This window comes from Massilia rubra, from assembly GCF_011682065.1.
Taxonomy (GTDB): domain Bacteria; phylum Pseudomonadota; class Gammaproteobacteria; order Burkholderiales; family Burkholderiaceae_D; genus Telluria_A; species Telluria_A rubra.
Map to the genome: position 1 here is coordinate 57,672 of NZ_VUYU01000019.1, position 57,671 is coordinate 115,342.

At 66.3% G+C, this 57,671-nt stretch carries 34 protein-coding genes (2 of these 34 cut by a window edge); 15 read left to right on the forward strand and 19 right to left on the reverse strand.

All coding sequences use genetic code 11. The annotated features are described in order from the left end of the window. The 14 genes from F0185_RS24015 to F0185_RS24080 all read left to right on the forward strand — a co-directional run. Positions 1-318: the 3' end of a DUF4132 domain-containing protein gene (locus F0185_RS24015; RefSeq protein WP_167228716.1), read on the forward strand. Its footprint begins 792 nt before the window's first position; the window shows 318 of its 1,110 coding nt (coding positions 793-1,110); its start codon lies off the left edge, out of view; its stop codon occupies positions 316-318. A gap of 24 nt (positions 319-342) precedes the next feature. After that, positions 343-3,777 carry a DUF4132 domain-containing protein gene (locus F0185_RS24020; RefSeq protein WP_167228718.1) on the forward strand — a complete coding sequence of 1,145 codons (3,435 nt, stop codon included), beginning with the start codon at positions 343-345 and terminating at the stop codon, positions 3,775-3,777. A gap of 51 nt (positions 3,778-3,828) precedes the next feature. Further along, complete coding sequence (locus F0185_RS24025) at positions 3,829-7,461, forward strand: DUF4132 domain-containing protein (protein ID WP_167228719.1); 3,633 nt, start codon at positions 3,829-3,831, stop codon at positions 7,459-7,461. Between the two features lie 15 nt (positions 7,462-7,476). Then, on the forward strand, positions 7,477-10,074 hold the full coding sequence (locus tag F0185_RS24030; RefSeq protein ID WP_167228721.1) for a hypothetical protein: 2,598 nt from the start codon (positions 7,477-7,479) through the stop codon (positions 10,072-10,074). Beyond that, the gene (locus F0185_RS24035; RefSeq protein ID WP_167228723.1) at positions 9,965-10,906 is read left to right on the forward strand and encodes a DUF4132 domain-containing protein; all 942 of its coding nucleotides are present in this window, start codon (positions 9,965-9,967) and stop codon (positions 10,904-10,906) included. Before F0185_RS24030 ends, F0185_RS24035 begins: the two co-directional genes overlap by 110 nt. Before the next feature lie 36 nt (positions 10,907-10,942). Then, positions 10,943-14,644, forward strand: a complete 3,702-nt coding sequence (locus F0185_RS24040; protein WP_223164565.1) for a DUF4132 domain-containing protein — start codon at positions 10,943-10,945, stop codon at positions 14,642-14,644. Positions 14,645-14,681: 37 nt separating this feature from the next. After that, positions 14,682-18,437 carry a WGR and DUF4132 domain-containing protein gene (locus F0185_RS24045; RefSeq protein ID WP_167228727.1) on the forward strand — a complete coding sequence of 1,252 codons (3,756 nt, stop codon included), beginning with the start codon at positions 14,682-14,684 and terminating at the stop codon, positions 18,435-18,437. Positions 18,438-18,472: 35 nt separating this feature from the next. Continuing rightward, positions 18,473-22,138 carry a WGR and DUF4132 domain-containing protein gene (locus tag F0185_RS24050; RefSeq protein ID WP_167228729.1) on the forward strand — a complete coding sequence of 1,222 codons (3,666 nt, stop codon included), beginning with the start codon at positions 18,473-18,475 and terminating at the stop codon, positions 22,136-22,138. Positions 22,139-22,173: 35 nt separating this feature from the next. Then, the gene (locus F0185_RS24055; RefSeq protein WP_167228731.1) at positions 22,174-25,878 is read left to right on the forward strand and encodes a DUF4132 domain-containing protein; all 3,705 of its coding nucleotides are present in this window, start codon (positions 22,174-22,176) and stop codon (positions 25,876-25,878) included. Between the two features lie 49 nt (positions 25,879-25,927). Continuing rightward, positions 25,928-29,596 carry a DUF4132 domain-containing protein gene (locus F0185_RS24060; RefSeq protein ID WP_167228733.1) on the forward strand — a complete coding sequence of 1,223 codons (3,669 nt, stop codon included), beginning with the start codon at positions 25,928-25,930 and terminating at the stop codon, positions 29,594-29,596. Positions 29,597-29,666: 70 nt separating this feature from the next. Next, the gene (locus F0185_RS24065; RefSeq protein WP_229477166.1) at positions 29,667-30,764 is read left to right on the forward strand and encodes an ATP-binding protein; all 1,098 of its coding nucleotides are present in this window, start codon (positions 29,667-29,669) and stop codon (positions 30,762-30,764) included. A 5-nt stretch (positions 30,765-30,769) separates the two neighbouring features. After that, a complete protein-coding gene (locus F0185_RS24070) occupies positions 30,770-33,094 on the forward strand; it encodes a DUF5682 family protein (RefSeq protein WP_167228735.1) in 2,325 nt (774 codons plus the stop codon). Beyond that, entirely contained in the window at positions 33,091-34,242 is a 1,152-nt protein-coding gene (locus F0185_RS24075; protein ID WP_167228737.1) for a vWA domain-containing protein, read from the forward strand. The genes F0185_RS24070 and F0185_RS24075 overlap by 4 nt, the downstream gene beginning before the upstream one ends. Further along, the gene (locus F0185_RS24080; protein ID WP_167228739.1) at positions 34,239-36,200 is read left to right on the forward strand and encodes a YehQ family protein; all 1,962 of its coding nucleotides are present in this window, start codon (positions 34,239-34,241) and stop codon (positions 36,198-36,200) included. Before F0185_RS24075 ends, F0185_RS24080 begins: the two co-directional genes overlap by 4 nt. Here F0185_RS24080 and F0185_RS24085 read toward each other — a convergent pair. The 6 genes from F0185_RS24085 to accD form a co-directional block, all read right to left on the reverse strand. Continuing rightward, on the reverse strand, positions 36,197-37,438 hold the full coding sequence (locus tag F0185_RS24085; RefSeq protein ID WP_167228741.1) for a cystathionine gamma-synthase family protein: 1,242 nt from the start codon (positions 37,436-37,438) through the stop codon (positions 36,197-36,199). The two genes, F0185_RS24080 and F0185_RS24085, sit on opposite strands and share 4 nt — an antisense overlap. Positions 37,439-37,441: 3 nt before the next feature. Further along, on the reverse strand, positions 37,442-38,962 hold the full coding sequence (gene purF / locus F0185_RS24090) for an amidophosphoribosyltransferase (protein WP_166891707.1): 1,521 nt from the start codon (positions 38,960-38,962) through the stop codon (positions 37,442-37,444). A 35-nt stretch (positions 38,963-38,997) separates the two neighbouring features. Continuing rightward, positions 38,998-39,483 carry a CvpA family protein gene (locus F0185_RS24095; protein ID WP_167228743.1) on the reverse strand — a complete coding sequence of 162 codons (486 nt, stop codon included), beginning with the start codon at positions 39,481-39,483 and terminating at the stop codon, positions 38,998-39,000. 25 nt (positions 39,484-39,508) lie between these two features. After that, positions 39,509-40,588, reverse strand: a complete 1,080-nt coding sequence (locus tag F0185_RS24100) for an SPOR domain-containing protein (protein ID WP_167228745.1) — start codon at positions 40,586-40,588, stop codon at positions 39,509-39,511. Between the two features lie 10 nt (positions 40,589-40,598). Beyond that, positions 40,599-41,897 (reverse strand): bifunctional tetrahydrofolate synthase/dihydrofolate synthase, encoded by a 1,299-nt coding sequence (gene folC, locus F0185_RS24105; protein ID WP_167228747.1) that lies wholly within the window; start codon positions 41,895-41,897, stop codon positions 40,599-40,601. A gap of 106 nt (positions 41,898-42,003) precedes the next feature. After that, positions 42,004-42,876 carry an acetyl-CoA carboxylase, carboxyltransferase subunit beta gene (gene accD, locus F0185_RS24110; protein ID WP_166891718.1) on the reverse strand — a complete coding sequence of 291 codons (873 nt, stop codon included), beginning with the start codon at positions 42,874-42,876 and terminating at the stop codon, positions 42,004-42,006. A gap of 185 nt (positions 42,877-43,061) precedes the next feature. Here accD and F0185_RS24115 point away from each other — a divergent pair, with 185 nt between their 5' ends. After that, a complete protein-coding gene (locus F0185_RS24115; protein ID WP_167228749.1) occupies positions 43,062-43,283 on the forward strand; it encodes a TIGR02450 family Trp-rich protein in 222 nt (73 codons plus the stop codon). A gap of 85 nt (positions 43,284-43,368) precedes the next feature. Here F0185_RS24115 and F0185_RS24120 read toward each other — a convergent pair whose 3' ends face one another. The 13 genes from F0185_RS24120 to leuC all read right to left on the reverse strand — a co-directional run. Then, positions 43,369-45,906: a cellulose binding domain-containing protein gene (locus tag F0185_RS24120; protein ID WP_167228751.1), complete on the reverse strand. Its 2,538-nt coding sequence runs from the start codon at positions 45,904-45,906 to the stop codon at positions 43,369-43,371. A gap of 270 nt (positions 45,907-46,176) precedes the next feature. After that, positions 46,177-46,560, reverse strand: a complete 384-nt coding sequence (locus F0185_RS24125) for an addiction module antidote protein (protein WP_167228753.1) — start codon at positions 46,558-46,560, stop codon at positions 46,177-46,179. 10 nt (positions 46,561-46,570) lie between these two features. After that, positions 46,571-46,960 (reverse strand): type II toxin-antitoxin system RelE/ParE family toxin, encoded by a 390-nt coding sequence (locus F0185_RS24130; RefSeq protein WP_308624244.1) that lies wholly within the window; start codon positions 46,958-46,960, stop codon positions 46,571-46,573. Between the two features lie 37 nt (positions 46,961-46,997). Continuing rightward, positions 46,998-47,804: a tryptophan synthase subunit alpha gene (gene trpA, locus F0185_RS24135; protein ID WP_167228759.1), complete on the reverse strand. Its 807-nt coding sequence runs from the start codon at positions 47,802-47,804 to the stop codon at positions 46,998-47,000. 50 nt (positions 47,805-47,854) lie between these two features. Beyond that, positions 47,855-49,102 carry a tryptophan synthase subunit beta gene (gene trpB / locus F0185_RS24140; RefSeq protein WP_167228761.1) on the reverse strand — a complete coding sequence of 416 codons (1,248 nt, stop codon included), beginning with the start codon at positions 49,100-49,102 and terminating at the stop codon, positions 47,855-47,857. A 465-nt stretch (positions 49,103-49,567) separates the two neighbouring features. Further along, positions 49,568-50,230: a phosphoribosylanthranilate isomerase gene (locus F0185_RS24145; protein ID WP_167228763.1), complete on the reverse strand. Its 663-nt coding sequence runs from the start codon at positions 50,228-50,230 to the stop codon at positions 49,568-49,570. A 9-nt stretch (positions 50,231-50,239) separates the two neighbouring features. After that, complete coding sequence (truA, locus tag F0185_RS24150; RefSeq protein WP_167228765.1) at positions 50,240-51,037, reverse strand: tRNA pseudouridine(38-40) synthase TruA; 798 nt, start codon at positions 51,035-51,037, stop codon at positions 50,240-50,242. 39 nt (positions 51,038-51,076) lie between these two features. After that, the gene (locus tag F0185_RS24155; protein ID WP_370664058.1) at positions 51,077-53,896 is read right to left on the reverse strand and encodes a motility hub landmark protein FimV; all 2,820 of its coding nucleotides are present in this window, start codon (positions 53,894-53,896) and stop codon (positions 51,077-51,079) included. Positions 53,897-54,305: 409 nt separating this feature from the next. Next, positions 54,306-55,433 (reverse strand): aspartate-semialdehyde dehydrogenase, encoded by a 1,128-nt coding sequence (gene asd / locus F0185_RS24160; RefSeq protein WP_166891740.1) that lies wholly within the window; start codon positions 55,431-55,433, stop codon positions 54,306-54,308. 44 nt (positions 55,434-55,477) lie between these two features. Beyond that, positions 55,478-56,548 carry a 3-isopropylmalate dehydrogenase gene (gene leuB / locus F0185_RS24165; protein ID WP_167228769.1) on the reverse strand — a complete coding sequence of 357 codons (1,071 nt, stop codon included), beginning with the start codon at positions 56,546-56,548 and terminating at the stop codon, positions 55,478-55,480. 25 nt (positions 56,549-56,573) lie between these two features. Next, entirely contained in the window at positions 56,574-57,221 is a 648-nt protein-coding gene (gene leuD, locus F0185_RS24170; protein WP_167228771.1) for a 3-isopropylmalate dehydratase small subunit, read from the reverse strand. Between the two features lie 67 nt (positions 57,222-57,288). Next, positions 57,289-57,411, reverse strand: a complete 123-nt coding sequence (locus tag F0185_RS24175; protein WP_166891746.1) for an entericidin A/B family lipoprotein — start codon at positions 57,409-57,411, stop codon at positions 57,289-57,291. A 23-nt stretch (positions 57,412-57,434) separates the two neighbouring features. Then, positions 57,435-57,671, reverse strand: the end of a protein-coding gene (gene leuC, locus F0185_RS24180; RefSeq protein WP_167228773.1) for a 3-isopropylmalate dehydratase large subunit. It continues 1,167 nt past the right edge of the window; only the last 237 of its 1,404 coding nucleotides appear in the window; its start codon lies beyond the right edge, outside the window; the stop codon is at positions 57,435-57,437.

Consider the following 57,671-nt stretch of genomic DNA (forward strand, 5'->3'; position numbering starts at 1 on the left):
GGTTGCTGGTACGGTGAGGTGGTGCCGACCGGGAGCCTGCTCGGCCTGCTCGAGCAGGGCTGGCGGCGCGGCCCGATGCAAGATGGTGGCGTGCTGCGGGAAATTGCCAGGGACCTCGGCGGCGGCTATGCGGCGGTCCTGGGCTTCGAGCCTGGTATCCCGGCCGGCATGCCAGGCGAGAACGCACAGCAAACCCTCTGCTCGGTGGTGATCTGGCGGCCCGGCGAGGCGGGCATGCGCAACAGCGCGCCCTTGTCGTCGCTCGACGCGGCGGTCGTCAGTGAGCTGATTGGCGACATGGCGCGCGTATGCGCATGAACGAACACCAGGCACACAAGGCACATGATGCGACAATCTGACACAAGCGGCGCCGTCGCGCCGTGGCTCGACGTCGGCCCGTTGGTCGACATTCCCGCCGCACTGGCGGCTGAAGCGCTGCCCTCGCGCCGCTTTCCCGGGCCGGCGCCACACCCCGATACCGACGCCATCTGGGACCGCTTCATCCCTGCGGCGCGCCGCCACTGCGTGCTCGACCCGGCTGGCTCGGACGACCAACAGCTGGTGCGCGAGGCGGCGGCGCGCATCGCCAACGGTGAACGGCGCGGCTCGCCGGCCTGTGACGCGGTGCTGCTCGCGGTCGAGCGTCATCTGAACTTCCCCTATCTTCCGCTCATCGATGGCGCCTCCCTGATCGACGTACTGGTCGCCGACCGGGGCCTGCCGCATGCGCTTGAAGCACTGATCGGCATGGAAGGCACCGCCATCGAGATGACCAGGGCTGGCTATGGCGTGCGCGCCGCATCCGACCAGCGCGGCTTCCTGTGTAACGACACGTACGACCCGACCGAGCTGACGCTGCGCAGCTACCTGGCGCTCGCGCCTGACGACGTCTGGGAAGAATGCGTGCGCCTCAGCCTCGCGGCGACAGAGCGTCTCTACACCTGTCGCCGTCCGCTGCTGGCGGCCTTGCTGCCCGATGCACCGCAGATTGCCGACGCCATCGCACTGACGCTGCAGCCGCCGCCAAGCTACTATGGACTGGACTGGCTGGCCCAATACGGATGGCTGCTTGCCTATTGCGGCTCGCCCGAAGCGAGGAAAGCGATCCGCCAGTGGCGCCGCACCTGCCACGACGCCGATTTCGGCTTCTGCCGCTCGCGACAAGCGCTCGTGACGATCGTGCGCGATCGCGGCGTCGACGCGGTCGAGGCCTTGAGACTCGGGGCCATGCATGAAGAGGCAGCCGCCACGGCGCTGGCCTGCATCGGCACCACCGAGTCGCTGACCATACTGGCGCAGGCGTGCGACCACGGCGAGGCGCAGTGCGCGCGTTTCGCGCTGGCCGCCGCGCGCTGGCCACAGGCGGCGATTGCGGTGCTGAGCGAATTGATCGCCAGGGACCATTGCGGGCCGGCGCGCGCGCGCCGCTTCCTGGCCGCGCTGGTCAAGCAGCATGCCACAGGGGTGGCGGCGTACCAACCGTGGCTTTCGCCGCGCGCATGGAAAGTGCTGTCCGACGCCGCCGCGCACTATCTCAGCGTGCGCGATATCGCAGACGCGTGCGACCTGCCACGCATCCTGGCCAATCCACCATGGACCACGGCGGCGAAGAAAGCCGCGCCGGCGCTGGCGCTGGCGTCTTTGCCGCTGGCGCCGGCCATGCGCTGGAGCGAGCAGGAACGTGCCCAATTGCGCAAGCAAGCACGCTACACCGTCATGTCATACAAGAGCGAGCCGGACCCGCTGGTGCCGGCCGGGGCCAGCGCCGACGCCGACGCGACCACCATCATCGCCGCCTGGCTGGCCTGCCTTGCCGGCGGCAGGCACCTGGACGACGCCGCGCGCATGATCGCCGACTTGCCTGCGCCGCTCAACGCGCAGGTCTGGAACGCGGTGGCTCAGGTCGAGGTCAACCTTCCCGGCTACGCGATTGCGGTACTTGGGCTGGAAGGGCTGCCTGGCCTGGTGAGCATGGTCGAGCGGCGCCCGGCGCAGGACCTGGCGTACGCACACCACTTCGCCGCCGTCGAATTGGCCGCGCCGGTGGCGCGCGTATGGGCCACCCTGAAACGCAAAGAACTGCGTGCAAGCGCCGGCAAATGGCTGCTGTCCAATCCGGAACACGCCGCCTGCGGACTGATTGCGGCGGCGCTCGGCAAGCCAGGCGCTGCGCGTAACCAGGCGCGTGGCGCACTGCGCCTGCTCGATGCGGCCGGCCATCGCGCGCTGCTGCTCGACGTGGCCAGCCGCTACGGCAAGGCAGCCGTGACCAGCGCCATGGGCGCCATGCTCGACGAAGATCCGCTCGACCTGCACCCGGCAAAAATCGCCAGCCTGCCGTCGTTCTGGACGCCGCAACTGTGGACCCGCCCTCTGCTGGCAAGCAACGGCAAGGCGCTGCCCGACGCCACGCTCGACACCATCGGCGCCATGCTGCGCTTTCCGCATGCCGACGGCGTCTATGCGGGCGTGGCCGTGCTCAAAGAAGCGTGCACGCCGGACTCGCTGGCCGATTTTGCGTGGGAGCTGTTCCGCGCATGGGTCGAAGACGGCGCGCAGCCGAAGGAAAACTGGGCCTTTTTCGCGCTCGGCCTGATCGGCAACGACGACAGCGCGCGCAGGCTCACGCCCCTGCTGCGCGCCTGGCCCGGCCAACAACTCAGCGCGCGCGCCATCGCCGGCCTGGACGTGCTGGCCCTGATCGGCAGCGATACCGCCCTGATGCTGCTCAACGGGATCGCGCAAAAAGTCAAGTTCAAGGCCTTGCAGGAGCGCGCCCGCGAAAAGATCGCCGTCATCGCCGACGCGCGCGGCTTGAGCGCCGAGGAACTGGAAGACCGCCTCGCGCCCGACCTGGACCTCGACGAACAGGGCGTGCTGCTGCTCGACTTCGGCCCGCGCCAGTTCCGCGTCGGCTTCGACGAAACACTCAAGCCATGGGTGCGCGATACCGGTGGCACGCGCCTGCCGGACCTGCCCAAGCCGAAAAAGACCGACGACCCGGCCTTGGCGGCGGCGGCCCATAAACGCTACACGCTGCTCAAGAAGGATGCGCGCACGATCGCCGCGCAGCAAGTGCTGCGGCTGGAAATAGCGATGTGCGCGCAGCGGCGCTGGCAACGCCAGGTCTTCGTCGACTTCCTGGCCCACCACCCGCTGCTGCGCCACCTGGTCCAGCGCCTGGTCTGGGGCGTCTACAGCGTCGCAGGCGATGCGCTGCTGGCGTGCTTCCGGGTCGCGCCGGACGGCACGTTCACCACGGCGAACGACGACGCTGTCGACCTGCCGCCCCACGACGCGGGCAAGATCGGCATCGTGCACGCGCTCGACCTGCCCGCCGCCGACGCCGACGCCTTCGCGCGCCTGTTCGCCGACTACGAACTGCTGCAACCGTTCGCGCAGATCGGCCGCGACACGCACCGGTTGGGCGACGCCGAAGCGGGCCAGGAGGCCCTGGCGCGCTGGGACGGCACGGTGGTGCCGAGCGGACTCGTCATGGGCTTGGTGAACAAGGGCTGGCGCCGGGGCCCGGTGCGCGACGGCGGCGCCATCCGCACCTTCACCAAGGCGCTCGATGGGGAGCACCTGGCCGAACTGCACATCACGCCGGGCCTGATCGCCGGGCTCACCGGCGAATATCCGCAGCAGACCCTGGGCGAGGTGCGGGTCGGGCGAGGCGACAACTGGGGCTGCATCGGCCAGCCGGTGGCGCTGTCCTCGCTCGATCCGGTGACGGCCAGTGAGCTGATACGCGACATGCACAATCTGTGCGCCTGAGCCGGCGCGGACACCAGTAAACTTTCAGGACACATGATGCGGCGATTTGAATTGAGTGATGACGTTTCGAGCAAATTCTGGCAAGTCGACCAGGGAGGCAACGATCTTCATATCTGCTTCGGAAAAATCGGGAGCGCCGGCCAGCGCCAGTGCAAAAACTACGCCGACGAGGCCATGGCCGGCACCGCGATGGAAAAGCTGATCCGCGAAAAAACCGCCAAGGGCTATGCCGAAATCGCAGCCGGCGAGGTGCTGGCAGTGGCGGCGAGCGCGCCGACAGTGGCCAGTGCCGCCGGGCCGGCCATCCTGTCGCCGGAACTGGCCGCGCACGCCCTGCCCTCGCGCAGTCATCCCGGACCGCCGCCGAGTGCGGATGCCGACGCCAGATGGAATCTGTACCTGGAACGCGTGCGCCAGCACTGCGAGCTGCGTCCGCGATCGACGGGGTCGATTTACTTCGCCGCCGTCAACGAAGCCATCGAGCGTATTGCCAATGGCGGGCGGCGCGGCTCGGAAGCATCCGACGCTATATTACTGGCGACCGAAAGCGTTATCGCGGCCCGAGCCGGGCTCGCGCGCGACAATGCGTTCATCGACGTACTGGTGGCCGACAAGGGCCTGCTGTACGCCATGGGGATCGTGCTGCGCAGGCAGCGCTTTGTCATCTCGTACGATAGCATTGACGGCAAGGGCTTCTACCAGATTCACGATCCCGACACCTACGACGATGAGTTTTTCGGCGATACCGAACTGGCCCTGCGCACCCACCTCGCGCATGCGTCGCAAGACGTCTGGGAACAATGCGTCGAGATGGCGCGCCACGCCGCGCAAGGCCTGGACAGGCGCCGCCGCCCCTTGCTGGCGGCGCTGCTGCCGGATGTACCCGAGCTGGCCAACGAAATCGCCCTGATGTTGCCGCCGTATCGGGATAACCAGTCCATGTACTGGTCCGCCAACGATGCCTGGCTGATGGTGTACGCCACCGCGCCCGAGGCGCTCGAGGCGCTGCGCGCGTGGCCGTATCGGCCGATGGGACCTTTTCACGAGTCGCTCACCGCCGTGGCCTGCGCGATCCAGGATCGCGGGGACGGCGCCTTGGAGGCGCTCCAGGATGGCGTCGACAAGGAAGCGGCGGCCAACGGGCTGGCGTGCATCGGCACGGCACAATCGATGACCGTGCTGGCACTGGGCTGCGGCCAGGGCCAGACACCGTTCACGCAACTGTGCGCCGCCGGCCAGCGCTGGCCGGAAGTGGCCATGACGGTGCTGAGCCAACTGATCGCGAAGGACCACTGCGGCCCCGCCCGCGCACGCCAAGTGCTGGCCAGCATCATGCCGGTCCATGCCAGCCGCGTTAGCGGCTTGAAGGCGCTGCTGCCCGCGCCGGCATGGAAAGTGCTGTCGGTGGCCGCCGCGCAGTTCATCACTGCGCGCGACTGCGCCGACGCGAGCGAACTGCCGACGGTCCTGGTCGACCCGCCATGGCACGCGCCCGCACGCAAGGAAGCGCCGCCGTTCGCGCTGGCGCCCTTGCCGCTGGCGCCGGTCGAAACCTGGAGCGAGGAAGAACGCCAGCGGTTGCGTGATGAATGGCGCAGTTTTCTCGGTTACACGAGCACTTCGCCGGAGGCACTGGCGCATGCGGTGGACGCGGTAGCGGCGGCCGATACCGACGGCAGCCTGGCGCGCTGGGTCGACTGCCTGCTGCCGGAGCGCGCGTTCCAGGGACGCACGCTGGAGATCCTCGCACTGCCCGCACCGGTCAATGCCAGGGTGTGGAACGCGCTGGCCGCCATGGGCATGGACCACCCCGGACAGGCCATCGCCACGCTCGGCCTGGCCGCCCTGCCAGGACTGGTCGAGACCTGCATCCGCACCCCGGGCCAGCACATAGGCTATGCGCAGTACTTCGGCGCCGTCGAACTGGCGCTGCCGGTGGCGCGCACCTACGCCACGCTCAAGGGGCGCGCTCTGATCGCTACGGCGCGCGCCTGGCTGCTGCGCTTTCCCGAACACGCCGCCTGCGGCCTGATCGCCGTCGCCCTGGGCCAGCCCGGCCCGGACCGCGACCACGCGCGGCGCGCCCTGCGCCTGGTGGCCGCCAACGGCCAGCGCGCATTGGTGACGACCGTCGCCAGCCGCTATGGGCAGGATGCGGTGGGCGAGGCATTGGGCGCCATGCTCGATGAAAGCGCACTGCGGCTGTATCCCCCAAAAATCGGCAAACTGCCGCCGTTCTGGACACCGCTGGTCTGGACCCGCCCCCTGTTGGCCGGCAGCGGCAAGGCCTTGCCCGACGCGGCGCTCAATGCGATCGGCATCATGCTGCGTTTTCCGCACAGCGACGGCGTGTACGCCGGCGTGACCGAGCTCAAACAGGCCTGCACCCCGGCCTCGCTGGCCGACTTTGCGTGGGAGCTTTTCCGCGCCTGGATCGAGGACGGCGCCAAACCGAAGGAGGACTGGGCCTTTTATGCGCTTGGCCTGCTCGGCAACGACGATAGCGCGCGCAAGCTCACGCCGTTGCTGCGCGCCTGGCCCGGAGAAAAACTGCACACGCGCGCCGTCGCCGGGCTGGACATCCTGGCAATGATCGGCACCGATGCGGCCCTGCTGCATCTCAACGGCATCGCGCAAAAGCTCCAGTTCAAGGCCTTGCAGGACCGCGCGCAGGAAAAGATCGCCGCCATTGCCGAGGTCCGCGGCTTGAGCGCCGAGGAACTGGAAGACCGCCTCGCGCCCGACCTGGGCCTCGATGACCGCGGTACGCTGCTGCTCGACTTCGGGCCGCGCCAGTTCCGGGTCGGCTTCGATGAAGCACTCAAGCCTTTCGTGCGCGACGAGCGCGGCGCGCGCCTGGCCGACCTGCCCAAACCGAAGCAGAATGACGATCCCGATCTGTCGGCGGCGGCGGTTGAGCGCTACAAACAGCTCAAGAAAGACGCGCGCACCCTCGCCGCGCAGCAGGTGCGGCGCTTGGAGAGCGCGATGTGCGCCCAGCGCCGCTGGCCGCGCCGGGTATTCCTCGATTTCCTGGCCGGCCACCCACTGCTGCGCCATCTGGTGCAGCGCCTGGTGTGGGGCGTGTATGGCGCCGACGGCGCTTTGCTGGCCTGCTTCCGGGTCGACGTGGACGGCGCCTTCAGCGACGCCAGCGACGACAGTTTTACGCTGCAGGACGGCGACGACACGCTGGTCGGCATCCCGCATCCGGTGGACCTGCCGGCGGCCATGGCCGCCGCCTTCGGCCAGCTGCTCGCCGACTACCAGCTGCTGCAGCCGTTCGCGCAGCTCGGGCGCGACACATACCGGCTGGACGCCGATGACGAGGGCCTGCACGCCCTGGAGCGCTGGCGCAAAATCGTACCGACGGGCAGCGTGCTTGGCCTGGTCAACCAGGGCTGGCGGCGCGGGCAAGCATGGGACGGCGGCGCGATCGGTGAATTTACCAAGATGCTCGGCGGTGCTTACATTGCCGAACTAAGCATTTCGCCGGGTATCATTGCGGGCATGGCTAACGAAAGCGCGGAACAAAGGCTAGAGCAACTGGTGGTGCGGCACGGCGACGGGTCGGGCCGCATGGGCGGCAGCGTGGCGCTGTCCTCGCTCGATGCGGTCATGCTCAGTGAGTTGATCAGGGATATGGAATGGTTATGCGCCGCCGAAGGCGCGCGTGCGATGTGAATTGAAGGACAGATGATGCGGCAATTTGAATTGAGCGATGACGTTTCGAACTCGGGCGACACCGCGCCCTGGCTTTCCTGCGGGCCGTTGGTCGATGTGCCGGCGGCGATGGCTGCAATCGCCCTTTCCTCGCGCCGTTTCCCCGGTGCGCCGCCGCGCACCGATGCCGATCAGGCGTGGAAGCTGTTCCTCAGCCATGCGCGCAACGAAAGAGCGCTGGACGCCGTCAGGTCCGACGCGCCGTTCCAGGATGGCGTGATCGAGGCCACCGGGCGCATTGCGCAAGGCGTGCGCGCTGGCACACCGATGTCCGACGCGATCCTGCTTGCGGTTTCCACCTTGTTTTACGATAAGCTGGACGCATCGGAAGGCGCGCCCTTCGTCGATTTTTTGGTGGCGGAAAAAGGACTGCCCTACGCACTCGATGTGCTGCTGACCTGCCTGGAAAAGATGAGGATCAAGCGCACATATACGGACGGCGTGCTCACATGGCACATCGCGGCCGACCGCGACTTGCAGTTTTCGCAGCATCCGCTTTTGTTCTCCCCGACTGAACTGGCGCTGCGCGCTCACCTCAGTCACGCCGCCCCGGCACTCTGGGAGCAATGCGCGCAGACGCTGCGCGAGGCGGTGCCGCGCATGCCCGAACAGCGCCAGGCGCTGCTGGGCGCCCTGCTGCCGGACCTGCCCGACGTGTCGGATGCAATGGTGCGCGCGCGCGGCTTCGTGCTGCGCTCGAACGACTCGTGGCTCAACACCACCGCCAGTGCATCCGTGCGCATGCAGGCGCTCGAATCGGGCAATCCGCACGAAGGCACGAATGGATTTTACGAGGTCCCCGCCGCCGTGGCGGCGGTGGTGCTGGAGCTGGGGGCCGAGGCCGTGGCGCTGCTGCGCAGCGGGGTACAGATCGATCTCGCTGCCGAGGGCCTGACCTGGATCGGCACACCCGACGCGGTGGAGATCCTGGCGCGCCGGGTGCTTGCGAGCGACAGCGGCAGGGCGCTCGAATTGCTCACCATGGCGGTGCGGCGCTGGCCGTACGCCGCACTGGCCGCATTGGCCGAGCTGAGCGCACCGGAACGCTACATGCCGCTCACGCTGCGTGATCTCCTTGCCGGTCTGGTGGCGGCCCATCTCGACGCCCTGCCGGCATTCAAGCCATGGCTATCGGAGTCTGCGGCGGCGCTGTTGGACACGATCATGGCCAGGATCGCCAGCGCCGGCGAGATCGCCGACGTCGCCGATCTGCCGCCGGTGCTGGTCAATCCGCCCTGGTTGAAAACACGCAAGAAGGCAAAGGCGCTGTCGCTGGAACCGCTCGCACTGGCGCCGTCCGCACACTGGAGCGACCAGGAACGCGAGCAGATGCGCCAGGAAGATCGCGACGGCGTGCCTACTGTTTTCGGCGATGCGTTCACGGTGCCACGCGACGCAGCTCAAGCCGCCGCCGTGGGCGACATGGCAGGAGTGCTTGCGGTGTGGGAGGCGTATGCGAGGCCGGGCAACAGCGCCGTGGGAAGCTGCGTGCACGCCTTTATCGACCTGCCGGCGCCGTATAACGCGGCGGTGTGGAACGCGCTGGCCGGGAATAAGATCGAATCGCCCGGCTACGCTGTGGCCACGCTTGGCCTGCACGGCCTGCCCGGTTATGTCACGATGTGCGAACGGCGCCCGGGCACCGACCTTGGCTACATGCGGCACATCGCCGCCGTCGAACTGGCCGCGCCCATGGCGCGCGCCTACGTGATCCTGAAAGCGAAAGAAGTACGCGCCACCGCGCGCCGCTGGTTGCTGGCATATCCCGAACATGCCGCCTGCGGCCTGATCGCGCCCGCCCTCGGCAAGCCGGGCGCCGGCTGCGACCAGGCGGCCGACGTCTTGCGCATGCTGGCGGCGGCCGGCCACGACGCCCTGCTGATGCAGGTGGCGGGGCGCTACCAGCAGGCGGCGGTAAGCGCCGCCCTGCGCGCGCTGCTGGACCAGGACCCGCTCGAGATGGTCCCGGCAAAAATCCCCGTCGCTCCCGCGTTCTGGCGAGTCGACACGTTTACCCGTCCGCGCCTTGCCAGCAACGGCAAGGCGCTGTCCGACCATGCGCTCGACCTGCTCGGCGACATGCTGCGCTTTCCCCAGGGCGTGCGGGTCTACGCCGGCATCACCCAGGTGCGGCAGGCCTGCACGCCGGCCTCGCTGGCCGCGTTTGCATGGGACCTGTTCGGCGCCTGGGAGCTCGATTTCGGCAACCCAAAGGAAAACTGGGCCTTTGCCGCCATCGGCGGTGCTCGGCGACGACAACCTGGCGCGCAAGCTGGCGCCGATGATCCGCGACTGGCCCGGCGAAGGCTTGCATGCGCGGGCCGGATACGGCCTCGATGTGCTGGCCGCAATCGGCACCGAGACCGCCATGATGCTACTGAGCGCGATCGCGCAACGCGGCGGCACGGCGAGCCTGCGCGAAAAGGCGCGCGAGGCGATAACGCAGGTCGCGGCGGCGCGCAACATGACCGCCGACGAACTGGAAGACCGCCTGACGCCAGAACTCGGTCTCGACGAGCAAGGCACCCTGCTGCTCGACTTCGGCCCGCGCCAGTTCCTGGTCGGCTTCGATGAAGCGCTCAAGCCATATGTGCGCGACCAGGACGGCGCGCCGCTGGCCGACCTGCCCAAACCCCGGCAAGGCGACGACGCCGACCTCGCGCGCGCCGCCACGGAGCGCTACAAGACACTCAAGAAAGACGTGCGCGGCATCGCCTCGCACCAGGTGCAGCGGCTGGAGATGGCAATGTGCACACAGCGGCGCTGGACGCCCGAGATCTTCCTGGCCTGCCTGGCTGGCCATGCGCTGGTGCGCCATCTGGTACGGCGCCTTGTCTGGGGCGTGTATCGCGACGGCCGGCTGGAAAGCTGCTTCCGGGTCGGCCAGGATGGCTGTGTCACCGACGGCGCCGACGACGCGTACGTGCTGGCGCAAGGCGACGATATCCGCATCGGCATCGCGCATGCGGTGGAGATGTCGGCCAGCGACACGGCGGCCTTCGGCGATCTGTTTGGCGACTATGAGCTGGTGCAGCCGTTTCAGCAGATGGGCCGCGATACGTACGCGCTGAGCACGGCCGAACTGGCATCGGGCCGTTTGCTGCGCTGGGACGGCGTGGTGGTGCCGACCGGGCACCTGATCGGCCTGACCAAGCGAAGCTGGCGGCGCGGCCGCACGCAAGAGCGCAGCTACGTGCGCGACGCCAGCAAGGCCATGGCGGGCGGCTTGCTGGCCGAACTGACCTTCGAACCGGGCTTCATGGCCGCAATGGTCGACCAGCATCCCGAACAAACCTTGAAGCAGGTGCTGCTCACCGGCCCCGGCACGCAGGGCGCACCGCTGGCGGCGCCCGATCCGGTCGTCGCCAGTGAACTGATACGCGACCTGCAACAACTGTGCGTCTGAAACGGCGCCGGCAGAAATCCATTTTCCAGGACATGCATGATGCGGCGATTTGAATTAGACGATGGCGTTTCCAGTAAATTCTGGGAAGTCGGGCAGGCCGGTTGCGAACTGCATATCCGCTTCGGCAGGATCGGCACCGCAGGACAAAGCAAACCGAAAACCTTCGCGGACGAAGCCACGGCGGCCGCCGCGCTGGTCAAACTGGTGCGCGAAAAGACCGCCAAGGGCTATGTGGAGACAAGCGCCGGGGCCTGCATCGCCGTGGTGGGCAATTCCGCTGCCGCCCCAGCAGCGCAACCGCCGGCCGGCGACATCGCCCCATGGCTCGCCTGCGGACCGGTGCTCGACCTGCCTACCGGCCTGGCCGCGCTGGCCCTGCCCTCGCGCCAGGCACCCGGTCCGGCGCCGATTACCGACGCCGACCGCGCCTGGGATATGTACCTGCAGGTCGCGCGCCCGTACGGCGACCCGGCCATGTCCATCTGCGACACGCATCTGCACGCTGGCCTGAACGAGGCCATGCAGCGCATCCGGCAAGGCACGCGCAGCGGCAGCATGCTGTCGGATACGATCATGTTCGCCATCGCCGCCCAGTTCTGGTCACCAAAAGAATTCAATGGCGCCTTTCCTTTCCTCGATTTTCTCGCGGCTGAAAAAGGACTGCCTTATGCGGTCGACGTGATGTTAACCGCCATGCAACAACTGAGCGCCAATTCAATACGCGCGAGCGCCGCCATGCCCAACGAGCGCTGGCAGGTGCGCGCAATCGGGCCCGATGCGACGCTGACCGATACGTACTACCGTATCAGGACAAACCGGGCGCTTCACCAGCACCTCGTTCACGCTAACGAGGCAACGTGGAATCAGTGCATGCAAACGATTGGTGAGCGTCTGGCGCGTTTGCCAGCAGCCTACCGCGCGAATCTGGCGCCCTTCCAACCCGACGCGCCACTTATCGCGCTGCGGCCCTTACCAGAGCAAGGAAACGAGACCTGCCGCCCTCCCGCGTCTCTTTCGCAGATGTACGCCACCCTTGCCAACGCCAGGGCACTGGTGATGGGCGCCGGTCGCGACACCGAGCTGTATCGTGACAGCGCGCTCACGGTCATGGCCACCTTGATCCGGGAACACGGCGCCGATGTCGCCACGCTGTTGCATGCCGCACCCACCATTGAGCTGGGCACCGAGGCGCTCACCTGGATCGGCACGCCGCTGGCCATCCACACGCTCGGGCGCGAACTGGTGGAGGCCAGCCGTGGATTTTTCCGCCAGCCCGCCGTCGACGCGCGCCAGCGCTTGCGCGACGTCGTGCGGCGCTGGCCGCTGGCGGCGATCGCGGGCCTGGCACAGCTGATCGCCACCGAGGACCAGGTTCCGCAGGCGGTCCACGAGATGCTGGCCACGCTGGCCTACGAACACCTCGCAGTTCTTCCCGCTTTCAGGCCGTGGATAACGGCGCCGGCGGCGGCGGTGCTCGATGCGATCAGCGCCAGCTTCACCGACGACACGCTTGCCGCCGATGCCGACCTGCCGCCGGTGCTGGCCAATCCACCCTGGCTGGCGCCGCGCAAAAAGGCGGTCGCGGCGATGTCGCTGGCGCCGCTGCCGCTGGCGAGCGTCGCGCACTGGAGCGACGAGGAACGCGAAGAGATGCGCATGGAGGAGCGCGAGACGCTGTTTACTTACGCCACCCAGGCCACGGCGCCAGCGCACAGCGCGGCGGCCATCGCTGCCGGCGACACCGCCGGCCTGATCGCCATGTGGCAGGAAGCGGCGCAAGACAACAAGTTCTTCGCGGCCTGCGTGCATCTCATCGCCGACCTGCCGGCTCCCTGCAACGCGGCGGTATGGAACGCCACCGCCGGGCACCCGATCAATTCGCCCGGCTACGCGGTGGCAACCCTGGGCCTGAGCGGCTTGCCGGCCCTGGTGACGATGTGCGAGCAGCGTCCTGGCGACGACCTGGTGTACGCCCGCCACATCGCCGCGGTCGAACTGGCGGCGCCTATCGCACGCGCCTATGCGACCCTGAAAACGAGAACTGTGCGCGCCGCAGCCCGGCAATGGCTGCTGGCGTACCCGGAACACACCGCCTGCGCGCTGATCGCGCCGGCCCTGGGCAAGGCGGGCAACGTGCGCGAGCAAGCGGCCGACGTCTTGCGCATGCTCGCCGCCGCCGGCCACGACACCCTGCTGATGGAGGTGGCCGCGCGCTACCAGCAGCCTGCGGTCGGCGCCGCCCTGCGCGCGCTGCTCGACCAGGATCCGCTCGACCTGTATCCGGCAAAACTGGCAGCCGTACCGGATTTCTGGGCGCCGCGCAGCTGGCCCCGTCCGCACCTGGCCAGCAATGGCAAGGCGCTGGGCGACGCCGCCATCGACGCCCTCGGCGCCATGCTGCGCTTTGCGCAAGGGGAGCGCGTGTACGCCGGCCTGGCCCAGGTTCGCGCGGCATGCACGCCCGATTCGTTGGCCGCCTTTGCCTGGGATCTGTTCATCGCCTGGCAGAACGATGGCGGCAGCGCCCGCGAGAACTGGGCCTTCACCGCCCTGGGCGTGCTGGGCGACGACGACATCGCCAGGAAGCTCGGGCCGCTGGTACGCGAGTGGCCGGCCGACGCCATGCATTCGCGCGCGGCATTCGGGGTCGACGTACTCGGCGCGATCGGCACCGATGTGGCCCTGCTGGAGTTGCGCGCCATTGTCAAGCGCTTCAATTCCGGAACGCTGAAAGAGAGCGCGCGCGCAAAAATCGCGCAGATTGCCGAGGCGCGCGGCATGAGCGCCGACGAACTGGAAGACCATCTCACGCCCGAACTGGGGCTGGACGAACAAGGCACGCTGCTGCTCGACTTTGGCGCGCGCCAGTTCCTGGTCGGCTTCGACGAAGCGCTGCGTCCTTATGTGCTCGACCCGCACGGCGCGCACCTGGCCGACCTGCCCAAGCCACGCAAGGACGACGACACCGAACTGGCGGGTGCAGCCGTGGTGCGCTACAAACAGCTCAAGAAAGATGTGCGCGCCATCGCCCTGCAGCAGGTGACGCGGCTGGAAATGGCGATGCGCACGCGGCGCCGCTGGACGCCGGAAAAATTCATGACCTTCATGGCCGGCCATGCGCTGGTGCGCCACCTTGCGCAACGGGTGGTGTGGGCCGCGTATCGCGACGAATGCCTCGAAGCGTGCTTCCGGCTCACGCCCGACGGCTCCTTTGCCGATAGCGCCGACGACACATACGCGCTGCCGCAGGACGACGGCATCCGCATCGGCATCCCCCACCCGCTCGACATGACGGCTGCCGACCTGGCGGCGTTCACGCAGCTGTTGACCGACTATAAGCTGATGCAGCCGTTTTCCCAGCTCGATCGCGACACCTATGCACTTGCCGACGCCGAGATGACGTCGGACCGCTTGCTGCGCTGGGATGGCGTGCCGGCGGCGAGCGGCGGCATCCTGGGACTGGGCAAGTGGGGCTGGCGGCGCGGCCGCACGCAAGAACGCAGCTACGTGCACGACTTCAGCAAGGCCATGGCCGACGGGCGGGTGGCGCTATTGAGCTTCGAGCCGGGCATCATGATCGCCGCAACCGAGGAACATCCTGAACAAATCCTCAGGCTGGTGCTGGTCGGAAGCAGCGACCAGCTCGGATATTATCCACGCGACCCGGTAGCGCTGGCGCAGCTCGACCCGGTCGACGCCAGTGAACTGATACGCGACATCGAACACTTGCGCGCCTGAGACGGCACGCGCGCACACCATCACAACAGGACTGAGAATGCGGCGATTTGAATTGAGCGACGGGACTTCGAATAAGTTTTGGGAGATCAGCCAGGACGGCAGCGACCTGACTGTTTGCTACGGCAAAATCGGCACCGGCGGCACCACCCAGTGCAAGAACCACGCCGATGCGACCAAGGCCGGCACCGCGATGGACAAGCTGATACGCGAAAAAACGGGCAAGGGCTACGCCGAAGTCAACACCGGTGCGCCCGCCAGCGCTACGGTCGCGGCAACGCCGAAGGCGGTCAAAGCCACCAAGGCGCCCGCTCCCACACTCACCGCGCCGCCGCTATTGCAAACGCCGCCTGCGCCAACGCCAGCGGGCGACAGCGCACCGTGGCTGGCAGCCGCCGCGTTGATCGACATGCCGGCCGCATTCGCGGCCCAGGCCCTGCCCTCGCGCCGCTTCCCCGGGCGCCAACCGAACGCCGACGCCAACGCCTGCTGGACGCTGTTCCTGTCGCTGGCGCGCGCCTACGTTCCGGCCGACCCCAAGCACTCGCATAAACAATACCGCGCCGCCGTAACCGAAGCGATGCAGCGGATCGAGCAGGACCTGCGCAGCGGCTCGGCGCTGTCGGACGCGGTCCTGCTGGCGCTGTCGACGCGCTTCGAAGGCACGCTGGCGCCGGGGCAAGGCGCGCCCTTCCTCGACTTCCTGGTCGCCGACAAGGGCCTTGCGCATGCCATCGGAGTGCTGCTGCAAATGGAGAAGATGAGTATTCGCGAAGAGCGCAACCGCTTTACCAGTCATTGGTTCATCAGCGACGAGATCGACCTGTCGTACGAATCGTCGCGCAGCAGTTTCGGCGCGACCGAACTGGCGTTTCGCTCGCATCTGGCATGGGCGCCGGAAGTCCTGTGGCAGGAATGCGCGCAACTGCTGCGCGACGGCCTGCCCACCTTGTCCATCTACCGCCAGCCACTGTGCGCCCTGCTGCTGCCCGAGGAACCGGCGCTGTCGGACGCGCTGATCCTCAAGCTCGCGCAGCATCCCTACAACCCGAGCGGGTGGCTGCGCCTGACTGCGCGCGATCCGGCCAGCCTGCAAGTGGTGGAGCCATTCGAACCCACCAGATACGACGAGTACGCGCAAAACCTGTTTTACAACATCCCGTCCGTGGTGGCCGCGCTGGTTCTGGAGCATGGCGTCGACGCAGTCGCGCAGCTCGAACAGGCCGCCGGCGTCGATGCCGCCGGCGATGCACTGGCCTGCATCGGTACGCCGGACGCACTGCGCGCGCTGGCGAAAGTCTGCAGCGTCACCAAAAAGTCGTTGGGGCGCCTGACGGCAGCAACGCAGCGCTGGCCGTTGGCCGCCATGGCCGCCATATCGGAACTGGTTGCCAACGACCCGGTCTCTCCACCAGTCTTGCGCTCCACCCTCGCCAGCTTGGTGCTGGAGCATACCGGCGCAGTGCCATTGATCACGCCGTGGATCTCCGTCCCGGCCGCCCGGCTGTTGGCCGAGATGGCCGGCAAATTCGCGGCGTCGCTCGACAGCGCCGCTGCGGACGAACTGCCAGCAGTGCTGGTCAACCCGCCGTGGATGGCGCCACCCAAGCCGGCCCCAAAACCGCTGGCGTTGGCAGCGCTGCCGCTGGCGCCCTGCACGCGCTGGACAGAACAGCAACGTCAGCGCCTGCTCGCCGACCAGCGCTACAACGCCTGGCCATACGACGCAGAGCGCTTCGACGGCCCGCAAGGCACAGCCGCCGCCATTGCGGCGGGCGATGTGGAGGCCGTGGTCGCGCTGTGGGAGCAATACGCCGATGAGAATCACGACATCGGTGGCTGCGTACACGCCATCGCCGACCTGCCCGCACCGTTCAACGCGGCTGTGTGGACCGCCATGTCCGCGCACGAGATCAACTCGCCCGGCTACGCCTTCGCCACGCTGGGCGTAGACAGCCTGCCGGCGCTGCTGCTCATGTGCGAGCGCAATCCGGTCGACGAGCTGCCGTATGCAATGTACTTCGGCGCCGTCGAGCTGGCGCAACTCATGGCGCGCATCTGCGCCAGCGGCAAGAACAAAGCCGTGCGCGCCATCGCGCGCGGCTGGCTGCTGGCCAATCCGGAATACGCGGCCTGCGCCCTGATAGCGCCGGCGCTGGGCAAACCCGGCGCGGCGCACACCGCCGCCGGCGGCCTCCTGCAACTGCTGGCGGCGCGCGGACACCGCGCGATCGTACTCGAGACGGCAAGCCGCTACCAGCAGGATGCGGTCGACGCCGCCGTGATGGCCGTGCTTGATGAAGACCCGCTCGAGCGCCATCCGGCCAAGGTCGACCCCCTGCCCGCATTCTGGTTGCCGCGCAACTGGAGCCGTCCGCGCCTGGCGGGCAGCGGCAAGGTGCTGCCCGACAGCGCACTCGATCCGTTCGGCGCCATGCTGCGCTTTCCGCAGGAAGACGGCATCTACGCCGGACTGCAGCAGGTGCGCGCGGCCTGTACGCCGGCCTCGCTGGCCGACTTTGCGTGGGACCTGTTCCGCGCCTGGCTCGACGCCGGCGCCGACCCGAAAGAAAACTGGGCCTACGGCGCGCTGCGCGTGTTCGGCAACGACGACGTGGCGCGCAAGTTAACCCCGATGATCCGCGCCTGGCCTGGCGAAAGCCAGCATGCGCGCGCGGTCGCCGGGCTCGACGTGCTGGCCGCGATCGGCACCGACACCGCCCTCATGCTCCTCAATGGCATTGCGCAAAAGGTCAAGTTCAAGGGTTTGCAGGACAACGCGCGCGAAAAGATCGGCCAGATCGCCGAAGCGCGCAAGCTGACCACCGAAGAACTGGAAGACCGGCTCGCGCCCGACCTGGGCCTGGACGAACAAGGCACGCTGCTGCTCGACTTCGGGCCGCGCCGCTTCGTGGTCGGTTTCGACGAAGCGCTCAAGCCATTCGTGCGCGACGAGGATGGCGCGCGCCTGGCCGACCTGCCCAAGCCGAAAAAATCCGACGACGCCGGGCTGGCCGAGGCGGCGGTCGAGCGCTACAAGCTGCTCAAGAAGGATGCGCGCACGATCGCCGCCCAGCAGGTGGTACGGCTGGAAGTGGCCATGTGCGCCCAGCGCCGCTGGGATCCGCAAGTGTTCCTCGACTTCCTGGCGCGCCATCCGCTGCTGCGTCACCTGGTGCAGCGGCTGGTGTGGGGCGTGTATGAAGTCGACACCGGCGCCAGTCACGGCGGACGCTTGCTCGCCTGCCTGCGCGTCGGCGCCGACGGCGACATGACCGATGCCGCCGACGACGCACTCGCGCTGCCGCAAGGCGAGAACATCCGCATCGGCATCCCGCATGCGATCGACCTGCCGGCCGGCGACGCCGCCGCCTTTGCGCAGCTGTTCGCCGACTATGAGCTGATGCAGCCATTCGCCCAGATCGGACGCGACACCTACGCGCTGAGCGGCGCGGAACTGGGCGCCACCGCGCTGATGCGCTGGAAAGACATGGTAGTGCCGACCGGGCGCATGCTGGGCATGGCCAACAAGGGCTGGCGGCGCGGCCGTCCGCTCGACGGCGGCAGCATCCTGGACTTTACCAAGACGCTCGGCGCCGACCGCGTGGTTAACCTGCGCTTCGAACCGGGCATCGTCGCCGGCCTGGTGGACGAATTTCCTGAGCAGACCCTCGAGCAGCTCACGATCGGCTTGCCCGGCACCTGGGGCGGCGTGGACGAACCGGAATCCTTTTCTACGCTCGATGCGATCGCCGCCAGCGAACTGATTCGCGACATGCAGGCGCTGTGCGCGTGAACGGTACGGTGGCGCTTCAACTTTGTGGAGACAGAATGCGGCGATTTGAATTGAGCGATGGGACGTCCGACAAATTCTGGCAGATAGGCCAGGACGACTGCACCGTCAACGTCTGCTACGGCAGGATCGGCAGCGCCGGCACCAGCCAGACCAAGCAACACGCCGATGCAGGCAAAGCGGCGGCGGCGATGGAAAAACTGATTCGCGAAAAGACCGCCAAGGGTTACGCCGAAACCACTGCAGGCGAGCGCCAGACGCCGCCGGAGCCAGTCGCCCCGGTGGCCACGCCACCAACGGGCGAGGTTGCGCCATGGCTGGCCGTTGTCCCACTGATCGACCTGCCGCGCACCCTCGCGACCAGGGCCATGGCCTCGCGCCGCTTTCCCGGTACGCCGCCGAACGCAGACGCGGCGGCCTGCTGGGCGCTGTTCGCCTCGCGCGTGCAGCGCTATGCCGACGTCGACCCCGACAACTCCCCCACAAGCTTCCAGGACGCCGTGCGCGAAGCCATCGCCCGCATCAGCGGCAACGTGCGCAGCGGCTCCGCCGCATCCGACCTGGTGCTGCTGGCTATCTCCACCCTGGTCGAAGACAAGCTGGCGGCGTCGGATGGCGCTCCGTTCCTCGACTTCCTGGTAGCCGACAAAGGCTTGCCGTATGCGCTGCAGGTATTGATCGACATGGAACGCGTGAGTATCGAAGAGCGCAATAACCAGTACGGCATGTGCTGGTACATGGGCGAACAAGGAATTGGCTCATATTCACCCTCGAATGACGATTTCGGGTCGACCGAGCTGGCAATGCGCGCGCACCTGGCGCACGCGCCGCAAGAGATATGGGAGCAGTGCGTCGGCATGATCCGCGCGGTGCTGCCGACATTGCCAGTGCGCCGCCAGCCGCTGTTCGGCGTGCTGCTGCCCGACCTTCCCGACCTGTCGGACGCGCTGGCCCTCGCGCTCGCGCAGCAGGAAGTCGACACGGCAGCCTGGCTGCGCCTGAGCGCGAGCGCGCCGGCCGCCTTGCAGGCGCTCGATCCGTTCGTGCCTTCCACCGGCACCTATGCGGTTCACTTCTTTTACAACCTGCCCGCCGCCGTGGCCACCTTGGTGCAGGAGCGCGGCGTCACGGCGGTCGACTTGCTGAGGGACGGTGCCGGCATCGATGCGACCGGAGAGGCACTGGCCCATATCGGCACGCCCGACGCGCTGCGTGCCCTGGCGCTGGCCTGCGAGGCGAGCAAGAAGTCGCTCAAGCGCCTGGCGACGGCGGCCAAGCGCTGGCCTTATGCGGCGCTGGCCGCCCTGTCCGAGCTGGCCGCCGCGAAGCAGGCGCCGGCCGCCGCCAGCGCGGTGCTGGCCGACCTGGTGCTGGACCATGCGGACGCAGTCGTCGCCGTCAAGCCCTGGCTTTCGCCGCCGGCGGCCTTGCTGCTCGATCTGGTTGGCGCGCGCGTCGCCGCCCCGGCCGACCTGGCCGACCTGGCCGAGCTGCCGGCGGTGCTGACAAGTCCACCGTGGCTGGCGCAGCCCAAGCCGCACGCCAACGTATTCACGCTCGCGCCGCTGGAGCTGGCGCCGCTGCTACGCTGGACCGAGGACCAGCGCGAGGATCTGCTCAAGCAAAAGCGCTACAACGCCTGGCCGTACAACTGGAAACGCTATCCCGGCCCCGCCGACGCGGCTGCGGCCATCGCGGCGGGAGATGTGGCCCGAGTCGTCGCCCTGTGGGAAGCCTATTCGGTCGGCGGCTACGAAATCGGCGGCTGCGTGCACGCGATTGCCGACATGCCGGCACCGTTCAACGCTGCCGTGTGGGCCGCCATGTCCAAATACGAGATCAATTCGCCCGGCTACGCCATTGCCACCTTGGGCCTGGCCGGCCTGCCGGCGCTGGTCGGCATGTGCGAGCGGCGGCCGGCCGACGAACTGCAGTACGCCCGCTACTTCGGCGCGGTCGCACTGGCGGCGCCAGTCGCGCTCGCGTACGCGACCCTTAAAAGCAAAACGGCGCGCGAGCTGGCGCGCACATGGCTGCTGGCCAATCCGGAGCATGCCGCCTGCGGCCTGATTGCGCTGGCCCTCGGCAAAGCCGGCGGCGCACGCGACGCCGCTGCACGCGCCCTGCGCCTGCTGGCCGACGGCGGCCACGAAGCGGTGCTGGCCGATGTGGCCAGCCGCTACCAGCGCGGTGACGTCGGCGCGGCCTTGCGCGCCCTGCTCGACGAAGATCCGCTCGACCGCCTGCCCGCCAAAATCGGCCCGCTGCCGGCCTTCTGGATGCCACGCAACTGGACCCGTCCGCGCCTGACCTGCAACGGCAAGGCCTTGCCCGACGCCGCGCTTGACCCCATCGGCGTTATGCTGCGCTTTCCGCAGACCGACGGGGTGTACCCCGGCATCGAGCAGTTGCGGCAAGCCTGCACGAGCGCCTCGCTGGCCGATTTTGCCTGGGACCTGTTCACCGCGTGGACTGACGCCGGCGCCGACGCCAAAGAGAATTGGGCGTTCAGCGCCCTGCGCCTTTTCGGCAACGACGACATTGCGCGCAAGCTCACGCCGCTGATCCGCGCCTGGCCGGGCCAGAGCCAGCACCAGCGCGCCATTCTCGGCCTCGATATTCTCTGCGAAATCGGTACCGACACCGCGCTGATGCTGCTCAACGGGATCGCCCAAAAGGTCAAGTTCAAGGCCCTGCAGGACAACGCGCGCGAGAAGATCGGCCAGATCGCCGAGGCCCGCAAGCTGGGCATCGACGAACTGGAAGACCGCCTCGCGCCCGACCTGGGCCTGGACGATGACGGCGCCTTGCTGCTCGACTTCGGCCCGCGCCAGTTCCGCGTCGACTTCGACGAAACGCTTAAGCCGTACGTACGCGACGCCGACGGCGCGCGCCTGGCCGACCTGCCCAAGCCGAAGAAAACCGACGACGCCGCATTGTCCGGTGCGGCGCAAGAGCGCTTCAAGCTGCTCAAGAAGGATGCGCGCACCATCGCCGCGCAGCAGGTGCTGCGCCTGGAGCAGGCGATGTGCACGCAGCGGCGCTGGCAGCCGCAGGTCTTCTTCACCTTCCTCGCGGGCCATTCGCTGGTGCGCCATCTGGTGCAACGTCTGGTGTGGGGCGTGTACGCGGCTGGACCGGGCGGGCATCTGCTCGGGTGCTTCCGCGTCGGGCCCGATGGCATGCTGACCAGCGCCGCCGACGAAGCATTCGACCTGCCGCAGGATGCAATGATCGGCATCCCGCATGCGCTCGACCTGCCGGCTGCCGAGGCAGGCGCGTTCAGCCAGCTGTTTGCCGACTATGAACTGCTGCAACCGTTTGCCCAGATCGGGCGTGACACCTACACGCTCACCGAGGTGGAAGCGGGCGCGCTCGCGTTGACGCGCTGGGACGCCATGAAGGCACCAACGGGACGCGTGTTTGGCCTGGCAAGCAAAGGCTGGCGTCGCGGCGACCCGCAGGACGGCGGCTGGATTGGCGAGTTTTACAAACCACTCGGCGATGGCCGCCTGCTGGAACTGCACCTCGATCCCGGCCTGATCGTCGGCATGCCGGAGCATGATCCGGAACAGCGCTTGAAGGAAGTGCGTGTCACGCACGGCCAGGCAGTCAACGGCAAAGCGGCTTGCTACCCCTTGTCGACGCTGGGCTCCATCGTCGCCAGTGAACTGATACGCGACATGCAAGAATTGTGCGCCTGAGCGGCGCGACCACACTTTTACATTCAGGAAGAACGATGCGGCGATTTGAATTGAGCGATGGCGTTTCCAGCAAATTCTGGGAAGTGAGCCAGGAAAACAGCGACGTCACCGTCTGCTTCGGCAAGATCGGCACGGCGGGCAAGGTCCAGACCAAGAACCATCCGGATGCCGCCACGGCCGGCGCGGCGATGGCTAAATTGATACGCGAAAAAACCGGCAAGGGCTATGCCGAAACCTCAACCGGCGCCCCAGTGGCGGCGGTGCCAGTGCCAGTGGCACTGCCACTGGTGGCTGCGCCTGCGCCCGCAGCGGCAGCACCGGCGCCCGGGTCGGACATGGCGCCCTGGCTGGCCGTCTCGCCGTTGATCGACATGCCGGCCACGGTGATGGCGCTGGCCCTGCCCTCACGCCGCTTTCCGGGCGCCGCGCGGGCAATCGACGCTGGCACCAGCTGGAACCTGTTCCTGGCCCACGCGCGAAAAAGCGCTCCGCTCAGTCCCACGCTCTCCTCATCCGGCTGGCGCCCGGCGATGGAGGAAGCGGCGCGGCGCATCGAACACGGGCAGCGCGATGGTTCCGCCGCCTCGAACATCGTCCTGCTGGCGCTATCGAGCACCTTCGACGACCTGCTGGCGCCGTCCGATGGCGTGCCCTTCATCGACTTTTTGGTGGCCAGCGAAGGCGTCGCGCACGCCCTCGGCGCCATGCTGCAAATGGAACGCATCAGCGTGCGCCAGCAGGGCCTGCGCAACCCCGGCATCTGCATCGACGACAATGCCGAGCAATGGTTTGCGCCGACCGAAAACGTGTTCGGCAAAACCGAACTGGCGCTGCGCGCCCACCTGGCCCGTGCGCCACAGGATGTGTGGGACGCCTGCGTGCAGCTTGTCCATGATGCCCTACCCTCGCTCGCCGAGCACCGGCGGGCGCTGTTCGGCGTGCTGCTGCCCGATGCCGTGGGCCTGTCGGACGCCATCGTCGCCGCCGCCGGTCCCGACTACCCGACGTCGATGGCGTGGTTGCGCCTGACGGTGCGCAACGCCGCCAGCATGCGCGCGCTCGATACGATCAAGGCGTGCGACGACTTCTACCTGTTCACGTGGTACGACAAGCCGGAGATGATTGCGACCGCGATCCAGGACCGTGGCGCCGACGCGGTCGCCGCGCTGCGCGACGGGGCCGGCGTCGACCTCGCCGCCGACGCCATCGCCAACATCGGCACGCCGGAAGCGATCCGCGCACTGACGTCGATCACCACAAAAAAGGCAATCAAGCGCCTGACGTCGGCGTCGGCGCGCTGGCCGCTGGCCGCCATCGCCGGCCTGGCCGAATTGATCGCCACCGACAAGCGCGCCCCCGGCGCCGCGCGCTCGGTGCTGGCCGTACTGGTTCCGCAACACCTGGCTGCATTGCCCGCATTGACGCCATGGCTGTCGGCAGCGGCGGTCAAGGTGCTGGATGGCCTTGCCGGGCGCCTGGAAGCGCCGGCCGACACGGCGGACACCAGCGACTTGCCCTCGGTGCTGGCCAACCCGCCGTGGCTGGCGCGCGCGAAAAGCGCGAGCAAAGCGCTGCTGCTCGCGCCCCTGCCGCTGGCGCCGGTCGAACGCTGGAGCGACGCCGAACGCCAGCGCGTGCTGCGCGAACGGCGCCTCATTATCTATACATACGGGGGAACAGGATTCAAAACGCCGAACGACGCCAGCGCGATCGCTGCCGGCGATGTGGCGGGCGTGGTGGCGCGCTGGGAAGCTTACCGGCAAACCGGTCACGATATGGCAAACAGCGTACATGCCATCGTAAAGCTGCCGCCGCCGTTTAATGCGGCCGTGTGGAGCGCCATGGCGAAGTACGATATCAACTCGCCCGGCCACGCCATCGGCAGCATGGGGATCGACGCCCTTGGCGGCCTGGTGGTGATGTGCGAGCGCCGCCCTGCCGAGGAATTGAAGTATGCGATGTACTTCGGCGCTGTCGAACTGGCGGCGCCGGTGGCGCGCGCGCTGGCGGTGCTCAAGTCCAAACCGGCGCGCGACATGGCGCGCAAATGGCTGCTGGCCAATCCGGAGCATGCCGCCTGCGGCCTGATCGCCCCGGCACTCGGCAAGGCCGGCGCCGCGCGCGATGCCGCCGCCAGCGCACTGCGCCTGCTGGCAGCGCACGGCCACGAAGCCATATTGGTCGGGGTGGCCGGCCGCTACGGCCAGGAGGCCGTCAACGCCGCCATGCGCGCCATGCTGGACGAAGATCCGCTCGACCGCTTCCCGTCCAACATCGCCGCGCTGCCGGCGTTCTGGATGCCGCGCAGCTGGGCGCGCCCGCACCTGGCCGCCAATGGCAAGCCACTGCCCGACGAGGTGCTCGACCTGATCGGCGTCATGCTGCGATTTCCCCAGGCCGATGGTGTCTACGCCGGTATCGATCAAGTACGGCAAGCGTGCACGCCGGACTCCCTGAGCCGGTTCGCGTGGGATTTGTTCAGCGCCTGGGCCGACGCCGGTGGCGACTCCAAGAACAACTGGGCCTTCACGGTCTTGGGCCTGTTCGGCGGCGACGATTGCGCGCGCAAGCTCACGCCGCTGATCCGCGCGTGGCCGGGCGAAAGCCAGAACGCGCGGGCCATTGCCGGTCTCGATATCCTGGCGGCGATCGGCACCGACCTTGCCTTGATGCTGCTCAATGGGATTGCGCAGAAGGTCAAGTTCAAGGCGCTTCAGGAAAACGCGCGCGACAAGATCGGCCAGATCGCCGAAGCGCGCAATCTCAGCACCGACGAACTGGAAGACCGGCTGACGCCCGACCTGGGCCTCGATGACGACGGCGCCCTGCTGCTCGATTTTGGCCCACGCCAGTTCCGCGTCGGCTTCGACGAAGCGCTCAAGCCTTGCGTGCGTGACGCGAACGGCATGCGCCTGGCGGACCTGCCCAAGCCGAACAAGAGCGACGACGCCGCCCTGTCGGCGGCGGCGACCGAGCGTTTCAAGGGGCTCAAGAAGGATGCGCGCAGCATCGCCGAACAGCAGTTGATGCGCCTGGAGGTGGCCATGTGTTCGCAGCGACGCTGGGAGCCGGCCGTCTTCCAGCGCTTCCTGGCCGGACACCCGCTGCTGCGCCATCTGGTGCAGCGATTGGTATGGGGCGCTTATGACATGGAACCGGGCGCCAGCCACGGTGGCCGTTTGCTGGGCTGCTTCCGGGTCGGCCCGGACGGCGAATGGAGCGACGCCGCCGACGACACCTGGCAACTGCCGCAGGGCGAGAACATCCGCATCGGCATTCCGCATGCACTGGACCTGCCGGCGCCGGATGCAGCCGCCTTCGGCCAGCTGCTGGCCGACTACGAACTGGTGCAACCGTTTGCGCAGCTCGGACGCGACACCTACGCGCTGACCACCGACGAATTGGCCGCGAGCGCGCTCACACGCTGGGAAGGCGTCGTGGTGCCTGTCGGGCGCCTTCTGGGCCTGGCGCACAAGGGATGGAATCGTGGCGATGCGCAGGATGCCGGCTTCGTCTTCGACTTCTGCCGGCCGCTGGGCGACGCTCGCATGGTGGAACTGCATTTTGGCCCGGGCCTGATGCTCGGTTCGATCATGGATTCGGATGACCAGGTCATTGAGCAGATCAGCGTTGGCCGTCGCAGCGCCTGGGGCGGCGTCGATAAGGCCCAGCCGCTATCGACGTTAAGCGCCATCGCCGCCAGTGAACTGATTCGCGACATGGAAGCACTATGCACCTGATGTGATGGCACGCCCTGATAACTACGATAACGAGAAAATGCACGAGAACATGCGACGATTTGAATTGAACGACAGCGTCTCCAGCAAATTTTGGGAAGTCACGCAAGATGGCAGCGATGTCACGGTTTGCTTCGGCAAGATCGGCAGCGCCGGCAAGGCGCAAACCAAAAATCATCCCGACGCAGCCGCCGCGCATGCGGCGATGGATAAACTGATACGCGAGAAGACCGCCAAGGGCTACGTCGAAACCGGCGCCGGGAGCGATGCGCAAGCAGTTCCGCCCGAGCCGGCGCCCGTCGTAGCACCTTCGCCTGAAATACCAGTCGCGCCAGCGGCCGGCATCGCGCCGTGGCTTGCCGTGTCGCCCTTGATCGACGTGCCGCCCGCGTTGATGGCGCTGGCCCTGCCGACGCGCCAGTTTCCTGGAACGCCACCGGTTGTCGATGCCGACAAGAGCTGGACAAGATTCCTGAAACGCGCGCGCGAAGTACAAGGCGTCGAGGCAAAATACTCGGGCGCGTCGTGGAAGACGGCAATCGATGAAGCGACAAGCCGTATCAAACAGGGTTTGCGCAGCGGTTCAGCGGCCTCCGATATGGTGTTGCTGGCTGTATCGACCGTTTTCGACAAAACCGACGCTGTCGCCGCAGACACCAGCTTCCTCGACTTCCTGGTTGCGGAAAAGGGACTTCCGTACGCCGTGGGCATCCTGCTCGATCTGGAAAAAGCCAACGTCGACCGGCGCTATGCATACGAGCACCGGGTCTGCATTGACGACATCGACACCGACTGGTTTGATGGATCGCATGGCGCATACACGAACGTCGAACTGGCGCTGCGCACCCATCTCGTTCACGCACCGCAGGACGTGTGGCTGGCATGCGTACAGATGGTGCGCGATAACCTGGACGCTATTCCGCGCAATCGGCAACCCTTGTTCGGCGTGCTCCTGCCGGACGCTCCCGAGCTGTCCGACGCCCTGGTCCAGGGCGGCGGCTATCTGCATGACATGACGGGCTGGTTGCGCATGAGCGTGCGCGACCCCGAAAGCCTGGCCCTGCTCGACAGCGTCAGGGATGCGTATTATCTCTTTTACGACAAGCCAGCGTTCGTCGCCACCGCCATCAGGGACCGTGGCGTCGATGCCGTTGCAGTGCTCAAGCACGGCGTCACCGAGAAAATCACTGCCGATGCACTTGCCTGCATCGGTACGCCCGACGCAATCGGCGCACTGGCGCTGGCATGCGGCATGCGCAACGGCAGCCCCTCGCGCCTGGAAGCGGCAGTCAGGCGCTGGCCATGGGCCGCCATCGCCGGCTTGAGCGAACTGCTCGGGCACGACAAGCAAGTCCCGGATGTCGCGCGTTCCACCCTGAGCCGGCTGGTACCCGATCACATCGCCGCACTGCCGTCGTTGCGCCCCTGGCTCTCGCCCGCCGCGCTCAAGGTGCTGGACGATATGGCCGCGCGTTTCTGCGAGCCGGGCGAGATGGCCGCCAGCGCCGACCTGCCTCCGGTGCTGCAAAACCCGCCGTGGACGGCGCCGCGCCAGGCGCGACCAAAGGCGCTCGATCTGGCGCCCTTGCCGCTGGCGGCCGTCGAACGCTGGAGCGCCGCCGAGCGCCAGTTCGTCCTCAACGAGAAACGCCACAAATACAATCCGTACGAGCAGGCCACCTTTGTCACACCCGCCGACCTGATCGCGGCTGGCGATGTCGACGCGGTCGTCGCGCTGTGGAAAACGCGCCAGAACCCACGCATGAACCTTCACGCCGAGGTGCGGCTGATCGCCGATCTGCCGCCGCCCTTCAACAAGGCTGTGTGGGCGGCGTTGGCTAATCACGAGTTCAATTCCCCCGGATACGCGATCGCCACGCTCGGCCTCGATTGCCTGCCAGGCCTGGTCACCATGTGTGAACTGCGGCCGGAAGAAGACTTGTGCTACGCGCTGCATTTCGGCGCCGTGGAGCTGGCGTTCCCGGTCGCGCATGCAATGGCGACGCTGAAAAACAAGCCTGCCCGCGCCATCGCGCGCCGCTGGCTGCTGGCCAACCCGGAACACAGCGCCTGTGGCCTGCTCGCACCCGCTCTTGGCAAGGCCGGAAAAACACGCGACGCCGCCGCGGCCGCCCTGCGCCTGCTTGCCACACATGACCACGGCGACGTATTGAAGGACGTCGCGCGCCGTTACGGCGTGCCCGCTGTCGACAGCGCGGTGCAAGCCATGCTCGATGAAGATCCGCTGGACCTTCACCCCGCCAGGATCCCCACCCTGCCAAGCCTGTGGACACCGCGCAGCTGGCACCGTCCGCGCCTGCGCGGCAACGGCAAGCCATTGTCCGACGAGGCGCTCGGCCTGATCGGCGTCATGCTGCAATTCCCGCGCAGCGAGGGCGTGTATGCCGGGCTCGAACAGGTGCGGCAAGCCTGCACGCCGGCGTCGCTGGACGCCTTTGCATGGGACCTGTTCCGCGCCTGGCACGACCTTGGCGGCGACCCGTCCGAAAAATGGGCGTTCACCGCCCTCGGTGTTTTCGGCAACGACAACAGCGCGCGCAAGCTCACACCGCTGATTCGCGCATGGCCGGGCGAAAGCCTGCACGCGCGCGCCGTGACCGGACTCGATGTGTTGGCCGGCATCGGGACCGACCTGGCGCTGATGCTCCTGAACGGCGTCGCGCTCAAGCTCAAGTTCAAGGCCCTGCAGGACAGCGCGCGCGACAAGATCAAGCAGATCGCCGACGCGCGCGGCCTGACGCCGGAGGAACTGGAAGACCGCCTGGCGCCCACGCTGGGACTGGACGAGCAAGGCTCGCTGCTGCTCGATTTCGGTCCACGCCAGTTCCGCGTCGGCTTCGACGAAGCGCTGAAACCGTATGTACGCGACGCCGGCGGCGCGCGCCTGGCCGACCTGCCCAAGCCGAACAAGAGCGACGATGCGGGCCTGGCGGCGAGCGCTGTCGACACCTACAAACTGCTCAAGAAAGATGCCCGCACCATCGCCACGCAACAGGTAAAACGGCTGGAGGTGGCAATGTGCACGCGCCGCCGCTGGGATGGCGACGCCTTTCTCGCGCTGCTGGCCAGGCATCCGCTGGTGCGGCACCTGGTGCAGCGCCTGGTATGGGGCGCCTACCAAGCCGATTCGTCGGGCGGCGCGCGCCTGGCCGGCTGCTTCCGGGTCGGCCCCGACGGCGCGCTGACCGACGCCGCCGACGACGACTACATACTGCCGGCCGGCGCGCGCGTCGGCATCGTGCATGCGCTCGAACTGCCGGCCAACGATGCGGATGCATTCGGCAAGCTGTTCGCCGACTACGAACTGCTGCAGCCCTTCCCCCAGATCGGCCGCGAGACGTATGCCTTGACGCAGGACGAACTGGCCGCCGATGAACTGCTGCGCTGGGTGCACCTGGAAATGCCGGCCGACCGCCTGATGGGATTGACGAACAAAGGCTGGCACCGGGGAAAAGCGCGCGACGCAGGTGGCATCTGGGCTTACAACAAGGATATCGGCGCGGGACGGACCGTGGAGCTGGGGATCTATCCGGGCCTGGACGTGAATAACCTCAACGACTACTCGGAACAGACCTTACAGGCGGTCAAGGTCGGCAGCATGAACCCATGGGGCGACATCGGCACGCCGCAGCCGCTGTCGGTGCTCGATCCGATTGCCGCCAGTGAGCTGATTCGCGATCTCGAATTTTTGCGCGCATGAGAAAAGACGTTATCATCTCGGCAAATCCAAAAACGGCGCACGACAACCATCCATGAGTCGGACCACAGCAATGAGCAAAACCAAAACCGCAGCGATGCAGCGCCCACCGGCCGAAATCCAGTACGCGGGCGAGCTGGCCAAACTGGCCAAGTCCGACAAGGCGCCGCGCCCGCCCGGCTGGGCCCTGAGCCTGAACGCGGCGCGCGCTTTCATCAGCGGCGACGAGGCCCTCGGCATCGAACGCAAGGTGGTGGCGCCGGTTGCCGCCATCGAGCGCATGCTGGTGACGCTGGCCACCGGGCGTGGATTGATGCTGGTCGGCGAACCGGGCACCGCCAAGTCCATGCTGTCGGAGTTGCTGGCCGCCGCGGTATGCGGGCAGTCGACCCTGACCATCCAGGGCGGCGCCTCGATCACCGAAGACCAGATCAAGTATTCGTGGAACTACGCGCTCCTGATCAACGAAGGACCGAGCCCGCGCGCGCTGGTCCCGGCGCCGCTGTACCACGGCATGCGCGACGGCCTGATCGTGCGCTTCGAAGAAATCACGCGCGCCCCGCTGGAGGTGCAGGATTGCCTGCTCGGCATGCTGTCGGACCGGGTCATGGCGGTGCCCGAACTGGAAAACGAGCACGCCATGCTGTACGCGCGCGAAGGCTTCAACATCATCGCCACGGCCAATACGCGCGACCGCGGCGTCAACGAAATGAGCGCCGCGCTCAAACGGCGCTTCGACTTCGAGACCGTGTTCCCGATCCTCGACTTCGGGCACGAACTGGCGCTGGTGGAGCAGGCCTCGGCCCGCCTGCTGGAACGCAGCGGCATTCCGCATCGCGTGCCTGGCCCGATCCTCGACCTGCTGGTGTCGACCTTCCGCGACCTGCGTTCCGGTGGCGGCAAGGGCGCGCCGGACGGCATGGACAAGCTGGCGGCGGTCATGTCGACCGCCGAAGCGGTCAATGTGGCGCATGCGGTCGGCGTGCGCGCCTGGTTCCTGGAACAGCGCGCCGGCAACGCGGCCGACTTGGTCGACTGCATCGCCGGCACCGTGGTCAAGGATAATCCGGACGACCGCGCCAAGCTGCGCCGCTACTTCGAGCAGCGCGTCGCGCGCCGCGAGGGCGATCACTGGCGCGACTACTTCAACGCGCGCCACCGCCTGCCGTGACACGCGTGCCTCAACGCGCGCCGCTGATCATCGGCGTGCGCCACTTCAGCCCCGCCTGCGCGCGCCTGGTGGTGCAGCGCATTGCCGAACTGCGTCCGCGCCACGTGCTGATCGAAGGCCCGGCCGACTTCAACACGCGCCTTGGCGAACTGGCGCTGCCGCACAAGCTGCCGCTGGCGATCTACAGCTATTTTTCGGCCGCCGAAGACGCCGTCGAGCGGCGCGCCTCGTGGTCGCCGTTTGCACTGCATTCGCCCGAATGGCAAGCCATGCAGGCCGCGCGCGCCTGCGGCGCACAGTTGCGCTTCATCGACCTGCCGGCCTGGCACGACGCCTTTGCGCGCATCATGAACCGCTACGATGACGACGCGCCGGACGCTGCCGAGGCCTACGAAGACGCATTGTGCCGCGCAATGGCGATCGACGGCCGCGACGCCCTGTGGGACCATCTGTTCGAAGGCGAGCTGGCCCCCGATGAACTGTCGGCCCGGCTCGATGCGCACTTCGCCAATCTGCGCGCGGGCGACCCTGGCTCGCCGGGCAACCAGGCGCGCGAGGCGATGATGGCGCGCCATGTCGCCTGGGCCATGCACCAGGACGACGGCCCGGTGCTGGTGGTTTGCGGCGGCTACCATGCGCCGGCGCTGGCGGCGCTGTGGCGCACGATTCCGGCCGCCGACTGCGCCAGCGAGCCGGCCACGCCGCTGCCCCCCGACGCACCCGGCCTGCGCTACGGTTCCTACCTGGTGCCCTACCACTTCAAGCGCCTCGATGCCTACGACGGCTATGCCTCGGGCATGTCCTCGCCCGCCTGGTACGAATGGGCGTGGACGCTCGGCCTGGCCGGCGCCGGCAAGGAACTGCTGCGCACCGTGCTGGCGCGCCTGCGCGCGAAAAAGCTGCCCGCCTCCACCGCCGACGTGATTGCGATCCACAGCCGCGCAATGGGCCTGGCGCGCATGCGCGCGCACCCGACGCCGCTGCGCAGCGACTGGCTCGATGCGCTGGCCGGCAGCCTGGTCAGCCAGGCGCTGGACGTGCCCCTGCCCTGGACTTACCGGGGCCGCGTGCGCGCGGGCACCGATGCGGCGCTGGTGGAAGTGATGGCGGTGCTGGCCGGCGACGCCGTCGGCGAACTGGCGCCCGGCACGCCGCAGCCGCCGCTGGTGGCCGCCGTCGACGTCGAACTGGCGGCGCTCGGCATCGTTATCCCAAGCCAGGTCACGATCGACCTGCTCGACCCGGCCCAGCGTCCGCGCAGCCGCGCCCTGCACCGCCTCGCCCTGCTCGACATTCCCGGCATCGTGCGCACGGCGGGGCCGAACCTGGCGCTCGGGCGCGGCCAGCAAGAAAGCTGGGACCTGCGCGCGCCGCTCGAACAGCGCGCCGCGCTGATCGAAGCGGCCACCTACGGCGCCACCCTGCATGACGCGGCGCGCGCGCGCCTCGAAGAAATCCTGCGCCAGCGTCCCGCCGGCGGCAGCCGCATCGGCGCCATTACCGGCGCCCTGAATCGCGCCGCCTTCGCCGGCCTGGCCGACGTGAGCGAGCGCCTGCTCGATGAACTGCACGACGCCATCGGCCAGGAAGCGCACTTCGGCGAGCTCGGTACGCCGATGCAGGTGCTGTTTGCGCTGTTCCGCCACGGCGACGCGCTCGGCGTGAGCGGCAGCGCGGTGCTGCAAACGGCCATCAGCGCCGCGTTCGACCGCGCCCTGTGGCTGGCGGAAGCGGCCGGTGGCGTGGCGCCGATGGAGCAGGATGCCCACATCGGCACCTACAGCGCCATCGCCATGCTGGTGCGCGAAGCACGCGCCGCCGTGCTGCCCGGCGTCGAAGGCTTGCGCGCGCTGGCCGTGTGCCGGCGCGTCGCCGCCAGCATGGATGCGGCGCCGGTCAGCCGTGGCGCGGCGCTCGGCCTGGTGCTGGCCAGCGATGCCGACCCCGACGCCGGCGCCCTGGCCAGCGACCTGCTCGCGTCCCTGCCCCCGGCCTTGGTGGGCGACGCGCTGGCCGGCCTGCTGGCACTGGCGCGCCAGTCATTGTGCGACGACGTGCGCTTCGTCAAGGCGCTCGACGCGCTGGTGCGCGCGCTCGACGACGCCGATTTTGTGCTGGCGATGCCGGCGATGCGCGCCGCCTTTACCTGGCTGCCGACCCAGGAACGCGGCGCGCTGGCCGTCGATGTGCTCAAGCTGCACAACGCCGGCCATCGCTCGCAGCGTTCGCTGACCGGCCCCCTCGCCGTGGCGCCCGAGCTGCTGGCGCGGCACGATGCGCTCGAACGCGCCGCCGCCTTGCGCCTGGCCATCTGGGGAATCGCACCATGAGCGGATCATTGACGCTGCCCGATCCGCTGGTGCGCTGGCGCCTGCTGCTGGGCGAAGCCGCCGAAAGCTGCCTCCCTTGCCCGCCTGGAGCGGCCAGCGCCGCCGATGACGCCCTGGAGTGGCTCTACGGGCGCGACCCGGACCGCCTGGCGCGCGGCGAACGCCAGCAATCGCAGGACCGTACCGGCTCGCCGGACGGCGCGTCGGTACTGAGCACGCCCGACTGGATCAACGCGATCCACGAATTGTTCCCGCAAGAGGTGATCGAGCGTCTCGAACGCGACGCGGTCGAGCGCTTCGGCATCGATGACGTGGTGACCAACCTGGAGGTGCTGGAACGGATCGAACCATCCGAAGCGCTGCTGCGCGCCGTGCTGCATACCAAGCACCTGATGAACCCCGATGTGCTGTCGGCGGCGCGCCGCCTGGTGGCGGAAGTGGTGCGCCGCATCATGGAAAAACTGGCGACCGAAGTGCGCCAGGCTTTTGGCGGCAGCCGCGACCGGCGCCGCCCGTCGCGCATCGCGGCGGCCGCCAATTTCGATTTCAAGCGCACCGTTGTGAGCAACCTGAAACACTGGGACCCGGAGCGGCGCAAACTGTACATCAAGCGGCCGGCCTTTATCAGCCGCGTCAAGCGCCATGCCGAGCGCTGGGACATCATCCTGCTGATCGACCAGAGCGGCTCGATGGTCGATTCGGTGATCCACTCGGCGGTGATGGCGGCCTGCCTGTGGCAGCTGCCCGGCATGCGCACTTCGCTGATCGCCTTCGACACCGAGGTGGTGGATCTGACGGCCGATGTATCCGACCCGGTCGAACTGCTGATGAAAGTGCAGCTTGGCGGCGGCACCAATATCGCCGGCGCGGTGGCGTATGCGCAGTCGCTGGTGGTTAATCCGCAGCGCACGGTGGTGGTGCTGGTCAGCGATTTTTACGAAGGCGGCCATGACACGGAACTGGTACGGCGCGTGCAGGCGCTGGTGTCGGCCGGGGCCACCGTGCTGGGCCTGGCGGCGCTCGATTCGGCCGCCAATCCGAGTTACGACCGCGAGACGGCGGCGCGCCTGGTGCGCGTTGGCGCCCACATCGCCGCCATGACGCCGGGCCAGCTGGCCGCCTGGCTGGCGGAGAAAATAGCGCAATGAGCACCCGTACCGATTTGCTGGAACTGAGCGTGGACGCGCTGACCGCCCTGTCGAACGCGGGCTTTGTGAAGCGCGCGCAGAAAGATGTCGTCGAAGGCAAGCTGCCCGAGATCGAGCAGCAGCCCGACGGCGCCGTGCTGGCGCGCTACCCCGACGGCGTCACCACCACCCTGCCCCCGGGCCTGCCGCTGCGCGAGGCGCGTTGCAGCTGCCCCGCCACGGGCCTGTGCCGGCACCGGGTGACCCTGGTGCTGGCTTATCAGTCGAAATACGCCGGCGGCGCCAGCGAGGCAGTCGCCGACGCCGCGCCGTGGTGCCCGTCGACCCTGGCCGGCGCGGTGGACCTGCTGCCGCGCGTAACGCTCGAGCAGGCGCGCCGCATGGCGGGCGCACGCCCGGCGATCAGGCTCACGGCCGGGTCCACGCCGAATGCCCGCCTGCCGATGTGCGACGTGCGTTTTTTGTCGCGTACCAGCCTGGCGCTGGCGCGCTGCGACTGCAAGCAGGCCGAGAACTGCGCCCACATCGCGCTGGCCGTGTGGGCGTTTGCCCAGGGCGAGCGCCAGCAACCGGGCTTTTCCAGCATGACGGTGGAGCTGGACCTGGCTGCCGACGCGGCGCCAACGCCGGTGCAGGACGGCGCCAGCGCGGTCGAGGCGATCGTGGCGCTGGCCTCCCAGCTCTGGCTCGATGGCACCAGCCAGAATCCCCTGATCCTGGACACGCGCTTCGAAAAGGCGCTGCAGGAAGCCAGCCAGCTCGGATGGCGCTGGGTGGTCGAAGCACTGACCCAGCTACGCCAGGCCGTCGCCGGCCAGCACGCGCGCGCGAGCAATGCCGATCCGGCCACCCTGCTGCACCTGGTATCGATGCTGATGGCGCGCCTCGGCGCGGCGCGTGCCCGCACCCCGCTGCCGGCCAGCCAGATCCTCGGCGTGGGTGTTTCCGGCGAAGTGGCGCTCGACCACCTGCGCCTGGTGCCGATGGGTAGCCAGTGCTGGTCCGACGAGGCGGTCGACGGCGTGCGCATGATCTGGGCCGATCCCGACACCCTGGCCGTCACCGTCATGGAAAAAACCTGGCCGCGCGCCGACAGTGGCGCCACTGCCATCGCGCTGCGCGACCGGCGCCTGGTCGGCATGCCGTTGCACCGGCTGGCGGCCAGCCAGATCGTCACGCGCGCGGCCAAGCGGCGCGCCAACGGCTTGCTGACGGTCGGCACCGGCGCGACGCAGACGTCGGCGCTGCCGCTCTCCGGCGGCGCCTGGGACACGCTGGCAAGCCCGCTGCGCCAGCCGGACGTGGCCAGCCTGCGCGCGCACCTGCGCTCCCTGCCGCCCGATTTCGTGCGTCCGCTGCACGCGATCGAGCATGTGCATGTGGTGCCGGTGGCGGCGCTGGTCGACTGCCTGTGGGATGCCGCCAGCCAGACCTTGTGCGCACGCGTGCAGCTGGCCGCCGGGGATGACAATCTGTTGCTGTTGCGCCTGCGGCACGACGCCGCCACGCCCGGCGCCATCGATGCCCTGGCGCGCGCGCTGGAGGACGACCCGCTGGCAGTGGCGGGCAGCGTGTCGAGCGAGGCCGGGCAATTGAGCATGACGCCGCTGGCGGTGCTCACGGCGCAGGGCTTGCAGGTGCCGCAACTGGCGGCGCAAGGCACGCCCGTGAACCTGGCGCGGGGCCAGGGCGACGACAAGAGCGCGCTGCACGCCTTATTGGAAGGGACGATGAACCTGCTGGCGCAAAGCCTGCGCCAGGGAGTGCGGCATCAGGGCGACGGCGCCGTGGCGCGCGCCACGGAACAAGCGGCAGCTTTGCGCGCGGCGGGCCTGGCGCGTTGCGCCGATGCCCTGGCCGCAGCGCTGGAGAGCATGAAAAGCAGCGACCCGACGATGCTGCCTGAGCGGCTGGCGGCGCTGTATGCGCTGCTGCACACCCTGGGCAGTGACAGCTAGCCGGCCAGCGCCGACTGAAAATCGTCGAGCAAGTCGGCAGTGTCTTCGATGCCGACCGACACCCGGATCAGCGATTCGGCAATGCCCATGCTGGCGCGCCGCTCGGCGCCCATCTCGTAGAAGATGGTGTGCGAGACCGGAATGACCAGGGTGCGCGTATCGCCCAGGTTACTGGCCGAGATGCCGAGCTTGAGACGATTGAGGTAGTCGAAACAGTCGATGCCGTCTTTCAGTTCAAAGCTGAACAGCGAGCCATAGGCCTTGAACAGATCGGTCGCCAGCGCATGCTGCGGGTGCGACGCCAAGCCGGGGTAGTACACCGCCGCCACACGCTCGTCGGCCTCTAACATGCGTGTTACCGCCAGCGCATTGCTTGATGCACGCTCCATGCGCAGCGCCAGCGTTTCTGCCCCCACCGCGATATGGTGCGCCGCTTCCGGCGCCAGCGAGGCCCCGAAGTCGCGCAGGGCCTTGGCGCGCAACTGCGCCATGCCCCACTGCGCCGGCGGGTTGCGCTTGTAGTTCGCCGCGATGTTCGGGAAAGCGCTCCAGTCGTACGCGCCGGTGTCGGTCAGGCTGCCGCCGAGCGCATTGCCGTGGCCTCCGATCGACTTGGTCAGCGCATTCACCACCAGTCCCGCACCGACCGTTTTAGGCCGGAACAGGTAGGGCGAGGTCATGGTGTTATCGACCACGAACAAAATACCGCGTTCCTTGCAGAGCTGGCCGATGCGCGCCAGGTCCGCCACCTGCGTACGCGGGTTGGCGATGGTTTCGACGAACACCAGCCGGGTGGCCGGCGTGAGCGCAGCTTCCACATTGGCCACGTCGGTCGCGTCGGCAAACGCCACCTCCACGCCCTGCCCCGCAGCGGTTTGCCACAGGCTGTTGGTGTTCCCGAACAAGAACGACGACGACACGATATGGTCGCCGGCGCGCAGCAGCGCCTGGAACACCGCCCCGATGGCCCCCATGCCGGTCGCAAAACACAAGGTGGACACGCCGTCTTCCATCTTCGTGATCTTGTCTTCGAGCGCGGAGATGGTCGGATTGCCCTGGCGGCCGTAGCGAAAGCCCGCTTCCTTCCCCTGGAACACCGACGCCAGTTGCCTCGCGTCGTTGTAACCGAAGGTGACCGAGGTGTGAATCGGCTTGTGCAGCGACCCATGCTCGATCGGCTTTTGCCGGTCGTTGTGCAGGATGGTCGTGGTGAAGCCGTAGCTTTTCTTCTCGCTCATCAGTTACTCGGCGTTCGCCAGGTTCAGGTTCAGCTGGGTGCGCGCCGCGTCTTCGGCCGGTGCGGCTTTCGGATTGTGGCGCGCAAATTCCAGCCGGTCCAGGTAGGCGGGCGTCACGTCGCCGGTGACGTACACGCCATCGAAGCAGGACGCCTCGAAGCTGGTCAGGGCCGGATTGACGTCCGAGATCGCGCGCTTGAGCGCATCGACATCCTGGTACACCAGGGCGTCGGCCGTGATCTCGCGGCAGACTTCCTCGGTGCTGCGGCCGTAGGCGATCAGTTCATCGCGGGTCGGCATGTCGATCCCGTACACGTTCGGGAACAGCACCGGCGGCGCGGCCGATGCGAAGAATACGTTGCGTGCGCCCGCTTCACGCGCCATCTGCACGATTTCCTGGCTGGTGGTGCCGCGCACGATGGAATCGTCGACCAGCAGCACGTTCTTGCCCTTGAATTCGGAACCGATGGCGTTGAGCTTCTGGCGTACCGACTTGCGGCGGATCGCCTGGCCCGGCATCAGGAAGGTGCGGCCGATGTAGCGGTTCTTGATGAAGCCTTCGCGGTACTCCACGCCCAGTTTGAGCGCCAGCTGGATCGCGGCCGGACGCGAGGAATCGGGAATCGGCATGACCACGTCGATTTCGCCCGACTTGAACTGCTGGCGCACTTTATCGGCCAGGTACTCGCCCATTTTCAGGCGCGTGGCGTAGACCGAGGCGCCGTCGAGGATCGAGTCCGGGCGGGCCAGGTACACGTACTCGAACGCGCATGGATTGAGCGACGGATTGTCGGCGCACTGGCGCTCGTGCAGCTTCATGTCCATGTCGATGAAGACCGCTTCGCCCGGCGCGATATCGCGCAGGAAGCGGAAGCCCATGCCTTCAAGCGCCACCGATTCGCTGGCGACCAGGTATTCGGTGCCGTTGTCGGTTTCGTTGGTGCCGATGCACAGCGGACGGATGCCGAACGGATCACGGAAGGCCAGCAAGCCATGGCCGGCGATCTGGGCGACGACGGCGTAAGCGCCGCGCACGCGCCGGTGCACCGCGGCCACCGCCTTGAAAATCGAGTCGGGATCGAGCGTGAAGCCGGTGGTCGATTCCTGGATTTCATGCGCCAGCACGTTGAGCAGCACTTCCGAGTCGGAATCGGTGTTGATGTGGCGGCGGTCGTTGCGGAACATCTCGGACTTGAGCTGTTCCTGGTTGGTCAGGTTGCCGTTGTGCGCGAGCGTGATGCCGAACGGCGCATTCACGTAGAACGGTTGCGCTTCTTCCTCGCTGGACGAACCGGCGGTCGGATAGCGGCAGTGGCCGATGCCCGAATTGCCTTGCAACGAACGCATGTTCCGCGTGCGGAAAACGTCACGCACCAGGCCATTGGCCTTGTGCATGGAAAACATATTGGAATGACTGGTTGCGATCCCCGCCGCATCCTGACCGCGGTGCTGCAACAGCAGCAAAGCGTCATACAGCACTTGATTGACGGGGTTATTCGAGACGACGCCGACGATGCCACACATGAAGCGCTCCTAGAGACTACTGATTTTAAAAAATGTCAAAACTGTACATGCCGCGCCAACTCGGGCGGCAAAAATGTCTTTATCAAGCGCGCGCCCTGTTCCGCCATGGGGCTCGATAGCGCGCCGGTCCAGAATGCCTGCTTGGGCAGGTCGGTCATGCCGCACAAGATCACGGCGGCCAGCACGATCACCATCCCGCGCGCGAGCCCGAACACGGCGCCCAGCAAGCGGTTCACCGGACTTAATCCGGTGGCCTTGACCATCAGGTCGACCGCCATCATGATCAGTCCCATCACGATGCGGGCGCCGAGGAACAGCGCCACGAAGGCCACCATCAGGCGCACCGTCTCGCCCGGAATCATGGACAACATCGGCGCCAACTGGGCGCCGAAGGCGTTGGCGACGACGAAGGCCACCACCCAGCTGATCAACGACAGGATTTCCTTGACCAGGCCGCGCAGGATGCCGATGACGCAGGATGGCACCAGGATCACCAGCACCACGTAATCGAACTCGGTCACCTTGCGTCCGCCCGCATCCGCGCCATCAGCCCGGAACCATGATGCCCGACAGTCCCATCTTGCTTAACTTGGCGCGCACTTTTTCGGCTTCATCTTTGTTGAACGGTCCCACCTGCACGCGAATCCGGTCGCCCGACTGGGTCGAGGTCTTGTGCGTGAACGAGCGGATGCCCGCGCCAGCCAGCTTGGCCTGCAATTCGTTGACTTTTTCCTGGGTCGCGAGCGCCGCAACCTGCACCACGAAGCGCTGGTTGTCGTCGGCCGCTTTCTCGGGCGCCTTGCCTTCGAGGATGGACATGGCGCGCTGGGCGTCCGGCACCGGCGGCTTGACGGCCGGCTTTTCCTTTTCCTCGACCTTGGGCGGCGCCTTGGCGACCGGCTTTTCAAGCGGCTTCTCGACGGCTTTTTCGACCGGTTTTTCGACGCGCTTGACCTCGGCAACTTTCGGCTCCGGCTTGGGTTCGGGCTTGGGCTCGACCTTCGGTTCGACTTTGTGTTCTACCTTATGCTCGGGTTTCGGCTTCTCGACCTTGGCGACGACTTTCGGCTCGGGCTTGATAACCGGCTTCGGTTCAGGCTTCGGTTCAGGCTTCGGTTCAGGCTTCGGTTCCGGCTTCGGTTCCGCCTTGACCACCGGCCTGGCCACTTCCTTTGCTTCCTTTGGGACGGGCCGCTCTTTCGGCAGCGTCACCAGCGGCGTCGGCGGCGGCTCGACGATTTCTTCGCGCTTGTCGAGCGCATCGGCGGCGGCCACGGCGCGCGGCTGGGCCTGCGGTGCGACCTTGTCTTTGGAAGGAATGCGGATATCGATGTCGCCGGCCAGCGGCTTCGGTTCGGAGTCGAGCACCATCGGCAAGCCGACCGCCACGCCGAGCGCCAGCGCGACGGCGCCTACCAGGCGGCGGCGCGCGCGCTTCTTCTCGGGCAAAACAGGATCGGCGGCGGCGCGCGCTTCCTTGCTGCGGCGCGCTGCGGGTTCGTTGGCGCTGGATGCGCGTTTGGAACGGGCACGGGCGGCGACGGTGTCGTCGTCCGACTTGGAATAATAGCCACTATCTTCCGTGGATTCTTGCTTGTTTTTATTGAGGAACGAGAACAAGCCCATGCGTTTTTCTTCAGTGATGTGAGGATTTTCGGGCAGCCATCACACCTGCGACGGTGTAGAAGGAGCCAAAGACCACAATTCTATCATTCTCCCCGGCTCGACTCATTGCATTTGCAAAAGCTGCGGCCGGATCGGCGAAGGTAGTGACGCTGCGCTCCCCCGGTTTGGCGTCACCAGGCGGCAGCGCCGCCAGGGTAGCGGCCAGTGTTTCCGGGTCGGCCGCGCGCGGCGATGGCAAGTTGGCAACGCACCAGTGGTCGACGTATTGGGCCATCGGGGCGATCACGCCGTCGATGTCCTTGTCCTGCATGATGCCGAACACGGCGTAGGTGTAGGGATGGAAGCCCATGTTGCCGAGGTTCTGGGCCAGCGCCGCCGCCGCGTGCGGGTTGTGGGCGACGTCGAGGATGACGGTCGGGCGTCCCGGCAGCACCTGGAAGCGCCCCGGCAGCTCGACCACCACCAGCCCGGTGCGCACTTCCTGGGCGCCTACCGGCAGCACCAGGCGCAGCACTTCGAGCGCGGCCAGCGCGGCCGCGGCGTTGAGCAGCTGGTTGGCGCCGCGCAGGCTCGGGTAAGCGAGCGAATTGCGGCGCTGTTCGCGCCCGCCATAGTTCCACTGCTGCTTGTCGCCGGAATAATTGAAGTCGCGGCCCAGCAGCCACAGGTCGGCGCCGATCGCTTCGGCGTGCGCCACCAGCGACGCCGGCGGCACCGGGTCGCTGCAGATGGCCGCTTTACCGGGGCGGAAAATGCCGGCTTTCTCAAAGCCGATTTCGTCGCGCGTGGTGCCGAGGAAGTCGGTATGGTCGATATCGATCGACGTGACGATGGCCACATCGGCGTCGATCACGTTGACCGCGTCGAGGCGCCCGCCCAGGCCCACTTCGAGGATGGCCACGTCGAGGTTCGCGCCGGCCAGCAGGTGCATGATGGCCAGGGTGGTGAATTCGAAGTACGTCAGGTCGGTCTCGCCGCGCTGCGCTTCGACCGCGTTGAAGCTGGCGATGAGGGCCTCGTCGGATGCCAGGTCGCCGTTGATGCGGGCACGCTCGTTGAAGTCGAGGAAGTGCGGCTTGATGTACAGGCCCACCTTGTAGCCGGCGCGCAGCAGGATCGCTTCCAGCATCGAGCAGGTCGAGCCCTTGCCGTTGGTGCCGGCCACCATGATGACCGGGCAGCTGAACGCGAGACCCATGCGCTGCTTGACCTGGCGCACACGGTCCAGGCCCATGTTGATGTGGATTTCGGCGTGGCGTGATTCGAGCAGGGCCAGCCAGGCGGGCAAGGTGGTGGGGAGTGTGGACATGGAGTGAACCTGTAAAAACGGCGGCGGCTCATGGGAGCCGGGCAAGCCTGCCCGTCCACCATGAACCGCGATGAAACGACTGGCGTGAGCCAGTCAGACTAGTCGATCAAGCCAGGACTTCAACCGCCTGGTCTTGCAGCAGCGCCAGCAGGCGCGCGATTTCTTCGCGCATCTTGCGGCGGTCGACGATCATGTCGACAGCGCCCTTGGTGACCAGGAATTCGGCGCGCTGGAAGCCTTCAGGCAGCTTTTCGCGCACGGTGTTCTCGATCACGCGCGGGCCGGCAAAGCCGATCAGCGCTTTCGGTTCGGCGATGACCACGTCGCCCATGAAGGCGAACGAGGCCGACACGCCGCCCATGGTCGGGTCGGTCAGCACGCTGATGAACGGCAGCTTCTTCTCGGACAGCTTGGTCAGCATGGCGGTGGTTTTTGCCATTTGCATCAGCGACAGCAAACCCTCTTGCATGCGCGCGCCGCCGGTGGCGGTGATGCAGATGAACGGCACTTTTTGCTCGATCGCGATCTGGGCGCCGCGCACGAAGCGCTCGCCGACCACGGAGCCCATGGAGCCGCCCATGAATTCGAATTCGAAGGCGGCCACGACCACCGGCAGGCTCATGATGGCGCCGCCCATGACGATCAGCGCATCGGTCTCGCCGGTCGCTTCCATCGCCGCTTTCAGGCGCTCAGGGTATTTTTTGCTGTCTTTGAACTTGAGCGTGTCGACCGGCAGGGTTTCCTGGCCGATTTCGTAGCGCCCGCCTTCGTCGAGCAGGCCGTCAAGGCGCTCGCGTGCGCGGATGCGCATGTGGTGGCTGCATTTCGGGCAGACGTGAAGATTCGATTCGAGGTCGGTACGGTACAAAACGGCTTCGCAGGAAGGGCACTTGACCCACAGGCCTTCGGGCATGGTCTTGCGCGCGGCAGCGTCGGAACGCTGGATTCGTGGGGGCAGTAGTTTCTCTAACCAACTCATACATTCTCCTTCTGCGGCATCTTAGTGGTCGGTAGTTTAGCCGGTAAGACACTGCTTGTCGAACACAACGGGATGGAAATTGCTTATCTGGCATTGTTTTCACTACTGGTACTGCTGTTCGATGCGCACGGTGTCGAAGGGTTCCCCGTGCGGCGCGAACTCATGCGATGCGCTATGCTCCGGGCATGAATCCCTTGCATCCTAAAAAATTACTGCTTTCGAAATGGACGGCGCTGGCGCCTGTGAACAAGGAGAAGCACTTTCTCGTGACCAAGGTGGTCGAGCCCGAGGCGCCGGGCGGCCCTGTAGAATGGGTCGATATCGATGCCGTGCACAGCCGGCAAACGCGGCGCATCGCATGGGAAACCCTGCGCGACGACACGCTGTGGCGCCAGGGCTGGGTATAGGAAAGAAACAGCCGAATCATCGATCCGGCTGCATTGCGGCGCTAGTGAGTATTCACATCGCGCAAGAGTGACACGGAGTAACCGCTTACTTTTTTGCCTTGGCACAGGCCGAACCGCCCAGCACCGGCACCTGGCTACCGGCGCTGCCGCTGGTCCCTTGGAAGCCGAACTCGACGGTCTGGCCAGGCTGGATCACCGCGTTCCAGCCGACATTGCTCGCGGTGTACGGATTGCTGCCGCTCAAGACCGCGTTCCACATACTCGCCACTTTCGAGCCATCCGAATAAGTCCAGCTCACGCTCCAGCCGTTCATGGCGGCGCTGCCGCGGTTGGTGATCTGCACCGCCCCGTTGAATCCCCCCGGCCATTGGCTGCGCACCTGGTAGACGCACTGAGCCGTTGGCGTCGGCGTTGGCGGCGGTTCGACCGGTGGCGGTGGATCGATCGGCGGCGTGGTGGCGCCGCCAGGCACACCCATGGCGATGCCGCGTCCGGCGGTACTCATATACACCACGCCGTAACGGTTCATGTCGCCGACGACGAACTGGCCATTGGCCGGGCCGCCGTACTGGTGGGCATCATCATTGACCCGCACCCAGGTGGCGCCGGCGTCAACCGAGCGGTGCACGCCCTTCACGCCGCCCACCGTACCCCATATATATACCGTCGGGAAGCTTGCGCCCGCAGCGGCCGCGCCGAAGCCGACCGCGCCCGCGTAGCTGACGCTGCCGATGCTGCTGAAGGTTGCGCCGGAATCGGTCGAGCGCGCGAGACCCGCGCCGTTCAACGGCACCCACAGCTCGCCTTCGCGGTTCGGTACGGCGCGGATGACTTTCGAGCCGCCAGATTGCAAGCTCGCTTTTGGTGCGAACGAGACGCCGCCATCGGTACTGACGAACACGCGGCCATTGTCATACGCATAAAACTTGCGCGGATTGACAGCGTCGGCCACCGGGCGGGCGCTGCTCGCGTTCAAGCCACTAACGCTGGTCCAGCTGGCGCCGAAGTCGGTCGAGCGGTAGCTGGTGGCCGAATTGTCGGGACTGTGCAGCAGCACGGCGCCATCCGACGAAAGCGCGACCTGGCCGTTCTTGCCGTTCATCACCGCACTCTTCTTCCAGGTGACGCCCGTATCGGTCGAGTAATACATGCCCGGCGCATCGTTGCCGCCGGCACGCGCCAGTACCGAGGTCTTGCGCGCGGCGAAGTCGAGGCCGGTCGTGGTGCCGATCGACGGCATGTGGATCGGCGCGTAGCGGCTGGTGTCGGTGTGGCGGAAGCCATCGTAGTCGCCAATGGCCGACACCAGCGGCCCGCCCGGGATGCTGACCAGGTTGAGCGGCACCGTTTCTTCCAGCCCGGCCACATTGAAGGTCCAGGTGGCCGGGGTGGCGTTGATGTTGGCCGTTTTGAAGATACCGTTACCGGACGACACCCACGCCGCCTTGGTATCGAATGGATCGAGCTCGACCGTGCCAGCCCAGTGAATCGCCTTGTCGCCGACCCAGGACACGCCCGCGCTATCCTTGGCGAAGCCGCGCGCGATCACGTCGGTCCAGCTGGCGCCGCCATTGGTCGAGGTGTAGATGCGGTCGCCCCAGGCGTTGCCCTGCTGTTGGTAGGTGTTGACGGTCGAAGCCACCAGGTTGTTCGGATTATCGGGCGCCACGCTGATGCCGCTGAACGCCGAGCCCACACCGGCCGGGGTCACATTGGTCCAGGCGCCGGTGCCCACGTTGTATTTCCAGATCTGGCCGCGGTCCATCGGTTCCGGCTGCGCCCAGTGACCGTGCGGACCGGCGCCGTTGGCGTAGGTGACGTACAGGTTGCCGTCGCTGGCGCGCGCCGCGCGTTGCGGCATCAGGTCGGTTGGGGCACCGGCGACTGGCGCGAAGGTCTGGCCGCCATCGTTGCTGCGGTACAGGTTGGGGGCCACGTAGCCGAAGCGCGACACGCCGACCACGATGCGCTGCGCCGCGCCATTGACCACGCTGGACGGATCGAGCGCGACGAAGTTAATGCCGTTTTCGTTGGGCGTGGTGGTCACGTTCAGGCTGGACAGGCGGGCCCAGGTGGCGCCGCTGTCGGTGCTCTTGAACAGGCCGTTGGCGCGCGTGCCCACGTACAAGATGTTGCTCGAACCGGGATCGACCTGCAGGCGTTCGCCGGTCTGGCGGCCCATGCCGTTGCCGTGCGCCTTGAACAGGGCCGACACATCGGTCTTGATGAAGGTTTTGCCGTAATCCGAAGAACGCAGGATCATGGTCTTGCCGTTGTTGAAGTAGCTGATGCCGGCCAGCATGTACAGCTTTGCGGGATTTTTAGGGTCGAGCGTGATCGACTCCACGCCCAGCAGGCCCGTCTCGTCTTCCGACGCCCAGTCCAGCAGTGGCACCCAGCGCGCGGCCGTATTGTCCCAGCGGTAAGCGCCGCCGACGTCGGTGCGGGCGTAGGCCAGGCCCTTTTGGGTCTTGCTCGGAATCACCGCCGAGACGAAACCGCCGCCGCCCATGGCGACACTGTTCCATTGGTAAGTTTCGGACGCGGCGGACGCCGGTGCGGAGGCGGCGGCGCACAGCGCGCAGGCCGCCGCAATGGTCGAGAGTCGATGCATGAATGTCATGGGGGTTCGCTTTTCTTGGTGGCGTTGGAATTGAAAACGTTTTCAGGCGTGAGCGAAGGTATGCTATGCCCCGTATGTACCTGTGTCTAATCTTTATTTTGCGAGGAAAACGGCGGAAAATGGACGAATTAGCATGGTTTACGGGCAAAATGTGCAAGCCGTAAGCAAGAGGTGATGATGGGAGTTGAAGCAGGGTTTTCGGCCGGAATGAAAAGTGCGCAGCAAGGCGATGCATCGACAGCAAGGCCGATGCAGGTCATGGTCAGGCGGTCAAGGAGTTTCTGGCGTTTCGCTGAGCGGCGTGGAGTCACTGGCCGTCCCGACAGGCTCGACAACCAGGCGCAGCCCTAGCGACTTCATCACGCGCATGACGGTATCAAGGCGCGGAGAACTCTCCTCGCGGAGCGCAACGAACAACTCTTCGCGCGTCGATGCGGATAATTCGTCCGTTCCTAGCATTCCCGGAGCCTGCGCTACCGTTTCCAGGGCGTGCACCAGCATCGATGTATCGTCTTCTTCCAAGAAAACATTCACGAAGCCGACAATGGCTTCCTCGGAATCGAGATAATCCGCAGGCTCGAAGCAAGGAAAAGTACGGATAAGGTCCATGTCGAACTCGTCTTCCACCGAACTGACAATGTGTGCTGTTTTCATGCTCGACACCCTACGGTTTGTTCTTCAACGCCCTGGCGAGCTTTCTCGCCGCATCGATATCCTTTTGCTGGCCCTTCTTGGTGCCACCGCCGAGAAGAAAAAGAATTTCGTATCCGGTTTGTATGAAATAGATTCTCCAGCCGGCGCCGAAATCGATCTTTGCCTCCCAGACGCCGTCCCCAATGGGCTCGACGTCGCCAAGCAGACCTTGTCTCATTTTTACGAGCCTGGCATTGACACGAAGTTGGGTGGTCTTATCCTTGATCCCCAGAAAGAACTTGGTAAACTCGGGATGGAAGAGCAGAGTGAACATTTTTAGTGTAGGCGGTCGAATAAACCATGTCAATCGGACCTGATGAACGTCCTTTTTGACGGGTCCAGGAGGTGATCCAAGACCCATTCTACCGACACCGCCACAACGCACGAGTCGACCTGGATCAAGCTTCCCGGTGATCGAGCGCGCTACGGATTCCCGCCACGAAACGCTGGACCGCCTCCACCGCCTGATCCTTCGGCGTCGCTTCGATCTCCTGGATGATGCGGCTGCCGATCACCACCGCGTCGGCCACCTGGGCCACCGCCCTGGCGGTCTCGCCATCGCGAATCCCGAAGCCCACGCCGATCGGCAGCTTGACGTGCTCGCGGATCGGCGCCAGGCGGCGCGCCACATCGGCCACGTCGATATTGCCGGCGCCCGTGACGCCCTTGAGCGACACATAATAACTAAAACCGCTGCCGAACTTGGCCACCTGCGCGATGCGCTCCGGGGTCGACGTCGGCGCCAGCAGGAAGATCAGGTCGAGGCCGGAAGCGCGCATCGCCGTGGCGAATTCTTCGCATTCCTCGGGCGGATAATCGACCACGATGGCGCCATCCGCGCCGGCTTCCTTGGCCTTGGCGATAAACGCATCGGGCCCGATCCGCTCGATCGGATTGGCATACCCCATCAGCACCACCGGCGTGCCCTGGTTGGTCTTGCGGAACTCGCGCACGTAGCCGAACACGTCGCCGAGGCCGACGTTGAACTTGAGCGCGCGCTCGCAGGCGCGCTGGATCACCGGCCCTTCGGCCATCGGATCGGAAAACGGCACCCCCAGTTCGAGGATGTCGGCGCCGCCGGCAACCAGAGCGTGCATCAGCGGCACGGTCATCTCGGGGCCTGGATCGCCGGCCGTGATAAAGGTGACGAGCGCGGTTTTTTTACTGGCCGCCAAAGCGGCAAAGGTTGGTGCGATTCTGGACATGGCGATGCTTTCTTGTAGTGTGATCGAAAAGGTCGGACAGCAGCAAAAACTCAGCTGAAATCGAGCCCCATCCGCTCCGCCACGGTGTGCATGTCCTTGTCGCCGCGGCCCGACAGGTTCACCAGGATCAGCTGGTCCTTGGGCAAGGTCGCCGCCAGCTTGGCCGCATACGCCAGCGCGTGCGACGATTCGAGCGCCGGGATGATGCCTTCGATATGGCAGCAGTCGTGGAATGCCTGCAGCGCTTCGTCGTCGGTCACCGACACATACTGCGCGCGCCCCAGGTCCTTCAACCACGCGTGCTCCGGTCCCACGCCCGGATAATCGAGGCCGGCCGACACCGAGTGCGTCTCGATGATCTGGCCGTTTTCATCCTGCAGCAGGTAGGTGCGGTTGCCGTGCAAGACGCCCGGAATGCCGGCCGTGAGCGAAGCCGAATGCTTGCCCGAGTCGAGCCCTTCGCCGGCCGCTTCGACCCCGATCAACTTGACGTTCTTGTCGTCGATGTAAGGATAAAAAATCCCCATCGCGTTCGAGCCGCCGCCGATACAGGCCAGCACGTAGTCGGGCTGGCGTCCGGTCAGTTCCGGCATCTGCACCAGGCATTCCTCGCCGATCACCGACTGGAAGTCGCGCACCATCATCGGATACGGGTGCGGGCCGGCCACCGTGCCAATGATGTAGAAGGTGTTTTCAATGTTGGTGACCCAGTCGCGCATGGCTTCATTGAGCGCATCCTTGAGCGTCTTCGAGCCCGACTCCACCGGCACCACGGTCGCGCCGAGCAGCTTCATGCGGTACACGTTCTGGGCCTGGCGCTTGACGTCTTCGCTGCCCATGTAGACCACGCATTCGAGCCCGAAACGGGCGCAGATGGTGGCCGTGGCCACGCCGTGCTGGCCGGCGCCGGTTTCGGCGATGATGCGTGGTTTACCCATGCGCTTGGCCAGCAATGCCTGGCCGATGACGTTATTGATCTTGTGCGCGCCGGTGTGGTTCAGGTCTTCGCGCTTGAAGAAGATCTGCGCCCCGCCCTGCTGCTCGGACCAGCGCTTGGCGTGGTAGATCGGCGACGGACGGCCGACGAAGTGCTTGAGTTCATAGCGAAATTCGTCGAGAAATTCGGGATCGTGGCTGTATTTGGCGTAGGCTTCTTTCAGCTCGGCCAGTGCGTGGGTCAGCGTTTCGGCGACAAACGAACCGCCGTAGGGGCCGAAGTGGCCGCGCGCATCGGGCAGCTGGTAGTCGGTGGTCTGGAAAATCGGGGCGGCCGCAGCGCGCGCAGGTGCGTCTTTCATGGGGTACTCGCTTTCGAAGGTGATATCGGCTGACAGACCGCGGCGCAAAGGCGGCGGTCATGGCTGGTGATACAGGGGCGTGACTAAGTAAGTGTGCAGAAATTATTGTGATTTATAGCGAACAGAAGCGGATGCCTTGCAAGGCGCACGCCGCGACGCAGTGCGAGCACTGCTAGTGGTGGGCAACGCAGCAAGGCGCCGCTTATGGAAGCTAGAAATTACAAGAATTTATGCGCACTTACTTAGCCCCGCGTCAATCGCGTTTGGTACGCCCGAGCCACCACACAAAACGACCCGAGGCGCGCGTTCTTTTTGAATGAGAAACCATCGCAGCCTTTCCTGCACCACCGTGGAGGTCACGCGCTCCGGGGCAAAAGCCGGAGGAAGGTGACGGGTGATGCGGTATTGTTGAACGTATTCTAGCAAATCGGCGCCACGTGTGGTGGCGCCGACGCACCAGGCGTTTCAGCCCTCGCGGTCGGCCATCCGCACGGCGGCCGCAAAGGCGTCGATTTTGGCGCCATCCTTGATGCCCTTGGCCTGTTCCACGCCGCTGCTGATATCGACCGCGTACGGGCGCACCTGGCGCACCGCGCCGGCCACGCTGTCGACCGTCAGGCCGCCACTCAAGACCACGCGCGGCGCCAGCCCGGCCGGTATCACGCCCCAGTCGAACACTTTGCCGGCGCCGCCGTAGGCGTCGACGAAGGTATCGAGCAGCAGGCCTGAAAACAGCGGGCTGGCGGCGCGGCACAGCGCCTCTTCGGCCAGCAGGTCGGCGCCGCTCGTCTCGGGGCGCACGCGCAGCACGCGCATGAACGGCTTGCCCACGGCGGCGGCAATGGCCGCGCACTGCTCCACCGTTTCATCGCCATGGAACTGCAGCTGTGCGAAAGGCGCCACGGCGGCCACCGCCCTCACCTCGTCGATGCTGGCGTTGACGAACAGCGCCACGGTGGAGACAAACGGCGGCACGGCCGACATCAAGGCGCCGGCCTGCGCCGCCGTCACGTAGCGCGGGCTTTTTGCATAGAACACGAAACCGAGTGCGTCCGCGCCAGCGGCCACTGCGGCCTGGACGTCCTGCGGGCGCGTGAGCCCGCAAATCTTGATGCGTGTGCGTTGCATGAGCGGCCTTCAGAACCAGGGCAGTGGACGGGCCGCCTCGTGCGGCAAACCCCATTTGGGATCGTAATCGATCTTGGCCAGATACAGGCCATCGGGCATGAAAGTGGGCGCGGCGTCGTTGCGGTCGCGCCCTTCCAGTACATCCTTCATCCATGCCGGCGTGTGGCGGCCCTGGCCGACGTAGATCAGGGAGCCGATCAGGTTGCGCACCATGTGGTGCAGGAAGGCGCTGGCGCGCAGGGTGAACACGATGACTTCACCATGGCGCTCGATGTTCACCGCGTGCATCTGCTTGACCGGCGACTTGGCCTGGCACTGCGAGGAACGGAAGGCGGAAAAATCGTGCGTGCCGACCAGGAATTGCGCGGCGGCGCGCATCAGGTCCACGTCGAGCGGGCGAAACACCCAGCCGGCGCGGCCCACCAGCAGCGGCGAGCGGATCGGATTGTTGTACAGGACGTAGTGATAGGTGCGCGCAAAGGCGGCGAAGCGGGCGTGGAATTCCTGCCCCGGATGCTCGGGCACTTCGGTGGCCCAACGCACGGCAATCGCGTCGGGCAAAAAGGCGTTCACGCCGCGTACCCAGGACTGCATGCCGCGCGAGAGGTCGGTGTCGAAGTGGACCACCTGTTCAAGCGCGTGCACGCCGGTATCGGTACGGCCGGCGCAGGTGGTACCGAGCTCGACGCGCGCGAATTTTTCGAGCGCGATTTCGAGCCGGTCCTGCACCGTGTTGCGGTCTGGCTGCTTCTGGTAGCCGTTGAAGGCGGTACCGTCGTACTGGACTCCGAGTGCTATTCGCTTCAATCTAAGTCCAGTAACAGCCGTGGTTCATCAAGACAGCGATTATGCCAGTTTGATACGCATGTCGTTCGCCTTCGCCACCTGGGCGGCACTGCCGCCTTTGATGACTTCGTCGAGCAGTTCGCGCGCACCTTCCTTGTCGCCGATTTCCTGATAGGCGATGGCCAGGTCAAGCTTGGTCTCCATCTCCATCTGGACCGGCGTCAGTTCGCCCGCTGGTGCATTACCGGCGCTGCCGATATCGTCGAAGTCAGGCAGTGCGGTCGCTTCGGCGCTGGCGTTGGCCGGCAGGTCGAGGTCGAGCGAATGCATGTCGAAGTCCGGCGCCGCTTCGGCCCTGGCAGCCCGGTCGGCCGCAAAAGGATCGCCGTTGGCCAGGCTTGGCGCAGCGCCAGGCGTGTCCTGCGGCAGTTCGAAGTTCATGCCATCGAGGTCGAAATCATCGGCCGCCGGCTTGGACAGGCTGACCGTGCTGGCCGCCGGTGCGCTGGTCGACGGCGCATTGAAGTCCATGTTGAAGTCCATGTCCGGCGTTTCTTCCTTGACCAGGTCGACGCGGGCCGGGGCTGCCGTCGGCGTGTCGAACGACAGGTGATGCTCGTCCAGTACTTCCGCCGCCGGCGTGGCCGCTGGCGCGGTATTGGTCACTGGCTCGAAGCTCAGGCCACCGAGGTCGAAGTCGAGCGTGTGCTCCTCTTCCATCTTGGCCGGTGGCGCGGCAGCGACGACTGGCGCCGGGGTCACGGTGTCATCCTTGCCCAGGTCGAGGTCGAGGTCCATCAGTGCGCTGTGCGGACCGTTGTCGATCGCCGAGGCGTCGAACTGGTCGGCCAGGGCCACTGGCTGGCCCGCATCGCCGGCCGGCGCGTTGCTGCCGGCGCTGGCGTACAGCGGATTCATGGCGTCGATCGACAGGCCCAGCGCGGCAGCTTGCGCCCACTCGTCGCCCTGGCCCTTGGTCATGCCATACAGTTCGCTGGCCTGGCTTTCGAATGCGCGCTGGTCCTTGCGGGCAGCGTAGATTTCGAGCAGTTTCAGACGGACCGGATAACGGTCGGGATGGGTGCGCAGCGCTTCCTTGAGTATCTCTTCAGCCTGGGCGTCGCGGCCGTAGGCGATATAGACGTCGGCTTCGGCGACCGGATCGACTTCATTGGTGTCGAGCTGGCTGGCCGATGGGGCGAAGCTGGAGTTGAACACGCTGTTGTTGGTGTCGACGCTCTGGCCGCCGGTTTCGGCGAACAGGGAGTGCGCCTGGTCGGTCGGCGCGCCGAGGATCGACGGCTCCGACGGATTGCGCTCGACCTGCTTGCGCTCGCGCCATTTCGACAGGCCGAACAGGCCCGCGAGCAGGGCGACGATGACAGCGCCAACGAGGACGATGTTCTCCATCAGCATATCGAAGAAGCTTGGATCGGCCGGCGGCGGCGCCGGCTTGACCACCGGCTTGGCGACCGGCGCAACCGGGGCGACTGCCGGCGGCGTGTCGGCCGCCACAGGCGGGGTCACCGCGGGCGTGCTGGCTACTGGCGTGCTGGCCACGGGCGGCGTAACCGCAGGCGGCGTGACGACCGCTGGCGGCGTGGCGACCGCTGGCGCGGTGACCGGCGGCTTGGTGCTGACCGCTTCGGTGATCGACGGTTTTGGCGCAACAGCCGGCGTAGCCGGAACAGCCGGGGTAGTGGCGGCGGCGCCGTTCTTGCTCTTGACGGTGACGATCTTTTCGAGGTCGCCGACGTTCTTTTCAAGTTCCTTGACGCGCTTGGTCGCTTCGGCCATGGCGCGCTCTTTGGCGATCTTGTCTTCCGGCGTGAGCGCGCCGGTTTTGCCGGCGGCGGCGTCGGCCGGGCCGGTCGCTTTCGACAGCTTGAGCTGGTCTTGCGATGCGTTGGCGGCGGTCGGGCGCTCGGCCACCTTGGCGGTGATCTTGCCGGTCGCGCTCTGGGTCTTTTCAGGCTGCTTGTCGGCGGCGCCGCTGGCGACCTGGCCGGCCAGCTTGTTGCGGTAGGCGTTGAAGTCGGCGGCATGGGCCACCACGACGCCACGCGCTTCGCCGTCCGAACCCTTGATCGCGGCCGCTTCCGGCACCGACAGGATCTGGCCCGATTTCAGGCGGTTCATGTTATTGCCTGCAAACGCGTCCGGATTGGCGCGGTACAGTGCGACCAGCATCATGTCGAGCGAAATATCGGCCGGCTTGATCTGCGCTGCGATCTTGCCCAGCGTGTCGCCGCGCTTGACCTGGTAGTCGCTCTCGCCCGCATTCTTGCCGGCGCCGCCGCCTGCACGGCGCGGCTCCTGCGATTTTGGCTCGGCCGGGGCGGCGTCGGCTTTCGCCTCCGCCTTGGCGTCTGCCTTGGCGGCGGCTGCGGCAGCGGCGGCTGCGGCTTTGGCGGCAGCCTTGTCGGCCTTGGAATTCGGTTTGGTGCCAGTGGCGCCAGTGGCGCGGCTACCCTGCGAGAGCACGTCGACCGGCGCGGATACTTGCGCGGTCTGGGTCGTACGCATTTCGACAGGATCGAGCAGGAAGGTGTATTCGCGCACCAGGCGGCCCGACGAACCCCAGCTCAATTCGAGCAGCATGTCGACGAACGGTTCGTTAACCGGCTGCGACGAGGTGACTTTGATGAACTGGCGCCCGCCACGCTGCTCGACGCTGAAACGCAGCGACAGCAGGGCGGGATTGAAATCGATATTGGCTTGACGGAAGGCTTCCGCCGGGGCCAGCTTGGCGACCAAACCGCTCGCTTCATCATTGGCAACCGAGGTCAGTTCGATCTCTGCGTTCAGGGGCTGGCCGAGCGCGGACAGGACGGTCAGTTTACCGAGACCCGCCGCGTATGCTGAGGAAGAAAGAAACACAGCACTGGCGACCGCGCCTGTGAGGGTTTTCAACGCGAACGAAGTGAGCTTGGAGCGAGTGTTTAAATGCATAGTTGGCGGCATCTTGAGTTGACGGGGGAGAAGGCTGGTTTCCCGGAGGTCTCAACATATCATCATGCTCTAGAGCATGCAAGTTTTTGGAGCAACTATGTCGGGAAGCTGCTCACTAAATACGCAATTTCGCGCTTTCTGTAACAGCTCACTCAGAACCCCATTCATGCCGCTATGTCAACTACCTTGCAAGAAATATCAACTGAATTATCAAGAAGGATATGGAAAACCCGGGAAACGGTGGCCAAAAACGCATCGCTGCGGCGGCCACCGCTGCCGTTGTGGTGCACAGAATGCATGCACAACACGCAATTCTACACGTGTTTACTTATCCGAATTACTTATCGAGGATAATGCGCAGCATGCGGCGCAACGGTTCGGCCGCGCCCCACAGCAGCTGGTCGCCGACCGTAAAGGCGGACAGGTACTCGCCGCCCATCGACATTTTGCGCAGGCGGCCGACCGGGATGGTCAGGCTGCCCGTGACCGCCGCCGGCGACAGGTCGCGCATCGACGCTTCGCGCGTGTTCGGCACCACCTTCACCCACTGGTTGTTGGCGGCGATGATGTCGTTGATTTCGTCGAGCGGCACATCCTTTTTCAGCTTGATGGTCAGCGCCTGCGAGTGGCAGCGCATCGCGCCCACGCGCACGCACAGGCCGTCAACCGGGATTTCCTTGCTGCCGAAGGCTTCGCCCAGGCCCAGGATCTTGTTGGTTTCGGCGCCGGCCTTCCACTCTTCCTTCGACTGGCCATTGCCCAGGTCCTTGTCGATCCATGGAATCAGGTTGCCGGCCAGCGGCACGCCGAATTGGCGGGTTTCGTCAGCCGACATGCCATGCTGGGTGGCCAGCACGGTACGGTCGATTTCGAGGATGGCGGCAGCCGGGTTGTCCAGCAGCGCCTTGACCGATTGGTTGATGGTGCCGAACTGGGTCAGCAGCTCGCGCATGTGCTGCGCGCCGCCGCCGGACGCGGCCTGGTAGGTCATGGAACTCATCCAGTCGACCAGATTGTGCTGGAACAGGCCGCCCAATCCCATCAGCATGCACGACACCGTGCAATTGCCACCGATGTAGTTCTTTACGCCTTTTGTCATGGCGTTCTTGATCACATCGAGGTTGACCGGGTCGAGCACGATGACGGCGTCGTCGTTCATGCGCAGGGTCGAGGCGGCGTCGATCCAGTAGCCATTCCAGCCGGCCGCGCGCAGCTTCGGGAACACCTCGCTGGTGTAGTCGCCGCCCTGGCAGGAAATGATGATCTCGCATTTCGACAGCTCGGTAATGTCGGTTGCGTCTTTCAGGGTAGTTTCGTTCTTCGCCATCGCAGGCGCTGTGCCGCCCGCGTTCGACGTTGTGAAGAACACCGGTTCGATGTGGGCGAAATCGCCCTCGTCCCGCATGCGCTGCATCAGGACCGAACCAACCATACCGCGCCAACCTACCAAGCCAACTAATTTCATCTTCTTTCCTCAGTGCTTTCTACATGTAACGTTAATTGACCGCTTTAACCAAGCGCCTTGACCACTGCATTGCCCATTTCCTCGGTACCGACCCTGGTGGTACCGGCTTCAAAAATATCCGCCGTGCGCAAGCCTTGCGCCAGCACCTTCTTGACCGCGTTCTCGATGCGGTCGGCCTGCTCCACCTTGTTCAGTGAAAAGCGCAGCATCATCGCGGCCGACAGGATCGTCGCCAGCGGATTGGCGATGCCCTTGCCGGCGATGTCGGGCGCGGAGCCGTGCGAGGGTTCGTACAGGCCCTTGTTGGCCGCGTCGAGCGAGGCCGATGGCAGCATGCCGATCGAACCGGTGAGCATGGCCGCGCAGTCGGACAAGATATCGCCGAACATATTCCCGGTGACCATGACGTCGAATTTTTTCGGCGCGCGCACCAGCTGCATGGCGGCGTTATCGACATACATGTGATCGAGTTCGATGTCCGGATATTCCTTGTGCACGTCGGTGACGATGTCGCGCCAGAACTGGAATGTTTCGAGCACGTTGGCCTTGTCCACGCTGGTGACGCGCTTGCTGCGCTTTTGCGCCGCCTGGAAAGCCACGTGCGCAATGCGGCGAATTTCGGTTTCGGCGTAGCGCATCGTGTCGAAGCCTTCGCGCTCGCCCTTGAACGGGCCGTCCGGGCATTCGCGCACGCCGCGCGGCTTGCCGAAATAGATGTCGCCGGTCAGTTCGCGGATGATCAGGATGTCCAGGCCGGACACCACTTCGGGCTTGAGCGTGGACGCACCGGCCAGTTCGGGGTACAGGATCGCCGGGCGCAGGTTGGCGAACAGCGCCAGCTCGCGGCGCAAGCCGAGGATGGCCTGTTCCGGGCGCAGCGAGCGCTCCAGGGTATCGTACTTAAAGTCGCCGACGGCGCCGAACAGCACCGCGTCGGCGCTCTTGGCCAGCGCCAGCGTGGCCGGCGGCAGCGGGTGGCCGTGGGCCGCATAGCCGGCGCCGCCGACGTCGGCGCTCTCCATCTCGAACTGTTCGCCAAGGACATTCAATACCTTGACCGCTTGCGCCATGATTTCGGGGCCGATGCCGTCGCCGGGCAGGATTGCAATCTTCATGTGCTCTCTTTTTCTTCTATTGTATTCAGATGACGTTGGCCAGCCAGGGCTGGGCCGCCAGGTGGCGCTCTTCGAAGGCGCGGATCTCGTCGGCGTGGCGCAAGGTCAGGCCGATGTCGTCCAGGCCATTTAACAGGCAGTACTTGCGGAACGGGTCGATCTGGAATTCGTAGCTCAGCGCGCCGCCCGCGGTGGAGATGCGCTGCTGCTCCAGGTCCACCACCAGGCGGAAACCCGGGAAGGCCTTGACTTCATTGAACAGGTGCTCGACCTGCGCTTCGGTCAGGACGATCGGCAGCAGGCCGCTCTTGTAGCAATTATTGAAGAAGATATCGGCGAAACTGGGCGCGATGACGGCGCGAAAACCGTACTGGTCGAGCGCCCACGGCGCGTGTTCGCGCGAGGAGCCGCAGCCGAAGTTTTTGCGGGTCAGCAGGATCGAGGCGCCCTGGTAACGCGCCTCGTTGAGGACGAAGTCGGGATTGAGCGGGCGGCCGCTGTTGTCCTTGCCCGGCTCGCCGTGATCGAGATAGCGCCATTCGTCGAACAGATTGGGACCGAAGCCGGTGCGCAGGATCGACTTGAGGAACTGCTTGGGAATGATCGCGTCCGTGTCGACGTTGGCGCGGTCGAGCGGGGCCACCAGGCCTTCGTATATCGTAAATTTATCCATGGTCTCTAGCAGTGTGGGCGCAGCCCGCGCCGGGGCGTGGGCTGCGCGGCGGTTTGCGGACCGCCTGTTATTTTTTGCCGGCGCCGTCTATCTTTTGGCCGACTTTTTGAATGTCCTTGCCAAAGCCCGAGACGGTGTTGCAACCGGCAAGCAGCAGGGCGATGGCGAACAGGGCAAACAGCTTTTTCATTGCAAACTCACAGACGATGGATGTTAGCGCAGTGCGCGCACGTCGACGAAATGGCCGGTGATGCCGGCCGCCGCCGCCATGGCGGGCGATACCAGGTGGGTACGCCCGCCCTGCCCCTGGCGACCTTCGAAATTGCGGTTCGAGGTCGAGGCGCAGCGCTCGCCCGGCTCGAGCCGGTCGGCATTCATGGCAAGGCACATCGAGCATCCCGGCTCGCGCCATTCGAAGCCCGCGTCCTTGAAAATCTTGTCCAGCCCTTC

What these genes read in the sequence shown, in the direction of transcription:
- F0185_RS24175 (WP_166891746.1), bottom strand. Translation starts at nt 57,411, where the DNA reads ATGAAAAAGCTGTTTGCCCTGTTCGCCATCGCCCTGCTGCTTGCCGGT.
- trpB (WP_167228761.1), bottom strand. Translation starts at nt 49,102, where the DNA reads ATGAAAGACGCACCTGCGCGCGCTGCGGCCGCCCCGATTTTCCAGACC.
- F0185_RS24035 (WP_167228723.1), top strand. Translation starts at nt 9,965, where the DNA reads ATGACCGCCGACGAACTGGAAGACCGCCTGACGCCAGAACTCGGTCTC.
- F0185_RS24020 (WP_167228718.1), top strand. Translation starts at nt 343, where the DNA reads ATGATGCGACAATCTGACACAAGCGGCGCCGTCGCGCCGTGGCTCGAC.
- leuD (WP_167228771.1), bottom strand. Translation starts at nt 57,221, where the DNA reads ATGGATAAATTTACGATATACGAAGGCCTGGTGGCCCCGCTCGACCGC.
- folC (WP_167228747.1), bottom strand. Translation starts at nt 41,897, where the DNA reads ATGTCCACACTCCCCACCACCTTGCCCGCCTGGCTGGCCCTGCTCGAA.
- trpA (WP_167228759.1), bottom strand. Translation starts at nt 47,804, where the DNA reads ATGTCCAGAATCGCACCAACCTTTGCCGCTTTGGCGGCCAGTAAAAAA.
- F0185_RS24030 (WP_167228721.1), top strand. Translation starts at nt 7,477, where the DNA reads ATGCGGCAATTTGAATTGAGCGATGACGTTTCGAACTCGGGCGACACC.
- F0185_RS24120 (WP_167228751.1), bottom strand. Translation starts at nt 45,906, where the DNA reads ATGACATTCATGCATCGACTCTCGACCATTGCGGCGGCCTGCGCGCTG.
- F0185_RS24125 (WP_167228753.1), bottom strand. Translation starts at nt 46,560, where the DNA reads ATGAAAACAGCACACATTGTCAGTTCGGTGGAAGACGAGTTCGACATG.
- F0185_RS24065 (WP_229477166.1), top strand. Translation starts at nt 29,667, where the DNA reads ATGAGCAAAACCAAAACCGCAGCGATGCAGCGCCCACCGGCCGAAATC.
- F0185_RS24060 (WP_167228733.1), top strand. Translation starts at nt 25,928, where the DNA reads ATGCGACGATTTGAATTGAACGACAGCGTCTCCAGCAAATTTTGGGAA.
- asd (WP_166891740.1), bottom strand. Translation starts at nt 55,433, where the DNA reads ATGAAATTAGTTGGCTTGGTAGGTTGGCGCGGTATGGTTGGTTCGGTC.
- leuB (WP_167228769.1), bottom strand. Translation starts at nt 56,548, where the DNA reads ATGAAGATTGCAATCCTGCCCGGCGACGGCATCGGCCCCGAAATCATG.
- F0185_RS24050 (WP_167228729.1), top strand. Translation starts at nt 18,473, where the DNA reads ATGCGGCGATTTGAATTGAGCGATGGGACGTCCGACAAATTCTGGCAG.
- F0185_RS24145 (WP_167228763.1), bottom strand. Translation starts at nt 50,230, where the DNA reads ATGCAACGCACACGCATCAAGATTTGCGGGCTCACGCGCCCGCAGGAC.
- F0185_RS24040 (WP_223164565.1), top strand. Translation starts at nt 10,943, where the DNA reads ATGATGCGGCGATTTGAATTAGACGATGGCGTTTCCAGTAAATTCTGG.
- F0185_RS24100 (WP_167228745.1), bottom strand. Translation starts at nt 40,588, where the DNA reads ATGGGCTTGTTCTCGTTCCTCAATAAAAACAAGCAAGAATCCACGGAA.
- F0185_RS24075 (WP_167228737.1), top strand. Translation starts at nt 33,091, where the DNA reads ATGAGCGGATCATTGACGCTGCCCGATCCGCTGGTGCGCTGGCGCCTG.
- F0185_RS24115 (WP_167228749.1), top strand. Translation starts at nt 43,062, where the DNA reads ATGAATCCCTTGCATCCTAAAAAATTACTGCTTTCGAAATGGACGGCG.
- purF (WP_166891707.1), bottom strand. Translation starts at nt 38,962, where the DNA reads ATGTGTGGCATCGTCGGCGTCGTCTCGAATAACCCCGTCAATCAAGTG.
- F0185_RS24045 (WP_167228727.1), top strand. Translation starts at nt 14,682, where the DNA reads ATGCGGCGATTTGAATTGAGCGACGGGACTTCGAATAAGTTTTGGGAG.
- F0185_RS24130 (WP_308624244.1), bottom strand. Translation starts at nt 46,960, where the DNA reads ATGGGTCTTGGATCACCTCCTGGACCCGTCAAAAAGGACGTTCATCAG.
- F0185_RS24055 (WP_167228731.1), top strand. Translation starts at nt 22,174, where the DNA reads ATGCGGCGATTTGAATTGAGCGATGGCGTTTCCAGCAAATTCTGGGAA.
- accD (WP_166891718.1), bottom strand. Translation starts at nt 42,876, where the DNA reads ATGAGTTGGTTAGAGAAACTACTGCCCCCACGAATCCAGCGTTCCGAC.
- F0185_RS24080 (WP_167228739.1), top strand. Translation starts at nt 34,239, where the DNA reads ATGAGCACCCGTACCGATTTGCTGGAACTGAGCGTGGACGCGCTGACC.
- F0185_RS24085 (WP_167228741.1), bottom strand. Translation starts at nt 37,438, where the DNA reads ATGAGCGAGAAGAAAAGCTACGGCTTCACCACGACCATCCTGCACAAC.